Annotated in this window: 46 protein-coding genes and 1 pseudogene (2 of these 47 running past the window's edge); 29 read left to right on the top strand and 18 right to left on the bottom strand. The window is 70.6% G+C overall.

Annotated features, from left to right (window positions below; all coding sequences use genetic code 11):
* Nucleotides 1–202 carry the 5' portion of a TetR/AcrR family transcriptional regulator gene (locus QSK10_RS01075; protein ID WP_285660640.1) on the bottom strand. 395 nt of this gene lie to the left of the window's left edge, so the window shows 202 of its 597 coding nt (coding positions 1–202); its start codon is at nt 200–202; its stop codon lies beyond the left edge, outside the window.
* Nucleotides 203–280: 78 nt separating this feature from the next.
* Here QSK10_RS01075 and QSK10_RS01070 point away from each other — a divergent pair, with 78 nt between their 5' ends.
* The 3 genes from QSK10_RS01070 (at nt 281) to QSK10_RS01060 (ending at nt 2,055) form a co-directional block, all read left to right on the top strand.
* Nucleotides 281–517: a hypothetical protein gene (locus QSK10_RS01070; protein WP_285660639.1), complete on the top strand. Its 237-nt coding sequence runs from the start codon at nt 281–283 to the stop codon at nt 515–517.
* A 103-nt stretch (nt 518–620) separates the two neighbouring features.
* Nucleotides 621–1,856: a threonine/serine exporter family protein gene (locus QSK10_RS01065; protein WP_285660638.1), complete on the top strand. Its 1,236-nt coding sequence runs from the start codon at nt 621–623 to the stop codon at nt 1,854–1,856.
* A 49-nt stretch (nt 1,857–1,905) separates the two neighbouring features.
* Entirely contained in the window at nt 1,906–2,055 is a 150-nt protein-coding gene (locus QSK10_RS01060) for a hypothetical protein (protein ID WP_285660637.1), read from the top strand.
* 10 nt (nt 2,056–2,065) lie between these two features.
* On the opposite strand, the gene QSK10_RS01055 is transcribed toward QSK10_RS01060, so the two are convergent.
* The 6 genes from QSK10_RS01055 to QSK10_RS01030 are packed head-to-tail and all read right to left on the bottom strand — an operon-like array spanning nt 2,066 to nt 14,695.
* A complete protein-coding gene (locus QSK10_RS01055) occupies nt 2,066–3,964 on the bottom strand; it encodes a DNA cytosine methyltransferase (RefSeq protein WP_285660636.1) in 1,899 nt (632 codons plus the stop codon).
* A 50-nt stretch (nt 3,965–4,014) separates the two neighbouring features.
* Nucleotides 4,015–5,724 (bottom strand): AIPR family protein, encoded by a 1,710-nt coding sequence (locus QSK10_RS01050; protein ID WP_285660635.1) that lies wholly within the window; start codon nt 5,722–5,724, stop codon nt 4,015–4,017.
* A complete protein-coding gene (locus tag QSK10_RS01045; protein ID WP_285662886.1) occupies nt 5,711–8,260 on the bottom strand; it encodes a sigma-70 family RNA polymerase sigma factor in 2,550 nt (849 codons plus the stop codon). The genes QSK10_RS01050 and QSK10_RS01045 overlap by 14 nt, the downstream gene beginning before the upstream one ends.
* Before the next feature lie 2 nt (nt 8,261–8,262).
* On the bottom strand, nt 8,263–10,017 hold the full coding sequence (gene drmB / locus QSK10_RS01040; RefSeq protein WP_285660634.1) for a DUF1998 domain-containing protein: 1,755 nt from the start codon (nt 10,015–10,017) through the stop codon (nt 8,263–8,265).
* The gene (locus QSK10_RS01035; RefSeq protein ID WP_285660632.1) at nt 10,017–13,130 is read right to left on the bottom strand and encodes a helicase-related protein; all 3,114 of its coding nucleotides are present in this window, start codon (nt 13,128–13,130) and stop codon (nt 10,017–10,019) included. Before QSK10_RS01035 ends, drmB begins: the two co-directional genes overlap by 1 nt.
* Entirely contained in the window at nt 13,130–14,695 is a 1,566-nt protein-coding gene (locus QSK10_RS01030) for a nuclease-related domain-containing DEAD/DEAH box helicase (RefSeq protein WP_285660631.1), read from the bottom strand. The genes QSK10_RS01035 and QSK10_RS01030 overlap by 1 nt, the downstream gene beginning before the upstream one ends.
* A 309-nt stretch (nt 14,696–15,004) precedes the next feature.
* Here QSK10_RS01030 and QSK10_RS01025 point away from each other — a divergent pair, with 309 nt between their 5' ends.
* Entirely contained in the window at nt 15,005–15,856 is an 852-nt protein-coding gene (locus QSK10_RS01025; RefSeq protein ID WP_285660630.1) for a polysaccharide deacetylase family protein, read from the top strand.
* Between the two features lie 50 nt (nt 15,857–15,906).
* Here the strand turns inward: QSK10_RS01025 and QSK10_RS01020 are convergent, their stop codons facing one another.
* From QSK10_RS01020 to QSK10_RS00990, 7 genes are all read right to left on the bottom strand, one after another.
* Nucleotides 15,907–16,569, bottom strand: a complete 663-nt coding sequence (locus tag QSK10_RS01020) for a GOLPH3/VPS74 family protein (protein WP_285660629.1) — start codon at nt 16,567–16,569, stop codon at nt 15,907–15,909.
* 3 nt (nt 16,570–16,572) lie between these two features.
* Nucleotides 16,573–17,586 carry an acetamidase/formamidase family protein gene (locus QSK10_RS01015; RefSeq protein WP_285660628.1) on the bottom strand — a complete coding sequence of 338 codons (1,014 nt, stop codon included), beginning with the start codon at nt 17,584–17,586 and terminating at the stop codon, nt 16,573–16,575.
* Entirely contained in the window at nt 17,583–19,028 is a 1,446-nt protein-coding gene (locus QSK10_RS01010; RefSeq protein WP_285660627.1) for an APC family permease, read from the bottom strand. The genes QSK10_RS01015 and QSK10_RS01010 overlap by 4 nt, the downstream gene beginning before the upstream one ends.
* A gap of 618 nt (nt 19,029–19,646) precedes the next feature.
* Nucleotides 19,647–22,037, bottom strand: coding sequence for a transglutaminase TgpA family protein (locus QSK10_RS01005; protein WP_285660626.1), 2,391 nt, complete (start codon nt 22,035–22,037; stop codon nt 19,647–19,649).
* Nucleotides 22,034–23,347, bottom strand: coding sequence for a DUF58 domain-containing protein (locus QSK10_RS01000; RefSeq protein WP_285660625.1), 1,314 nt, complete (start codon nt 23,345–23,347; stop codon nt 22,034–22,036). The genes QSK10_RS01005 and QSK10_RS01000 overlap by 4 nt, the downstream gene beginning before the upstream one ends.
* A 3-nt stretch (nt 23,348–23,350) precedes the next feature.
* Nucleotides 23,351–24,307 (bottom strand): AAA family ATPase, encoded by a 957-nt coding sequence (locus QSK10_RS00995; RefSeq protein ID WP_349497667.1) that lies wholly within the window; start codon nt 24,305–24,307, stop codon nt 23,351–23,353.
* Between the two features lie 328 nt (nt 24,308–24,635).
* The gene (locus QSK10_RS00990) at nt 24,636–25,322 is read right to left on the bottom strand and encodes a VC0807 family protein (RefSeq protein WP_285660624.1); all 687 of its coding nucleotides are present in this window, start codon (nt 25,320–25,322) and stop codon (nt 24,636–24,638) included.
* A 19-nt stretch (nt 25,323–25,341) separates the two neighbouring features.
* Between QSK10_RS00990 and QSK10_RS00985 the strand changes: the two genes are divergently transcribed.
* Complete coding sequence (locus QSK10_RS00985; protein WP_285660623.1) at nt 25,342–26,199, top strand: hypothetical protein; 858 nt, start codon at nt 25,342–25,344, stop codon at nt 26,197–26,199.
* Nucleotides 26,200–26,374: 175 nt separating this feature from the next.
* The gene (gene leuS / locus QSK10_RS00980) at nt 26,375–29,209 is read left to right on the top strand and encodes a leucine--tRNA ligase (protein ID WP_285660622.1); all 2,835 of its coding nucleotides are present in this window, start codon (nt 26,375–26,377) and stop codon (nt 29,207–29,209) included.
* Between the two features lie 1,123 nt (nt 29,210–30,332).
* Here leuS and QSK10_RS00975 read toward each other — a convergent pair.
* The 3 genes from QSK10_RS00975 to QSK10_RS00965 form a co-directional block, all read right to left on the bottom strand.
* On the bottom strand, nt 30,333–31,127 hold the full coding sequence (locus QSK10_RS00975) for a type 1 glutamine amidotransferase (protein WP_285660621.1): 795 nt from the start codon (nt 31,125–31,127) through the stop codon (nt 30,333–30,335).
* On the bottom strand, nt 31,117–32,349 hold the full coding sequence (locus QSK10_RS00970) for a MurT ligase domain-containing protein (protein WP_285660620.1): 1,233 nt from the start codon (nt 32,347–32,349) through the stop codon (nt 31,117–31,119). Before QSK10_RS00970 ends, QSK10_RS00975 begins: the two co-directional genes overlap by 11 nt.
* 153 nt (nt 32,350–32,502) lie before the next feature.
* The gene (locus QSK10_RS00965) at nt 32,503–33,585 is read right to left on the bottom strand and encodes a threonine aldolase family protein (RefSeq protein ID WP_285660619.1); all 1,083 of its coding nucleotides are present in this window, start codon (nt 33,583–33,585) and stop codon (nt 32,503–32,505) included.
* A gap of 432 nt (nt 33,586–34,017) precedes the next feature.
* Between QSK10_RS00965 and mraZ the strand changes: the two genes are divergently transcribed.
* The 4 genes from mraZ to QSK10_RS00945 all read left to right on the top strand — a co-directional run bounded on the left by mraZ (nt 34,018) and on the right by QSK10_RS00945 (nt 38,463).
* Nucleotides 34,018–34,449: a division/cell wall cluster transcriptional repressor MraZ gene (gene mraZ, locus QSK10_RS00960; protein WP_285660618.1), complete on the top strand. Its 432-nt coding sequence runs from the start codon at nt 34,018–34,020 to the stop codon at nt 34,447–34,449.
* A 296-nt stretch (nt 34,450–34,745) separates the two neighbouring features.
* Nucleotides 34,746–35,735, top strand: a complete 990-nt coding sequence (gene rsmH / locus QSK10_RS00955) for a 16S rRNA (cytosine(1402)-N(4))-methyltransferase RsmH (RefSeq protein WP_285660617.1) — start codon at nt 34,746–34,748, stop codon at nt 35,733–35,735.
* A complete protein-coding gene (ftsL, locus tag QSK10_RS00950; RefSeq protein ID WP_285660616.1) occupies nt 35,732–36,322 on the top strand; it encodes a cell division protein FtsL in 591 nt (196 codons plus the stop codon). The genes rsmH and ftsL overlap by 4 nt, the downstream gene beginning before the upstream one ends.
* 5 nt (nt 36,323–36,327) lie before the next feature.
* On the top strand, nt 36,328–38,463 hold the full coding sequence (locus QSK10_RS00945) for a peptidoglycan D,D-transpeptidase FtsI family protein (RefSeq protein ID WP_285660615.1): 2,136 nt from the start codon (nt 36,328–36,330) through the stop codon (nt 38,461–38,463).
* 71 nt (nt 38,464–38,534) lie between these two features.
* Here QSK10_RS00945 and QSK10_RS00940 read toward each other — a convergent pair whose 3' ends face one another.
* Entirely contained in the window at nt 38,535–38,762 is a 228-nt protein-coding gene (locus QSK10_RS00940) for an antitoxin (protein ID WP_285660614.1), read from the bottom strand.
* A 133-nt stretch (nt 38,763–38,895) separates the two neighbouring features.
* Between QSK10_RS00940 and QSK10_RS00935 the strand changes: the two genes are divergently transcribed.
* The 19 genes and pseudogenes from QSK10_RS00935 to QSK10_RS00845 form a co-directional block, all read left to right on the top strand.
* Nucleotides 38,896–40,389, top strand: coding sequence for a UDP-N-acetylmuramoyl-L-alanyl-D-glutamate--2,6-diaminopimelate ligase (locus QSK10_RS00935; protein WP_349497666.1), 1,494 nt, complete (start codon nt 38,896–38,898; stop codon nt 40,387–40,389).
* Nucleotides 40,386–41,777, top strand: coding sequence for a UDP-N-acetylmuramoyl-tripeptide--D-alanyl-D-alanine ligase (locus QSK10_RS00930; protein WP_285660612.1), 1,392 nt, complete (start codon nt 40,386–40,388; stop codon nt 41,775–41,777). Before QSK10_RS00935 ends, QSK10_RS00930 begins: the two co-directional genes overlap by 4 nt.
* Entirely contained in the window at nt 41,774–42,874 is a 1,101-nt protein-coding gene (gene mraY / locus QSK10_RS00925; RefSeq protein ID WP_285660611.1) for a phospho-N-acetylmuramoyl-pentapeptide-transferase, read from the top strand. Before QSK10_RS00930 ends, mraY begins: the two co-directional genes overlap by 4 nt.
* A complete protein-coding gene (murD, locus tag QSK10_RS00920; RefSeq protein WP_285660610.1) occupies nt 42,875–44,218 on the top strand; it encodes a UDP-N-acetylmuramoyl-L-alanine--D-glutamate ligase in 1,344 nt (447 codons plus the stop codon). It begins immediately after the preceding gene.
* Nucleotides 44,215–45,492 carry a putative lipid II flippase FtsW gene (gene ftsW / locus QSK10_RS00915; RefSeq protein WP_285660609.1) on the top strand — a complete coding sequence of 426 codons (1,278 nt, stop codon included), beginning with the start codon at nt 44,215–44,217 and terminating at the stop codon, nt 45,490–45,492. The genes murD and ftsW overlap by 4 nt, the downstream gene beginning before the upstream one ends.
* A complete protein-coding gene (locus QSK10_RS00910; protein ID WP_285660608.1) occupies nt 45,489–46,601 on the top strand; it encodes a UDP-N-acetylglucosamine--N-acetylmuramyl-(pentapeptide) pyrophosphoryl-undecaprenol N-acetylglucosamine transferase in 1,113 nt (370 codons plus the stop codon). Before ftsW ends, QSK10_RS00910 begins: the two co-directional genes overlap by 4 nt.
* Nucleotides 46,598–48,016, top strand: coding sequence for a UDP-N-acetylmuramate--L-alanine ligase (gene murC / locus QSK10_RS00905; protein WP_285660607.1), 1,419 nt, complete (start codon nt 46,598–46,600; stop codon nt 48,014–48,016). Before QSK10_RS00910 ends, murC begins: the two co-directional genes overlap by 4 nt.
* Before the next feature lie 57 nt (nt 48,017–48,073).
* The gene (locus QSK10_RS00900; RefSeq protein ID WP_285660606.1) at nt 48,074–48,790 is read left to right on the top strand and encodes a cell division protein FtsQ/DivIB; all 717 of its coding nucleotides are present in this window, start codon (nt 48,074–48,076) and stop codon (nt 48,788–48,790) included.
* A 169-nt stretch (nt 48,791–48,959) separates the two neighbouring features.
* On the top strand, nt 48,960–50,054 hold the full coding sequence (ftsZ, locus tag QSK10_RS00895) for a cell division protein FtsZ (RefSeq protein ID WP_285660605.1): 1,095 nt from the start codon (nt 48,960–48,962) through the stop codon (nt 50,052–50,054).
* A gap of 82 nt (nt 50,055–50,136) precedes the next feature.
* Nucleotides 50,137–50,886: a YggS family pyridoxal phosphate-dependent enzyme gene (locus QSK10_RS00890; RefSeq protein ID WP_285660604.1), complete on the top strand. Its 750-nt coding sequence runs from the start codon at nt 50,137–50,139 to the stop codon at nt 50,884–50,886.
* Nucleotides 50,887–51,037: 151 nt separating this feature from the next.
* Entirely contained in the window at nt 51,038–51,619 is a 582-nt protein-coding gene (locus tag QSK10_RS00885; RefSeq protein WP_285660603.1) for a cell division protein SepF, read from the top strand.
* A 20-nt stretch (nt 51,620–51,639) separates the two neighbouring features.
* On the top strand, nt 51,640–51,945 hold the full coding sequence (locus QSK10_RS00880) for a YggT family protein (RefSeq protein ID WP_285660602.1): 306 nt from the start codon (nt 51,640–51,642) through the stop codon (nt 51,943–51,945).
* A gap of 69 nt (nt 51,946–52,014) precedes the next feature.
* Nucleotides 52,015–52,794 (top strand): DivIVA domain-containing protein, encoded by a 780-nt coding sequence (locus QSK10_RS00875; protein ID WP_285660601.1) that lies wholly within the window; start codon nt 52,015–52,017, stop codon nt 52,792–52,794.
* A 127-nt stretch (nt 52,795–52,921) separates the two neighbouring features.
* Entirely contained in the window at nt 52,922–53,557 is a 636-nt protein-coding gene (locus QSK10_RS00870) for a hypothetical protein (RefSeq protein WP_285660600.1), read from the top strand.
* 470 nt (nt 53,558–54,027) lie between these two features.
* Nucleotides 54,028–54,480: a TraR/DksA family transcriptional regulator gene (locus tag QSK10_RS00865; RefSeq protein WP_285660599.1), complete on the top strand. Its 453-nt coding sequence runs from the start codon at nt 54,028–54,030 to the stop codon at nt 54,478–54,480.
* Between the two features lie 37 nt (nt 54,481–54,517).
* Nucleotides 54,518–55,192 (top strand): signal peptidase II, encoded by a 675-nt coding sequence (gene lspA, locus QSK10_RS00860; protein ID WP_285660598.1) that lies wholly within the window; start codon nt 54,518–54,520, stop codon nt 55,190–55,192.
* Nucleotides 55,189–56,115, top strand: a complete 927-nt coding sequence (locus QSK10_RS00855; RefSeq protein WP_285660597.1) for an RluA family pseudouridine synthase — start codon at nt 55,189–55,191, stop codon at nt 56,113–56,115. Before lspA ends, QSK10_RS00855 begins: the two co-directional genes overlap by 4 nt.
* A gap of 23 nt (nt 56,116–56,138) precedes the next feature.
* Entirely contained in the window at nt 56,139–56,987 is an 849-nt protein-coding gene (locus QSK10_RS00850; RefSeq protein ID WP_285660596.1) for a hypothetical protein, read from the top strand.
* A 333-nt stretch (nt 56,988–57,320) separates the two neighbouring features.
* Nucleotides 57,321–57,671 (top strand): annotated as a pseudogene (locus tag QSK10_RS00845) (MinD/ParA family ATP-binding protein); its annotated part runs 558 nt beyond the window's last position; the annotation flags it as partial.

Here is a 57,671-nt window from a genome sequence, read left to right as displayed (position 1 = left end):
CCAGCTCGCCGAGGTGCTCGTGGACGAAGACCATCATCTCCTCCTTGGTGGAGAAGCAGCGCTGCACCGCGCCCATGGAGACCCCGGCGCGCGCTGCGATCTCGCGCAGCGTCGCCGCCTCCAGCCCGCCCTCGGAGATGAGCGCGGTGACGGCTTCGGCGATCTGGCGGCGGCGCGCCTTGTGGTCCACCTGTTTCGGCATGGGGACAGTCTATTCGATGCGCTTGTATCGGTACCGGGTATGATCCGATACAAGCGCATCGAAAAAAGGAGACGCAGCATGTCGGAACGCGCCAAGACCGGTACGGCCACCGCGGTGGTCATCGGACTCCTCCTCACCGCACAGGGCTTCGGCTCGGCCCTCACCGAGGCCCTGTGGGACCACTCCTTCGGGGTCGCCGGGATCCTGCGCAAGACCGGCCTGCCCGGCTGGACCGACTACGTGGTCGGCGTCGCGGGCCTCGCCCTGATCGCCTGGGGCGCCTTCGCCAAGCGGGACGCCCGGCCGCCGTCCTAGACCACCGGCGGCCGGGCCGTCCACTGGGGACGCCCGCGGAAAGCGCGGCCCGCGTTGCCCCGTTCGGCGCGCCCCGGGCGTCCCGGCCACCCAGAATGGGGCGATGGGGGAGAAGCCGAAGGACCCGGTGCTCGACCTGGCCGCCTCGCTCGCCGGGGTCCTCGTCACCGGCGGCTACGAGGGCACCGAACTCGCCGAGCGGCGACTGCGGCGGCTCGGCGAGGTCTACGGCCGCGACGTGGCCGCCGTCGTGCTGCCCGAGTCGGCCACGGTGTCCCTCGACGGCCGCGCCCGCGTGGTCACCGGCCTGCCCGGCGTCCCGCCGCTGCACCGCGTCTCCGCCCTCAAGACCTGGTACGCCGCCGTCCTCGACGGACGCTCCGGTGTGGACGAGGCCGCCGCGCGCCTGGACCGCATCCGCGCCTCACCGCGCCTGTACGGCCCGGCCCTGCGCGTCATTGGCACCGCGCTGTTCACCCTCGGCTTCGGCGTCTCCCTCCAGCCCACCTGGCAGCAGGCCGCCTGGTCGGCGGCCCTCGGCCTCTTCATCGGCCTGCTCACCACCGCCACCGACGCCGCCGCCCGGCTGCGCTGGATCGCCCCGCTGCTCGCCTCGGTCGCGGTGTCCCTCGCCGTCCTGTGGGCCGACGAGCGCGGCTGGATCACCGGCGGCCCGATCCCCCTCATGGTCCCGGCCCTCTTCGTGTTCATCCCCGGCGACTCGATCACCATGGCCATGGTCGAACTGTCCACCGGCCGCGTCACCGCCGGAGCCGCGCGCCTCACCGAGTCCCTCGCCGGGCTCGCCGTCCTCGCCTTCGGGCCGATCGTCGCCCTCGCGCTCCTCGGCCTGCCCGCCGCCAGCCTCACCGACGACACCGCGCCCGCCTCGATGGGCGTCCTCGCCGGGATCCTCGGCTGGACGGTCTTCACCGTCGGCGTCATGCTCGTCTTCGACATGCGCGCCCGCGACCTGCCCTGGGCCCTCGCCGTCGTCCTCATCACCTACGGCGCCCAGCTCCTGTTCGTCCGCCTCACCGGCGACACCGCCGGGACCTACCTCGCCGCCGTGACCATGACCGCGGCCTGCCTCCTCCTGGAACGGCGCCCCGGCAGCCCGCCCGTCTACGTCCTCTACCTGACCGCCTTCTTCACCCTCACCCCCGGCTCCCACGGCCTGCGCGGCCTGGACGCCTGGATCGGCGGCGACCGCATCGCCGGGCTCACCGGCCTGACCTCCATGCTGGCGCTGCTCACCGCGATCGCCCTGGGCATCCTCACCGGCGCCGCCATCGGCCCCCGCAGCCGCGGCTTCCGGCGCGAGACCGTCGACGCCTAGGGGCTCCCGCGAGATCATCCGCGCCCGGCACCCGGTCGGGGGCACGGGCGTGAGCCCGGACGCCTCCCACCACGACCTGGACGCCGGCGTCGAGAGCACCGGCGTCCCCTTCACACTCTCCGGCGTGCCCTACCCGATGAGAGGGGCCGTCACCAGTGACGCCCCGGCGATGGACTGCGGGAATCCGGTGGAGGAGTGACCGATGCAGGTCAGGAACGAGGTGGGTGTTGACCGAAGTCGAGTTCGGGATCGTGGTCACGGTCGCCGATGGAGGATCGGCAGCCCGCACGCAGTGGGCAACGACCGCAATGGCGGATCCTCTCACGGCACAGGGTCGTGCCGAGAAGGCGCAGGGCCGCCGTGCGCAATGGCGCGTGCTCGCCGGAACCGGAGAGCATCGCGAGGTCCACTCTTCCCTCTGTCAGGCGGTTGACACGGTCGGATCGCGTTCCCGCTACCCGCGCGGCGACGCGCAGAACCCCCTGGCCGTCGAGCAATAGATCCTCGCCGAGCAGCAGCCTGAAGATCCGGGCCTCGGCCGGGCCCATGCGCAGACTCACCATGACATCAGCGGGATCCCGCCAGTTCGGCATGGAACCCCCGAGTGACCTCAGTCGATGGACCACACCCGCGGTGTTCCGCCGGAGCCCGGGCCTGGAAAGCCGCTCCAAGTCGGTGATCTGCAGCTTCTTCCTGCCCGCCAGTGGAGTGGCGAGGGTGGAGAGATCGTGTGGGGAGGCCGCATGCCGGAGGCCGATCGCCATGGCCGCCGCGACGGGGATGGTCATCTTTTCACCCGGAAGGACGTGCCACGCCGTGCCCGCTCTCTCAGCCAGCGCCCAAGCGGTGAGCGCGCCGCGAACCCGTTCTGGAGTGGTCTGCGTGTGCCGGGGCGTTCCTGCGGCCAGAGCCTCGGCGGCGGCCTTCCCCAGGAGCGGTGGTACGGCGTTGCCGATCTGCCGGAAGGCGTCGCTTCTTGTACCCGCGAACCGGAAGTGGTCGGGGAAGGTCTGGATTCGGGCGGCTTCCCGCACGCTGAGCGTTCGTGGTTGCTGCGGATGGATGTACCAGTACCCGTCCTTGGCGATGTGGGCGGTGATCGAGCGGCAGGGAGCCGCCCAATCGAGTCGCTTGTACTTGTCGTCGAAGGTGTGCACCGAGTATCGGCGCAATTGCACCGGCACGTGTGTGTAGAGCATGTCCGGCGTCATGAGATCGAAGATCTGACGATCGTCCTCCCGTACCGGACGGGTCATGTGGTCCCAGATCACGGGCTCGGTCATGGCGTCCCGCATCGACCCGGCGAAATCCGAGACGGTCTCCGGCCGGTAGGCCAGGCGGCGCGCGCCGATGTCGTCGGTGGCGACGTCCAATGCGGGGAGGTCGCCTATTGCGTCGGCGAGGGTGGTCATCGTGGACGCGGGTTCGGGCCAGGCGAACTCGCCGTCGTCGCGCCGTGCGAGGAGAATGAGTCTTTTGCGCAGCTGGGGCACGGCGAAGCGCCAGGCGTCCACGAAGCTGAGCTGTGTGCGATAGCCGGCCCCTTCGAGTGCGCCGATCATCGTGCGCACCGCTTTGAATTCGTCGCCGAGGGCCATGTCGGGGACGTTCTCCATGAGCATCGCTCGTGGCTGAACGGTAAGGACCACGTCGAGGAACGCACGCCAGAGTTCGCGGCGGTGATCCTCGGGCTCACGGCTGCCGCCCGCCACGAGACTGCGGATCTTGCTCCGTCCCGCCCGGCTGAACGGCTGACACGGCGGTCCACCGGCGATGAGGTCGATGTCGGCGCCATCGAGCAGGCGCGTCAGCCGTTCACGATCGGCGGTGACACTGAGGTCGAGGCCAAGGGCGAGCCCCGGGAATCCGCTTCGGTGCGTTTCGAGCGCCCGTGGGTCGCTGTCTACTGAGGCGGCCACAGTCCAGCCCGCCGCTTCGAGCCCGAGCGAGAGCCCTCCGGCACCGGAGAACAAGTCCACTGCGAGCCGCCGTCCTTTTTGGCGCTGCTGGTCGCACCAAGCCGCGAAACCGGATTCGGAGCACGCATCGGGGTGCGGCTTCAGGCGGAGGTTGTCGCTGGGGCGCAGCTTGACGGCGTAAGTCGACACGAGAGGTCTCCAGGGGCACGAATGTGGGTGGGGCGGAGCTGAAGGTTTACTCAGACGCGAATCACTCGTACGGCCTCCCAGCAGGCGTCCTTCTTGCACCATTCAGTGACGTTCGCGGAGCCTGGGGCGTTCGTCAGCACGTGGCGGACCGGATCGGCGAGCGCAACGGCGAGGCCGAGGAGATCGGCCGGAACCGTTTGCCCGCGCCAGATCGCCTCAAGCGAGGGGGCAGCCTGTTCGGCGAGTAGAGATACGACATAGGCGGTGGATTGCTGCAGGTAGCCGCCGAGGCCCAGGCCCCAGATCGCCTTGCGAACGTCGGTGAACAAGATCGCCTTCGCCACGAGATCCTTGAAGAAAGTGGCGTCCGGCTCGCCGTCGAACTCCCTGACGATCGATTTCGTCCAAGCCTGGAAGCACTTCTCCGCGCCCAATGAAACCGTGTGCGGTCTGCGGAGGAAGGCCATGTCGTACTTGGCCGCGTCGGTCTTGCCGAAGCGGCGATTCTGGTTCTTGAACACCCGGCGGCGCGCGGGAGTGCCTTCACGTACGACATCCACCTCGAACTGGCCACGGACACGTTCGTAGTACCAGCGCTGCTGCTCTCCACCGTCGGCGGCCGGCGCCCAGATCGTTCTGGATAGCTGTTCCAGTTGCACATGGAAGCCCGTCCCGGCCTCGAAGTCGGCTTCCCGGATCACGTTCTGCGAGTTGGCGTAGCGGGAGATGTCCGGGACGAGTTCCTCAAGGCGGTCACCGTCGACGACGGTGATCTTGGCTGGGACGAGGATTCCGGTGAGGTCGGCGCCATCCCGTCGCCAGGCGTGGTGAAGTGAGGCGGTGGTCTGCCCGCCGTTGACGATCTGCAGATCGCTCAGCCGGATGATCCGCTGGGTCCCGTCCTCGCCTTGGACCAGTTCCGCGTGGCGGGTGGTCACTGAGATCCCATTGTTGAAGGCCAGGAAACGGCCGGGGCGGCTGCGTACGGTTTCATTGATCCGCTTGTTCACCTTGTTCCTGGTCTGCAGGAAGGCCCGGACGTTCCGTTGAAGCAGCCGCAGGCCATGTCGTTCGTAGAGTTCAGCGAGGAGACGGCCGGGTATGAGGGCCAGGAGGCACTGGTAGCCATCCGGGCTGGGGGGAGCGGCCAGGCAGGTGACCGGCGGGTCCTGCATGCTCAGGTCGATGTCGAGATCGCTCGCGCGGACGCCGGAGGTGAAGAGCCGTTCGAGTCGTGTGATGTCCCAGATCTCGTGGACAACGGTCAGCCCGCCGATGACCACGGGTTCTGGTGCCGAAAGGCTCTGCCGGCCGTCCGTGAAGAGGAGGATGCGCGCCTTCTGGAGCCCGTTCCACGCGGAGTGGATCCGTTCGGCCATGTCGTAGGCGGGAGAGGCCGGTTCGAGATCGTGGTGAAGCCCCTCGCGACAGCGCTCCAGGAAGCGAGCGGCACGTCTGAGATAGCGCCTGCCTTTGGAGGGCTGGGCCGTGCCACCGTGATATTCGAGGTTCACGGTGGCGAGTTCCAGTTGCTCGCAGTCGGCGCTGATCGAGTAGCCCGCGACCTCCATGTGCTCGCGACCCGAGGTCACCCGGTAGTAGCAGGGCTCCAGCTCCTCGATCGCGCCGTCCTCGATCAGGTACTCGGCGACGACCTGTACGAACGCGTCATGGTCCATGAGCTGGGGTTCGGCCGCCCGTCGCTCACCGAGAACGTCCCAGAGCTTGCGTGCGAAGGCCTTCGAATCAGGTGCTGTCATGGCGGTCCCCTTCAGGCGGGAGGCGATCGGATCCCGGTGTGCCGGACTCGGGACTGCCGTACTTTCGGTGGACTTGCCGGGCTCGCTCCTGGGCGTTGCGACCGAGCTGTGTCAACCGCACCCGGACGTCATCGGGTGGCGTGAGCTGATCGGTGTCCTCAGTGCGCCAGAGCGGGAGGGTTTCCTCGCTCAGCTCGACCAGCACGCGCGCCTGCGAGGTCTCCGAATCGGAGTCGAGCCCGGGCAGCCCGAGCCATCCGCCTCGCACGAGGAACCTGCCCGCGTGCCTCACGTACAGGCCCTGGCGCTCGAACCGTGCCCCGGAGCCGCCCGCCGCCCTGAATTCATCGGGACTGAGGAGGCTGGGGTGCGGGAGGACCCACGGTGTGACCTCGATCGAGCCGTTTCCGCAAGGAAGCACATCGGTGCCCATGTCCTGGGTGCGGGGATGGCCGGAGAGGAAGGGATCGAGGTCGTCCGGTTTGCGCTGACGGGGGACGCCCCGCGGAGCCGGGAGCGCATCCTTGGGACGGCTTCCGCTGAGGGCGTCGCGAAGATGCCCGGTGGCCTTTTTCTGGATCTGCCGGATGCGCTCACGAGTCAGCCCCATCTGCTCGCCGACGGCATCCAGCGATAACGGCTCACCGGTGCCGACGCCGCCGCGGAGCCGCAGGATCGAGGCCTCCCGGGCCGGCAGGGAGTCGAGAGCCTGGTGAAGGTCCAGCCCGAACAGCATCGATTCGATGGCGCCTTCCGGAGCCGCGAGGCCGGCGGCGACGAAGTCTCCCAGCGTGCTGTTCCCGTTCGCGTCGCCGTCCACCGTCAGGGGCGCGTCGAGCCGCAATACCCCGGCCCCAAGGCGGAGGCAGTAGACCACTGTCGGGATGTCGTATCCAGTTCGCGCTGCGAGTTCGCGTGGGGCCGGCTCAAGGCCGTCCGCCTCCGCCCGCCTTCGGGCGGCTAGGACCCGTTGAACCTTTTCGAGCTGGTGGACGGGGATGCGGATCAGCCGGTCCTTGTCGGCGAGCGCCCGGCTGATGGCTTGCTTGATCCACCAGGTCGCGTACGTGGAGAACTTCGTGCCCACGGTCGCGTCGAACTTCTCCACGGCCCGGATGAGGCCGAGGTTGCCTTCTTGATGAAGGTCCTCAAGGGTGAGGGTGTCCGCGGGGAACTGGCGGGCGATCTTGAAGACGAGACGCTGGTTGTGCAGGAGCATCGCGTCGAACGCTCGGGTTCGTTCGTCATCGGAGGGAAGGTTCGCCCGGTAGCCCTGGACGAGTGAGGTCCCCAGGGGGAGATCGGATCCGCGGATCAGAGCCGCCAGGCCGATCTCCTGCTCGGCGGTCAGAATGAGATCCCGGCGCTTCGTGGCCGTGCGGCGAAGGTCGCCGCTCAGGAGTTCGCGGGCGGCCGCGATGTCGTCGGCGGTGGCCCGGCGTCGGTCCTGTCCAGGCGGAAGCGACTGGGACGGTGGCGTCTCCTGCGAAGAGTCGGCGTCCGCTGTGACGTCCGGCTCGGATACCGCGGGGTGGGTGTCTGGAACGCCGTCCATGACCGTTGGCCGGCCTTCACCGCTGTACGAGATGACGAGGTCGTGCCGGGCGATCCGCGATAGTGCGGCCAGCCGGGGCCGGATGCGGCCAAATGGAGGCTCGTCGCTGAAGGTCTCAAGTCCGGGGAGGATCACGGTGTCGAACTTGAGGCCCAGGGCGCTGGACCAGGTCAGGACCACCTTGTCCGGCTGTCTCCAGTTGATGCCCGGTGCGTTGTCGGAGCTCCCGGACAGGTACCACTTGACTTTGATCCCGGCGGACCGGAGCGCGTCGCGGTAGTCGGCGACCATCGACTTCGTGGGTACCAGAATCCCCATCGATCGTGCGGGTTCGCCGCGCGCGAGGTCGGCGATGAACTCGACCTCCGCTTTGAACGATGGATGCGCGCGGAGTTCCAGCGCCGGTTCGCCGGCGCCCGGTCTCGGTGCTGCATGGAGGTCGGTGTCCCCGGCCGCGCTGGCGAACGCGTCCACCGATGGTGCCGTCTCGGGCAGGTCATCGGTGGGTTCCGGCTCCGCCCCGGTCAGCAGGGCCATGTCATTGATCGAGGTTCCCTGGTCGCCCGGCACGTCCAGTGAGTCGGCGAGGATCGTCAGCCGCACGTCGAGGGTTCGCATGAGCCGGTAGAACTCGGGTGGGAACTGCTGTCCGTTCACGATGACGAACCGGCGAGGGCTGGGGCGCCGGCCATGTCTCACGGCCCATCTCCGCAGCTCGTCGGAGTCGATGATGAGGTCGCCGAAATCGCTCATCGTCATACTGAGCGTCGCTTGCCACAGGATGCTCATGCAGGTTCTCGCGCCGATGACGCGGTTACGCAGGTTCCCCGGCAGCAGGGTCTTGATGCGGTGCCGGAGGACCGTACGGCGGACTATCGCGAACTCGCCGTCCCCGGACTCCAGGTGCCGCCGGACGGGCCCTACGGGATCGACGCCATTGCGGATGACCAGCAGGCGATCGGGAAGCAGCCCGGGCTGCATCGTCACCACCGGGCCCGCCAGGGGACGTCCTCCGCGATGGTGAGCGCGTTCCGGAAGAAACCGAACTCGGGGTCGATGAGGAGCCGCCGGTCGAGGAGGCGGTTGGTGGCCTGACAGCTCGTCTCGGGCACGAGCGCGCACGCATGGCATGCGGCCATGGACAACCCACCCGGGCCCTGTGCGGGTGACTCCGAGCAGACCGGGTCGAGTGAGCACCACTGCCCGTCGACGAGGGCGGAATGGAGAAGCGCTGGGAGGCGCTCGGGCTCACCCATCCGGACCAGTCCCCCGAGGGTGCCTTCACTGTCACCGGCGGCGGTATAGATGAGGACACCGGCCATGGCGGGGCCCTGCTCGGGGTGGGTGGTGTAGATCCGTTCGCCGAGCGAGGAGGTCGGATATCCGGCCTCGAAGGCCGTCGCGCGAAGGAGGAGATGAGCGAGTGTGTGCAGCAGGAGGAACCTCGGCGTGACGGGCGGCAGCCAGTAGGCGTCGGCGGCCTCCACCCGGCGTTCGATCGTCCTGCATCTCTCGCGGACATCCCTCAGGCGCTCCCACTCCGTGATGGCGGACTCTTCGAATGCGAGCAGGAAGCCTTCGCCGAAGACCTCGATCGCCGGCAGGCTGGTCTGGTCGGGCGCGAGATTCGCCGACACCATGTTCTCGCGTGTGTAGCGGTGGAAGCCCTTGAGCACGCGCACTTCCCGAAGGCGGTCGACGAGGATCACCTGCCGCAGGGACGAGAGCAGCTCTGTCTCCACGGTCCCGCCGCCGGGCCCACGGGGTGCCCGCGACGGCCTCGTGATGAAGTTGTCGCGCGGGTCGAACTCGGTATCCCGCGGGTGGAGGAGGGCGACCCACTCTTCGGGCAGGATGTCCTCCTCGGTGCCCGTATGCGCCTGCGCGCTCGATTCGGTGCTGAGCAGCCGTTCCAGCTCCGGGACGGTCAAACCCTCCCTGCTCGCGAGGAACTTCAAAGTCATGTCACGTACCGGAAGGGTGGGGTCTTCGACCAGGGCGAGGAACAGATGGTTGTCGCGGAGGCGAGCCAGTGTCGCGCTCGACGCGTCCCAGTCGGACTCCGGAGGCAGATCCAGCGCGCTGACCACGCTCGGGAAGTAGACATTCGACGCGCCGCGCTGTGTGGCGACCATGAGCGTGTCGCATGCTTCGGCGTCGAGCGGCTGCTGCCAGGGCTGCAGGCCCTCGCAGCGCTGTGTGAGGGAGCCGCGTGAGGTGATCCGATCGAGCGAGCGCCCGGCGCCGCACTCGGCGCAACGAACGACGAGTGAGGACAAGCCACTGCCCTCCTCCGGCCGATGATCGAAACGGAGTTTGCCCCGGACCTCGCACTTGGTGGTGGAGTTCGTGTGGGCCCAGTACCACCAGTCGATGTCGGCCATGTGCCCGTTGCTGCAGATGGCGATGAAGCGCATCGGGATCAGGGGCCGGTCCCCGGCGCAGACCGCGCAGGTGAGTTTCGCCGATTCGTCGCGTGGGCGCCTGCGGATCATGCGACGGCACCTGCCACAGAACAGCCACTCTGGGAAGCGGCGATATGGGACGCCGAAGCCGGTCGGGGTCTTCAGCTGCCGCACACCAAGTCGTTGCGTCAAGCGCGGCATGGACACAGGCAGTGTGCGGGACCAGCGGCTGACGTCCACGGCGACGAAGGACTCGCCGATCAGGTCGATGATCGCGCCCGGTCCCGCCGGTCCGATGAGCTGGGCGCGTCGGACATTCCTGCTGAAGCTCATCAGCGATTCCCTTCCAGCAGGATCGGGATTTCGAGATCGACGCTGCGCATCGAATCGAGCGTCTCCCAGGCGTCGCCTCGCCGTAGGAAGCGTTTGAGGAGCTGCGCGTCTTCCCGGCCGCTATAGACGAGTCCGCCCCTCGTGGCCGCGAGGTCGGCCTTGCGCATCCAGTCGTCCTGGAGGCGGTCGAGGTGCCTGGTGAGGTCCTGGATTTCAGAGGAGTCGGCGGTGGCCGCGCGCTTGAGGAATGCGGTGATCAGCCGTTCCAGCTCAGGGTCACCGCGCTCGAACTTCGCGGCTCCGTGTTCCTCGGCGAGGCCGAGCGCGTGCCGTACGAGGATCACGAGGTCGGCGTGCAGTGCGCGATTGCGGGCGCTGATGGAGAACGGTGTGACCGAGGACGGTTCCACCGCGTTGTAGAGCACGGCGTGATAGGCGGTGAACGACTCGTAGTGGGATCGGTCGCGGGGCTTCGCGGGTGAGTAAAGGGTGAGGACGAGGCCGGGGCGCTCCTCACTCTCACGACCGACCCGGCTGGTGGCCTGGATGTACTCGGCCGTGGTCTTCGGCTGGCCGTCGACCAGCATGAGGGCGAGCCGTCCGACGTCGACGCCGACCGAGATCATGTTCGTCGCCGCGATCATGGTGATGGAACCCCGCTCGTCGTGGCGGAGGGCCAGCGCGTTCAGGATGCGCGGGATCTCTCGTGCGGGTACGCGGCTGGTGAGTTCGCGGATCTCCTTCAGCTCGCGGGCCTGCTCGATCGATGGGGCGATCGACCTGATCCGGGTCGGGAAGTCGTCATGGGCGAGGGTGATCGTCTTGCCGAGCTCACGCAGACTGTTGTGGTAGACGACCAGGGTTGAGTACCCGTCCAGGGTGGACGGTGACAATGCGAGCTCCGTGGGGGCTTGGAGCAGGGCGGCCGCCGTGTGGTTGAGGGCCATGACGTGCGTATGGCCATGAGGCATGACTCCCACGTACATGCGGCCCGGCTTCCTCCGGTCGGTGGTGACGAAGTAGGACTCGCCCGCTTCGAGGCCCGCCGGTGGGAACAGCGCGACCTTCCGGCCGAAGACGCCGCGGGTCTGATCGTCCGCTCGCCGGATGGTCGCGGTGGCGGCCACGAGTTTCGGCCTTGCGCCGTGGTGGCGCATGACCACATCGAAGGCCGCTTCGTAGAGGCCGACGATGGTCCCGAGCGGCCCGGAGATCAGGTGGAACTCGTCCTGGATCACCAAGGACGGCCCCGGGGCCTCACCCGCCCCGAGGAAGACCCCGGCCTTCTCATGCCATGCCAGGCGCGCGAACTTGTCGACGGTCCCGACGAGGAGCGTCGGCGGCTCGTCGTAGAGCGCCTGGTCGACGGAGGCGATGGGTATCTCGTCATGGAACTCGCATGCCGAGTTGAGGCAGCGGAACCGGATCGAGGTGTTCGTCGTGTGGATCCCCCACTCGGTGTCCTCCTCGGACCCCGGGGGCATGAGCTCGGTTCCGCACCATGGGCAGTGCTCCACCTGGAAGCCGACCGTGGACTCCCTTCCCGCCCTCATGTCTCGGAGCAGGGTGACGGCCTCGGCGTAGGTGTTCGGTGTGCTGTTCGCCCCGACCCAGATGCCGATCGAGATGCGGCTCCCGCCGAGCGCGAACGGGTTACGACGGCGTAGGACCTCGCAGGCGAGGGCCATCGTCGCGGCCCGCTGGAACTGCTGTGTGGTCAGCAGCCGGAGCGTGTACCGGGTGATGATCGTGGTCCCGGCGCCATCGTCGAGCATCGAAAGGCGCCGGTGGAGGATCGTGAAGGCCGCGAGGCCCAGGTAAGCCTCGGTCTTGCCGCCACCGGTCGGGAACCAGATCAGGTCGACCAGGTCGCGATCGGCGCTGTCACCGTTGACCACGCCATCGATGGTGAGCAGGAGAAATCCGAGCTGGAACGGCCGCCAAGAGGCTCTCGTCTCGTACCCGTCCGGCATCACTGGGGCCTGCCCCAATGGGTGAGGCGATCCCGCGAGTGAGGCGGAGCCGTGCACCATCTGCATCGCCATCGCATGATTGGCAAGCCCGAACGCCGTGCGCGCGGTCGTATCGGTATCGAGGAGTCGTACTCCACGGCGCATGCGCGCGCCCGTCGCGTCCATTCTGGCGACGAGCTCGGCGGCGGCCGCTCGCAGATGGTCGGGGATGCTCTCGACGGCCCGGCGTGACGCCTGGGCCCAGCGCTCATAACCGTCGATGAAATCGTCGAGCATCGAGATGACGGACTCGTCCTCGACGATGGACGCGAGCCGGCTGAGGCGAAGTGCCTCGGGATCGCCCGGCACCTCGAACGCGACGTCGGGGACGACGGTTACCGGGAGGAAGGTGGTTTCGACCCAGGCGGGCTCACCTTCGGACCGGTCCCAGTCGGCGGCGACGCCATGACCGATGGCGTACACGGCGCCGTCGCGATACTGAAGCTCCAGCTCCTCGGCCTCAGGGTCGCGGTGCCCGTGCCTGCGGGTCGGGTATCTGCGAAGCCGACCGGACTCGGGGCGGCAGCGAAGATGGACCTGGTAGACGCACTCGGCCGGGTCGACGCGGCGACGCGGTGGTTGCTCCCGCATGTTGACGAGGGCAACGGTGACAATCGATGCATCGTCCAAGGGGCGCCAGCGTGCCTTGACGGTCAGTAACCCCGGTGGCCCTTCTGGAACCGGGAGGGAGCATCTGCCATCGGAATCGGGCCGCAGTCGCATGAAGGCCGAGCCCGATTGGTGGATCCACTCCGAGCCGTCGGGCTCGTAGTATCCGAAATCGAGTTCCAGGAACACCGATTCCGCACGGGGCGCGATGAAGGTGATCCCTATGGAACTCGGCCGGACGTGACCCGTGAGCGTGATCGGATCGTCGGCATCCTCGGTAAGTGAGTTCCCGGGAGACTCGACTTCCTCCTCTTGAAGGTCGTCGTCCGGTTCAGAGCCCGGCACCTGCTGCGGCTGGGCGTAGAGGATCCCGGTGAGGTACCGGCCGTTCGGCTCATCTCGAAGGCGCTCGCCGGGCCCCCCGACCGGTCCGATCAGATGGCGGCGCAGATGAGCTACGACTTCGTCGCGTTCAGCCTCCGGAGTGGTCATCAGACTTCCCCCGTCCCCGTGGTGAAGATCCAGAGCCCGGCCCGAGCTCTGGTCATCCCGACATATAGGACGCGGCGCGCCTCCGCCGTACCGAGATCGGCGGGCTCCTCCAAGAGCACATAGCGTCGCTCTAGTCCCTTGAAATCGGCGACCCTGGCGAATCCGATCCGTCCGGTCTCCAGGCGCCGGTGGCGGAGCAGGTCGAGAACGTCGACCCGCGCTCGCCACGCGCTCGGGAGCATGCCGAACAGTGATTCCCTGAACGGAACGGGCGACAGCAACACCACGTCGTGCATCGCGACGCCGCCTTCTTCGAACTCGTCGAGGACTCTCGCGGCACGAACGGCGGCTTCTGCTCGCCCGGCCTCCACGAACTCCACGGGGTCGCCGAACCCCATGGTGTTCAATCCGACGTCGGCGGCCGTCCGGTCTCGCGTCGCGGTGACGATCGGGGGAGTGTTGCGGCAGTTCTCGGTGAGCTTCATGCGCGCCGGTCGGAGCGCCGACAGCCGCTCCATCGCCGAGTCCTCGAAGGCGCCGACGAGCCCCCGCTGATTGTTGACGTCGAGCAGGAAGGTCCAGTTCCCGTCCGCGAGGCCACCGCGCAGGACCCGGTCGATGACGTCGAGGTCCCGCTCGTTGATCACGTCTTGGGCTTCGTCCACGATGAGTGTGCCGACGGTGCCGGGTCCGGCGTCCTTCAGCAGCGCAAAGGGGATCACGTTCTCCGCGAGGATTCCCTTCTGCCGTTGCAAGAAGGAGGCGAGGATGTTGCTATGGCAGGTCAGCGCCGCTTTGGTGCCCGTCGGCGCCGAGCGACGAGCGAGCTCGGCCGCGAGCAGCGTCTTTCCCGTTCCGGCTCCACCTTCGATGAGGAGGCGCGGATTCGCCGCGCTGAGATCGAGCATCCGGTACTGCTGCTCGGTGAGCCTGTGCAGTTGCGCTTCGATGAGTCTGCCCTGCGTGCGGAACCCTTGTACCCGGTCGAACATGGGCCGGATCGCCTGGCACAGATCGGCTACCGTATCGGTTGTCAATGGTGCACGGTGTGACTGCTTTCGTTCCCAGTAGCGTCCGGCTAGGTCGAGGGCAGAAGCCAGCTGTCCGGCGGCCAGCTGAGGCCGATGTATCACGGTGGCGGAATCCCATTCGACCCCGTCGACGTCGAAGTCGATCTCGGGAAATGCCACACAATGGCCGAAGACCATCGTGTCCGCGATGTCCTTTCCGGCGATGGTGGCCAGTCTCTTCTCCAGTGCGTGGCGTGCTTCCCGGGCTTGGTCGAACGGGCTCCTTGTCACGGTGTGCGATCGGCCGTTTCGGCTGGTGGTGGTCCAGGCTCCGTCCACGCAGGCGACGGCTCCGCCTTTGACCTCGATCACCAGGATGCCGCGCTCACCCAGAAGCAAGAAGTCGATCTCACACTCTCGCTGTTTTTCGTGCACTGGGAGGTTCACGCTGTGGAAGCAGTACTCCCATCCGTCGATCACGAGACTTGCGAGCAGATGGAACATCCGCCTTTCGGCGGAGCTTGAATTGGTCTGATCGAAGACCGAAGGGATCATTCGCATCTGTGTTCGAAATTTCTTACTCGGGCTGTCCGTCGGACCCGAGAGGAGTCGGTCCGGACACGGAGAAGGATCCGTCGATATGCGCGGGCACAGACCTTCGGAACGGGCTAGCACGACCATACCTGGAGTTCACGGAAATAGAAGGGTGCAGTTTTCCATGATGTGAAAAGGTTGCCCGATCGGGAAGGGCGCGTCCTGGCGGTGGCCTTAGGGTCCGGTGCTGGAGGCGTGACGGCCCTGCGGATCGGCGGACCCGCCCCGGTACGATTCGCGCTCGGTCATCACTCACGGGGAAAAGAGCCCATGCGCCGACGACAGACTCTCGCGTTGCTCGCCGCGCTGCCGCTGGCGGCGCTGACCGGGTGCGATCCGGCCGCGCCGGACGCCGGGCCGAAGGGTGACGCGGGTGGCGGGTCGTCCCGGCCGGCCGTCTCGCCTTCGCCCGCGCCGGTGAAGGTGCCGGGCGCGGTGGCGAAGGGGACGACGCCGCCGGTGGTGAACCACGGGCCGCGCGAGGGGACGATGGTCGCGCTGACCTTCGACGCCGACCTCACCGAGTTCATGAAGAAGCAGCTGGAGAGCGGCGAGGTCGCCACGTATCACAATGAGCCGCTGCTGGCCTACCTGGAGAAGGAGAAGGTCGCCGCGACCTTCTTCATGACCGGCATGTGGGCCGGGCAGTACGGGGACGTGGCCAAGCGCATCGCGGGCAACCCGCTGTTCGAGCTGGCCAACCACACCTATTCGCACCAGGCCTTCACCGACAAGTGCTACGGCCTGGCCTTCGAGGACGACCCGGCCGCGATGCTGGCCGACGTGGACCGCACCTTCGGTGTCCTGGAGGCCCTGGGCGGCAACCAGACCCGCTACTTCCGCTACCCGGGGCTGTGCCACGACGAGCGGGCCCTGGAGGCGCTGGCGCCGCTGGGCGTGACCGTCGTCGACGGGGACGTGGTGAGCGGCGACCCGTTCGCCGAGGCCTCGCAGCCGATCGTGGACGCGGTGCTGGGCAAGGCGAAGGCCGGTTCGGTGGTCATCATGCACATCGGCGGCCCGAACGCGCCTCAGACGCACAAGGCGCTGCCGAAGATCGTGGAGGGCCTGCGGGCCAAGGGGATGACCTTCGGGCGCCTCTCGGAGGTCCTGGGGGCGTAGGACGCGACGAGGGCGCCCCCTCGCGGGGACGCCCTCGGGTGCTCTCGGCGCTAGAAGGCCGCCGTGGCCAGTTCGCCGACCGCCTTGTCGACCGCCGACAGGATCTCCCGGATGGTCGGGGTGTGCCGGTCGGCGATGGCGAAGAGCTGCTTGCGCAGGTCGGCGCTGCCCGTGGAGAGGTGCAGCGAACCCTCCAGCTGGAGGACGAAGAGCAGGCCGCAGAGGGCGGCGTATCCGGCGTCGGGCTGGACCACGCCGGTGACGGTGCGCCGTAGCGCGCCGCGGGCGCGGGTCACGAAGACGTCCTGGGTGGGGACGTGCCGGGTGACCGGCACGAGCCCGAACTTGCGGGACGTCTTCGCCATCAGGACGCCGACGGTGACCATCTCCGCGCACACCCGGTCGTAGAAACCGGGGTGCCAGGTCATGATCCAGTCGTAGGCGGTCCGTGAGCTGCCGACGGTCCGGATCTCGGCGAGGGCCTGGCCCTCCATGCCCTCGCCGATGATGCCCGGGGCCCGGTCGCCGCCCTGTTCGCGCTGCCAGGCGCCGATCCGTCCGTGCGTGCCGTCGATCAGGCCGCGCAGGGCCAGGTCGATGAGCAGCGCGCCGGCCAGCCCGGCCGACAGGGATGGCACGTGGATGAGCGGCTTCCCGCTCTCTTCATGGGAGAGGAGGAACAGTTCATCGCGCACCGGCAACCGGTCGTCCACCACTTACTCCGTTCCGTACTCGCGGCCTGTTTCCCGCAGTCGGGCGTGCGCGTCCTCGTAGACGCTGATCGTTGGCAGATAGGCCTTCTCGACGCTGGCCACCATTGTGTAATTGGCGTCCACCACATTCGCGACGGGGGCCTGCCCGGCCTGGCCGATCAACTGGTAAGAGTCCAATGTGTCCAGTCCGGTGAGGCCGCCGACCCAGCCGACGAGATCGTGCTGGCTGATCCGGTAGGCGTCCTCCAGGGGACGCGCCGAACCCGTCGACATCAGCTCGGTGTCGGTCTCGAAGCGCGGCCAGGGCGTGTAGACGCCCTTGATCAGCTCGACGGCGACGACGGTGTTCATCGCCGCCTCCACCGCCACTCCGGTGACCTCTCCGGCGCCCTGGCGGCAGTGGCCGTCACCGATGGCGAACATCCCACCGTCCACATTGACTCCAATGTAGACGGTCGTGCCCGCCCGCAGCAGCGGGCTGTCGAGGTTGCCGCCGTGGGCGTCGGGGACGATCGTCATGCGGGCCTCGCCGGCGCCCGGCGCGACACCGACGGTGCCGTGCATCGGGTCCAGCGGGAGCTCCACGCTGAAGTCGGACCGCGTCGCCTGGTAGCGCACCACGCCGCGCGCCACGTCCACGTCGTACATCCACACCCGCTCCTCCAGCGGCGGCTGGAGCGTCGCCGTGTGGGAGGTGGAGGTGAGGGCCCCGAAGTGCGGGAACGTCGTCGAGACGGCCCAGTCGCGCGCGGGGGTGATGGACACGAAGTGCAGGGCGAGGGTGTCGCCCGGCTCCGCGCCGTTGACGTGGAACGGGCCGGTGACCGGGTTCAGGTAGGGGAACCGGCACACCTGCGTGGGCAGGTCGGCCGCGCTGCGCACCACGCCGCCGAAGCAGTCCTCGGTGTACATGCGGACCACGTCGCCCGGGTTGATCTTCGCGATCGGCTCCCGCTGCCCGCCGAAGGTGTAGGCGAGCTGCTCGGGAGTCGGCTTGATCGTGTGGACCTCGGTCACTGGTTCGTCCCCGAGAAGGCGGGCGCCTTGTCCGGCTCACCGGTGGGACCGGAGACCGTCGCGGGGAACTTCGGGCCGCGCTTCATCACGTAGAGCAGGATGAGCACCAGGACGCCCAGGCCCAGCCAGGCCAGGCCGACCTTCTGCGCGACGAGGTTGGCGTTGATGACCACGCCGACCAGGATCGCGATGCCGATGACCGGCATGACCACGTGGCCGAAGATGTTGCGGCTCTTGTTGCGGACCACGAAGTGCCAGATCACCGAGACGTGCAGGGCCAGGAACGCCAGCATCGCGCCGAAGTTCACGGTGTTGCCCAGCAGGGTGATGTGGTCGCCGAGGGCGGCCTCGTCCAGCACGGCCCACAGGCCGACGCCCAGGGAGATGCCGCTGACCACGAGGATCGAGTTGGTCGGCACGCCCTGCTTGACCGAGACCTTGGAGAGGAACTTCGGCAGCTGCCGGTCGCGGGACATCGCGTACAGCAGGCGCGAGGTGGCGACCTGCGCGACGAGGGAGTCGGCGAAGCCCCACGCGATCGCGGTGGCGGCGGCGGTGACGGTGGCCAGCCACTTGCCGTTGGCGGCGAGGGCGGCGGCGTCGTAGAAGGCGTTCGACCCGTCGGCGCCGTCGAAGAGGGCCTTGGCGGTCTCGGGGGCGACGTACATCGACGCCACCCACGTCTGGGCGATGAACAGGACGCCGGCGAGGCCGAGCGCGCCGGCCATGGCCCGCCCGATCTGCTTGGCCGTGCCCTTGTTCTCCTCGGCGAGCATCGAGATGCCGTCGAAGCCCAGGAACGACAGGACCGCCGTCGAGGCCGCGCCGAAGGCGACGCCCCACGTGAACGTGTCGGAGTTGTAGAAGGCGTCCCACGAGAAGCCCTGGCCGCGTCCGTCGATGAGGCCCTTGACGCCCAGCACGATGAAGATCGCCAGCACGATCAGCTCACCGATGAGCAGCAGTCGCGTGACGCCCATGGTGAGTTTGATGCCGAGCATGTTGACGATGGTGTTCAGCAGCAGGAACCCGACGAGCCACGCCCACACCGGGACCGAGGTCACGATGGAGTTCATGGCCACCGCCGCGATGACGTACAGCAGCGAGGGGACGAGGATGTAGTCGAGCAGGATGGCCCAGCCGGCGAGGAAGCCGACGGCGGGGGCGATGCCGCGGCCCGCGTAGCTGTACACCGAGCCGGCCATCGGGAACGCCTGCACCATCTGGCTGTAGGACCAGGCCGTGAAGACCATGGCCACCATGCCGATGGTGTAGGCGAGGGCCACCATGCCGCCGGAGGCGGTGAAGACCGAGCCGAAAATGCCGAACGGCGCGATCGGGACCATGAAGATCAGGCCGTAGAACAGCATGTCGGCGAACCCGACGGTACGGCGCAGCTCCTGGCGGTAGCCGAATCTCTCGATCCCTTCGGGGGAAGTCACGAAGTGGATCCTTTCTGTCGAGGGGGAAGGCACGACAACGCGCCACCCCTGTGGGCGGAACCCCGTGAAGCGGCGCGTTCGGAACGTGTTCGTGCGGTTGCTGAATCTAGCCATCGCATAGCAGATAGGGAAAGTTGGTGGATCCTGAAAGGACCGTCGCATCCGGACACGTCCGCGCAGGTGGTGACGGGGATCATGACCGGAAGGCGGATTCCATTCACTGAATGATCAACGGGGTCGGCTCGGACACCGAATCCGCCTGTTGGGACGGTGGACGCCCGGCGGTCGCGTGTGGATCATCCGGGCCCGTGTTTCCGCTGGCCGCGCGACCTTTGTGGAGGGTGGGCTCCGGATACCTCGGATCGGCCGGGATGTGGGACGGGGAACCGGTGCCGCGATCGCCACGCGGATGAGGGTGAGTCGGATTCGCGATAGCGCGGGCACACGGATCGTGCACTCCCACTGTGGAGCGTGACCGTCCGGCGACGCTCGGGACGGCCACGCGGGCGCGCGGCGGCGCCGGGCGTCGCGAGCGGAGCGGCGTCCGGAGTGGAGGGTCGGGGGACACGAAAGAGGCGCGGGCCATCGGCCCGCGCCTCATCGTCCACTATCGACGGTTCAGGCCCGTCCCCGGGCCCGGATCAGCCCGGTGAGAAGACGCCTCACACGTCCCCTGGCGCGCGCGAGCGCGTTCGCGGTCCCCGCGACGCCGCGCGACATCGCCGCGCGCCAGGCGCGCAGCACCGACGGCGGGAACAGGATGATCCGCAGCCGCCCGGTCCGCCCGGCGTGGGTGGCCAGTTCCGCCCGCACCGCGCCCACCGCGCCGGCCAGCCGGTCGGCGGTCTCGTCGTCGGGCGGATGGACGGAGTACCTCGCGGTCTCCTCGGCGGTGGCCAGGACGTGGACGCCCTCGGCGGCCTCGCCGGTGAGCTTCGGCCGCTCGACGAGCCGGTCGGCGGTACCCCTGGGCGTCTCGGACGGCGGGCCCTGGTAGTCGTAGTCGATCAGCAGGTCCTGCAGCTCCCGCCAGGCCAGGTGCGCCGAGGCGGTGCCGTCGCCGTTGGGGCGCAGCCTGCGCGAGCGCAGGCTGGTCCGCCGCAGGCCCGGCTGCGCCAGCAGGATCGCCAGCACGACCAGTGCGGTGATCCAGTACGGCCAGGTCGCCGGGCCTTTCGGCGCCGACGCGTCGTCCCCGGCCAGCACGCCCTCCATGTTCGGGTCCAGCGGGTCCTTCCCGGCCAGCGAGGGGTCGCCGGAGGCGCCGCGCGGGCCCTGCGGGTCCTCGGAGGCGCCGTTGGACGAGCGGTCGATGGTGTCGCTGTCGGGCGCCCACGGCATCTCGGCGGCCCCGTACACGTTGCCCGAGGGCGTCGGGTCGAAGGGGACCCAGCCGTAGCCCTGGAAGTAGACCTCGACCCAGGCGTGGTAGTTGCGGTTGGTCAGCTGCACCACGTTCTGGCTCTTGGTGCCGCTGGTGAAGCCGATGACGCCGCGGGCGGGGATGTGCGCCGCGCGCAGCAGCATCATCATCGAGGCGGCGTACTGCTGGCAGTAGCCGCTCTTGGTCTGCAGGAAGTCCTCGATGCCGGTGCCCAGCGTGCCCCGCTCGGTGCTCAGGCTGTACTTGAAGCCGTTCTCCGGGCTGAAGTACTGGTTGACCGCCTTGACCTTGTCGTAGACGGTCGGCTTGTCGGCGGTCAGCCGCTCCGCCAGCTTCTGGATCGACTCGATCGGGTCGACGCGCGTGTTCTCCGTGAAGATCACCGAGCCCTGATCCACCGGCGGCGCCGTGCGCAGCAGCTTCTCGTCGAACTGGTAGTGGGTGAACTTGAACTCGTAGACCAGGTTCTCGGTGTTGCGCGAGTCCGAGGTGGCCATCGACGTCACCGGGTCGAAGTTCCAGCCCCGGCCGACGCTGACCTCGTCGGGATTCGGGTAGAGCGGCAGCGAGCTCTCCCTCATCCCCAGGACGGTCACCGTCGCCTTGTACTGCTTGCCGGGGAGGTTCGGGTCGTAGCCCTGGCGCTGCCCGACCTGCGCCATGCTCACCCCCGAGCCGAAGTCGCCGCCCCAGGACCAGCCCTCGTCGCTCTGCTCGTTGGTGACGTAGAGCCGCAGGTAACCGGGGTTCGGGTCGTCGGTGACCACATTAAGGAGGTTCGTGGTCTTGTCCTGGGTCAGCGCGCCGCGCAGGTTCATGGCCGGGTTGACGCGGACCGCGCCCTCCCCGCCGCTGCCGCCGTCGCCGTCCCCGTTCCCGCCGGACCCGAAGGACGCCAGCAGCCCCGCCGCGTTGACGCCCGGGATCGCCAGCGGCAGCAGCAGCGCCACCGCCACGCCCACCGCCGTCAGCCACCGGCCGGTGCTGGCCAGCGGCGAGGGCTCCCACATGTCGATGTTGCGGCCGTCCCCGGCGAAGCGCCTGCCGAACCGGCGCACCCGGTGGATGTTGTCCGTCAGCAGCAGCCACAGGTAGCCCAGGGCACCCGGGATGAACATCAGCCACGGGACGGTGTCCTCCATGACCGCCATCGGCACGATGTAGATCGCCAGCATCGGCACGCCCGACAGCGCGGGAGTGCGCAGCCCGATGGTGAACAGGTCCACCAGGATCGCCACCACGCCGATGCCCAGGACGGCCACGAAGATCAGCCCCGGGCTCTCGGGCACCGGGATCGTGGCGGTCGCGGCGGTGTCGGAGGCGTCCTTGAACAGGGCCCCGAAGTCGGACAGCGTCGATCCCGTCGGGACCACGCCGAGCGCCGCGCCACCGGAGGCGCTGGTCCAGGTCAGGAACAGCGCCAGCCCGACCAGCTGCGCCAGCACCACCACCGGCAGCGGCGCGCGCAGCGTCCGCAGGCCCATGCCGATGCCGACCACGATCGTCACGGCGAACACGATCGGCAGGAACCACGAGAACAGCCCGGCGAAGATCAGCGTCAGCGGCGCCGAGGCCAGCAGCGTCGCCGCCCCGCCCACGACGGCGACGTTATGGCGGCGGTTCATCGCGTTCCTCCCGGATTCGTGGTGCCCATGTGCGTGGCGGCCTCGGCCAGCGCCGCCCGCGTCGCGAAGCCCTGCCCCGACCGTCCCACCAGCGGCCACAGGTGCGCCAGGTCCTCGCCCCGGCGCACCGGGACGACCTTCCAGCCCGCCCGCATGAGGCTCAGGACCGTGCCGTGGAAGGCCTCGTCGGCCTTCTGGCGCTGCGGCGGAGGCAGCGGCAGCCACGTCGAGGAGTCGATCAGCAGCGCCACGCAGCTCGCGCCCGAGACCCGCAGGCTCGCCAGGCGCTCGGCCTCGGCGGCGTCGAGCTGCCCGACGACGCCGATGATCAGCCCGCCGTGCTCACCCTGCCGGGCCCGGTGGACGAGCTCGTCGAGGACGCCGTGCTTGCGCAGCTTCACCTCGGCCAGGTGGTCGAGGATCTCGCCCTCGCCGCCCAGCTGGCCGTCGATGTCGACGGTCTCGGTGACCATCCGCAGCTTGTAGCCGTGCCCCTTGAGGTGCAGCGCGATGCTGGCGGTGGCGCCCACCGCCCACTCGAAGGACGAGGTGGGCCCCTCACCGCGGTGCCCCGCGCCGCGCACGTCGAGCATCACCGTCGCGCGGCTCTCCCAGGGCTGCTCCTCGCGGCGGACCATCAGCTCGCCGGCCCGCGCGGTGGAGCGCCAGTGCACCCGCCGCAGGTCGTCGCCGTAGCGGTACTCGCGGGTGGCGACGTCGTCCTCGCCGTGCACCGCCACCGAGCGGGTGCGGCTGTCGCCGGAACCGGCGTACTCCCCGGCCAGGCGGATCGCCGGGAGCGGGGTGATCTTCGGCGTGACGGTCAGTTTGTCCTTCGTCGGGAAGGACCGGGTGATCTCGCACAGCCCGAACGGGTCGGTCATCCGGATCACCAGGGGACCGACGTCGTAGCGGCCGCGCGCCTCGGCGCGGACGGTGTACGACACGGAGCTGCCCATCAGCCCGGCGAGCCGCTCCAGCACCAGCCGCGGCCGCGAGCCGAGCGCGTACGGCAGCCGGTCCTCCAGCATCAGCGTCCCGGTGGGGAGCCGCGCCGAGTTGCGCAGCCGCAGCACGACGCGCGCGCTGTGGCCGACCTCGGTGCGCTGCGGGTCGAGGACCCGCGCGCTCACGAGCTTGTAGCGGGTGCGCGCCAGCGCGAACGCCGACAGCAGCGGCATGGCCCCGATGAGGATGCCGACGCGCAGGAGGTCCTTCTCTCCGATGAAGATGCCGACCAGGCAGAACGAGATCGCCGCGGCGAAGAACGCCTTGCCCCGTGTGGTCAGACCACGCAGCGATTCCCTCATGCCCTACCTGCCGTGGCCGTGACGCTGCACCGGGAGTCGGTGGACGATGTCGGCGACGATCGCGTCGGTCGTGCGGCGGGCGAGCTGGGCCTCGCTGGTGGGCAGCAGCCGGTGGGCGAGGACGGGCACCGCGAGGGCCTGCAGGTCGTCGGGCAGCACGAACTCCCGGCCCTCCAGGGCCGCCACGGCGCGGGCGGTGCGGACCAGCTGGAGCGCCGAGCGCGGGCTGGCGCCCAGGCGCAGGTCGGGGGCCTCACGGGTGGCGTGGACCAGGGCGACCGCGTACTGCTTGACCGCGTCGGAGACGTGGACGTGCCGGGCGGTGGCGATCATGCGGCGGATGAGATCGGCGTCGACCACCGGGCCGAGCTCGTCGAGCGGGTCGGCGCCGCCGTGCACATTGAGCATCTCCAGCTCCGCCGACACGTCCGGGTAACCCATCGACACGCGCGCGGTGAACCGGTCCCGCTGCGCCTCGGGCAGCGGGTAGGTGCCCTCCATCTCGATGGGGTTCTGCGTGGCGATGACCATGAACGGCGTCTGCAGCGGGTAGGTGCGGCCGTCAACGGTGACCTGGCGCTCCTCCATGCACTCCAGCAGCGCCGACTGCGTCTTCGGCGACGCCCGGTTGATCTCGTCGCCGACGACCAGGTTGGCGAAGACCGCGCCCGGCTTGAACTCGAAGTCGTGGGCGTCCTGGTTCCAGATGGAGACACCGGTCACGTCACTGGGCAGCAGGTCGGGCGTGAACTGGATGCGCCGCACGGTGCTGTGGATGGACCGGGCCAAGGCCTTGGCGAGCTTCGTCTTGCCGACGCCGGGCACGTCCTCGATCAGCAGGTGGCCCTCGGCGACCAGCACCGCCAGCGACAGCCGGACGATCGCGTTCTTGCCTTCGATGACCCGCTCGATGTTGGCCACGATGGAGTCGGCCGCCGCCTTGAATTCATGCGGCGCCATTGGGGCCCCGAGCTCTTGCACCTGGCCGTTCCGGGTGGGATGAACGGTCATTCGGCCTCCTCGACAAGGGGCACGGCGCCGAAGGGGTGCACCGTGCCGTTTCCATGGGGGGCAGCATCGCCACGACGGCGCCGGCCGTCCTCCCCGTGTGCGGACTCAACCTGAATAATGTCAGCCCGAAGACCGGAATCCGAAAGGCCGGACCGGTCATTTGTTCATAACGAGTTGGACGACAACATTTCCCGGGCGACGGTACGCCGGTACACGAACGCGCCCGGTGAGGGGCACCGGGCGCGTGTGATCGCGCGGTGACCGCGCGGCGGGTGGTTCAGGCGGAGGGGACCGGGGGAGCGGCGTCCGGGTTGGCGTCGCGGGCGGCCTTGGCCTTGGCCCGCGAGTACCGGATCGTCCAGGTGATCAGCAGCGCCGTCACCGCCAGCGGCATCACCGCGTTGATGGTGACCATCGCGTCGGTCGACAGGTTCAGGCCCAGGACCGTGCGCAGCCCGGCGTCCAGCAGGAAGCCCGCGCCCCACACCGTGGTGATGACGCGCTGGGTGGCCCGGAAGCCGGGGAACCGCCACAGGCCGTTCCACCAGTCCACCCGCTCGGGCGCGCCGCCGGTGGCGAACTTGCGGCCGAAGTAGAAGGCGAAGGGACGCGGCGCCAGCAGCGAGGCGAACATCGCCAGCCCGATCAGGCCGGTGATCGCCGAGTCCTTCATGACCGCGAAGCGCTCGCTGTCGCTGATGAGCTGCCCGGCGAAGCCCAGCAGCATCACGACCAGGGCCAGCATCGCCAGCTCGTCCAGGCGCCGGTGCAGCAGGAAGTGCAGGCCGAGCTCGAAGGCCGCCCAGGCGGAGGACACCAGCAGCGCGGTGGTGACCTTCATGCCGTTCGAGGTGAGCACGTTGTACGTGACGATCGGCAGCACCACGCTGAACAGCAGCGTCGGAGCCCAATCGCGGAGAAAACCGCCCTTACGGGGTGGCGCGGAGGCATCCGCCGCGGTCATCTGGCACCATCCTTATGTGATGAACGATCACACGATCGTGGACGAGAATGTAACACCACCGGCGCGCCCCGCGCGAGGGCCGGGACGTGCCGTCGGGCTCGTCCCGTTCCTCTTCGGCGCCGCCCGCCGCGACCGCCTGCCGGGCCTGGTCCTCACCCGCCTCCTGGGCGACCTGGGGCAGTCGGAGTCGGCCGCGCGCGGCCTGCTGGCCCGCATGCGCCGAGAAGGGCAGATCGCGGGCGTGCGGGAGGGCCGGCAGACCCACTACGAGCTGGCCGGGAACTTCGCCGCGGCCTTCCGCCGCATGCGCGACGGCGTCACCGTCCCCGAGTGGCGCGGCCACTTCCACGTGCTCCTGCACCAGGTCCCCGAGGACCAGCGCGCCTACCGCGACCGGCTGCGCCGCCACGCCCGGTTCGTCGGCTACGGGACCATGCAGCCCGGCGTGCTGGTGTGCGCCGAGGACCGCGTGGACCGGCTCGCCGACGTCCTCGAACCGCGCCCGCCCGGCGCGGTGGTGCACACCGGCCGCCTGCTCCTGGACGTCGGGCAGGCCCGCGAGGTGGCCGGCCGCGCCTGGGAGCTGGACGAGCTGGCGGTGATGCTGCGCGGGCACCGCGACCGGCTCCTGGCCGCGCTGGAGGGCATGGACGGCGCGCCGGGGCCGAGCCCGGAGACGCTGCGGGCGTACGCGGGGACCGTGGGCCCGGCCTACGGCGTGTTCCTGCGCGTCCCGGTCCTGCCGTCGGAGCTGATGCCGGGCGACTGGCCGCTGCCGGAGACCCTCGGCGTCCTCGGCCGGGTGGTGGGCGCCTACAGCCCGCCGACGCACGCGTACATAGAGTCCCTGCTGGGCGGTGCCGCGCAACGCCGATGACCCGGTCAGCGGCCTCGCGGTACACTGCAAGGCATGACGGCGGCCCAGCTGCTCCTTACGAGGCCGTGCTGACGCGTGACGCTTCCGCGACGGCACGGCTCCCCCTCATGCGCGAAAACGCGCGGGGGGATTTTTTATGCCCTCTGTTCATACCTGGCTTTGAGGTGACACGACAATGAGCGACGTCAATAACGCCGACGTCCCGGCGTTCCGCTACGACGCCGAGCTGGCCGCCCGGATCGAGCCCCGCTGGCAGGACCACTGGGCCGCCGAGGGCGAGTTCGACGCGGTGAATCCCACAGGTCCGCTGTCCGATCCCGGCCATCCGCGCGCCGGGGCGCCGAAGCTGTTCGTGATGGACATGTTCCCCTACCCGTCGGGCGCCGGCCTGCACGTCGGGCACCCGCTGGGGTACATCGCCACCGACTGCTATGCGCGCTACAAGCGCATGACCGGCTTCAACGTGCTGCACCCGATGGCCTTCGACGCCTTCGGCCTGCCCACCGAGCAGTACGCGGTGCAGACCGGCCGCCACCCGGCCGACATCACCGCCGAGAACGTGGCCCGCTACCGCGCGCAGCTGAAGCGCCTGGGCATGGGTTACGACACCAAGCGCTCTTTCGCCACCACCGACCCGCGCTACTACAAGTGGACGCAGTGGATCTTCCTGCAGATCTTCAACTCCTGGTACGACGAGGCCACCGATAAGGCTCGGCCCGTCGCCGAGCTGATCGCCGAGTTCGACTCGGGTGAGCGCGCCGTCCCCGGCGGGCGCGAGTGGGCGTCCCTGACCGCCGCCGAGCGCCGCGTGGTCGTCGACGGCTTCCGCCTGGCCTACGTCGACGAGGCGCCGGTCAACTGGTGTCCCGGGCTGGGCACGGTCCTGTCGAACGAGGAGGTCACCTCCGAGGGACGCAGTGAGCGCGGCAACTTCCCCGTCTTCACCCGCAGCCTGCGGCAGTGGAAGATGCGCATCACCGCCTACTCCGAGCGCCTGCTGAACGACCTGGACGGCCTGGACTGGCCCGAGCCGGTCAAGACGATGCAGCGCAACTGGATCGGCCGCTCCACCGGCGCGCACATCGACTTCCCGAGCCCCGCCGGTGACGTCCGCGTCTTCACCACCCGCCCCGACACCGTCTTCGGCGCCACCTACATGGTCCTGGCCCCCGAGCACCCGCTGGTCGACGCGCTGGTCCCCGGCGCCTGGCCGGAGGGCACCCACGCGGTGTGGACGAACGGGCACGCCACCCCGGCGGAGGCGGTGGCCGTCTACCGCAAGTTCGCCGCGGCCAAGACCGACGCCGAGCGCCAGGAGGGCGACAAGGTCAAGACCGGCGTCTTCACCGGCGCCTACGCCACCAACCCGGTCACCGGCGCCCAGGTGCCGGTGTTCATCGCCGACTACGTGCTGGCCGGTTACGGCACCGGCGCGATCATGGCCGTGCCCGCCCAGGACGAGCGCGACTGGGACTTCGCCGAGGCCTTCGAGCTGCCGATCGTCCGCACCGTCGCACCCCCCGAGGGCTGGGACGGCAAGGCCTTCACCGGCGAGGGCCCGGCGATCAACTCCGAGCGCGAGGGCGTCAGCCTGAACGGCCTGGGCGTCGCCGAGGCCAAGGCCGCCATCATCGCCTGGCTGGAGGCCAACGGCCACGGCACCGGCGCGGTCACCTACCGCCTGCGCGACTGGCTGTTCTCCCGCCAGCGCTACTGGGGCGAGCCCTTCCCGATCGTGTGGGACACCGATGGCAACCCCGTTGCGCTGCCCGAGTCGATGCTGCCGCTGGAGCTGCCCGAGGTGGAGGACTTCTCGCCGAAGACCTTCGACCCCGACGACGCCGACAGCAGCCCCGAGCCGCCCCTGAGCCGCGCCACCGAATGGGTCGAGGTCACCCTGGACCTGGGCGACGGCCCCAAGCCCTACCGCCGCGAGACCAACACCATGCCCAACTGGGCCGGGTCCTCCTGGTACGAGATCCGCTACATCGACCCGTGGAACGACGACGCGATGGTCGTGCCGGAGAACGAGGCCTACTGGATGGGCGCCCGCGACGGCGGCGTCTCCGGCGGCGTCGACCTGTACGTCGGCGGCGTCGAGCACGCCGTCCTGCACTGCCTGTACGCCCGCTTCTGGCAGAAGGTCATGTTCGACCTGGGCCACGTGTCCACCGTGGAACCCTTCCACAAGCTGGTCAATCAGGGCATGATCCAGGCCTACGCCTACACCGACCAGCGCGGCATGTACGTCCCCGCCGCCGAGGTCACCGAAGAAGATGGGAAGTACTTCTTCGAGGGCGCCGAGGTCAACCGCGAGTACGGCAAGATCGGCAAGAGCCTGAAGAACGTCGTCACCCCCGACGAGATGTGCGACGAGTACGGCGCCGACACCTTCCGCGTCTACGAGATGTCCATGGGCCCCCTGGAGGCCTCCCGCCCCTGGGAGACCCGCGCCGTCATCGGCTCCCAGCGCTACCTGCAGCGCCTGTGGCGCAACGTAGTAGACGAGACCACGGGTGCCGTCCGCGTCACCGACGCGCAAGCCGATGACGACACCCTGAAGGTCCTGCACAAGACCATCGACGGCGTCCGCGAGGACATGGAGAACCTGCGCCTGAACACCGCCATCGCCAAGCTGATCACGCTGAACAACCACGTGACCGGCCTGAACGAGGTGCCACGCGAAGTCGCCGAAGCCCAGATCCTGATGACGGCACCCATCGCCCCCCACATCGCCGAAGAACTGTGGAACCGCCTGGGCCACCCCAAGTCCCTGGCCAACGCCGACTACCCCACGGCCAACCCGGCCCACCTGGTAGTCGACACGGTGACCTACCCCGTCCAGATCAACGGCAAGGTCCGCGGCCGCATCGAAGTCGCCGCGGAAGCGACCGAGGAAGAAGTCCGCACCGCCGCCCTGGCGGAAGAACGAGTGGCGGCAGCCCTGGCCGGGAAGACCCCGCGCAAGGTCATCGTGGTGGCCGGGCGCATGGTGTCGATCGTCGCCTGAGGGGACGAAAGGTAAAAGGTAAGTAGAAGAGACGAGAAGCAGAGGAGGGCGCGGCCTGATGGCCGCGCCCTTCCGCGTGCGAGGGCGGGGAAGAGAGAGACGAGCGGGGGAGTGAGAGGAGGAGCGGGCGAGGAGAGGAGAGGAGAGGAGAGGAGAGGAGCGGGGGAGGGCGAGGGAGAGGGAAGACGAGCCGCAGGCCGAAAGGAGAGAAGGCGTCTCGGCCACCGATGGGTGAAGCCCGCCCGAGGCGAGGTCCGGGGACGATGTCACAAGCCGGGTGCGATGCGTAGCAGGGTAGGGCTCTTGACCTGACCCGCAGCTTGCAAGCCTGGCCGTCACGACAGACGAGGCCCCGCACAACCTTTCCCGAAGAGAGCTGGATCTTCTGGCGTGCGGCCTGACGGGTCTTTGGAACGAGGGTTCTGGGGGTGTCAAGACAGCTCTTCCGTCTTGACACCCCCGGGTTCATCGTTCACCGTCTGCGAGGCCGAACGACGGAAGATCCGCAGGCAGCACGCCGAACGAGAAGGGTGGGGATGGAAGGGCCGGGCCAAGGGGGAGAGGCACGACGGAGGTGGTGCGGCCCGGGGTGGTGCGGCCCGGGGTGGTGCGGGCCGAGGGCAGGAGAGCCGCTGCGGCGAGGTTCGGGGACCGGGATGCGCGACGGCGTGGCTTCGGCGGCCGGGCACGGGCGGGGGTGAGGCGCACGGCCCGCGGCGAGAGATGCCGCGGCGAGAGACGAGGCCTAAGGAGAAGTGTGCGGCCGGAGGGTCAGAGGGAACCCCGGGTGACGTGCCATGTCCCGACGGCCTGGGCGTGGGCTGGGTGATGCGCACAGCCCGCAAGCCGAGAGACGAGGCCTAAGGAGAAGTGCGCGGCCGGAGGGTCAGAGAAAACCCCGGCTGACGTGCCATGCCCCGACGGTCCGGGCGCGGGCTGGGTGACGCCCACGGCCCGCAAGCCGAAAGACTGTGGAGGGTGACTGTGGAGGGTGACTGTGGAGGGTGACTGTGGAGGGTGACTGTGGAGGGTGACTGTGGAGGGTGACTGTGGAGGGTGACTGTGGAGGGTGACTGTGGAGGGTGACTGTGGAGGGTGACCAAAAGGCCCACCCCCCCACCCCTCAAATCATCTCCATCGCACTCTGCATATCCCCACGCATATCCCCCCGCACATCCCCCCGCCCTAACCCCTTCCCCCCACCCCCGAGCACCGCCGCCAACCGCTCCCCCCGCAGCGCCTCCGGCCACCGGTCCTCCAGCGCCCCCAACTGCCGCCCCGTCGCCCAAGCCAGCAACAGATCCGCCAGCGCAGGATTCCGAGCCAAAGCCGGCCCGTGCAAATAAGTCCCGATGATCCGGTTCGCCCAAGCCCCCTCCGTCTGCCCGTCGTTCCCGACCCCGGCGGTCACCCGAACCAGCGGAGCCGCCGAGGGCCCCACGAAAGTCCGCCCCCCGTGGTTCTCGAACCCCGTCAGCGTCGGCAGTCCCAGTCGCGGGTCCACTTCCCCGGCCAGTTCACCCACCGCCCGCGTCTCCCCACGCTGCGACTGGATGTCCATCAGCCCGAGCCCGGCGTACTGCTGGCCTTTCGCCATGAAGCTGGATCCCATGAGCTGGTATCCCGCGCAGACCGAGAAGATCACCGCGCCTCGGTTCACCGCGCGGGCGAGGCCGCCGTCGGCGATGAGGCGTTCGCAGGCGAGGGCCTGGGGGCCGTCCTCGCCGCCGCCGATGAGGTAGATGTCGCCTTCGGTGGGCATGTGCTTGTCGCTGGTGACCTCGACGATGTCGACGTCGATGCCGCGGCTCATGGCGCGGAAGGCCAGGACCTGGAGGTTGCCGCGGTCGCCGTAGGTGGACAGCAGGTCCGGGTAGAGCCAGACCAGGCGGAGCGAGCTGAAGGGGCTAGTTGACACGATCGAACTCCGCTCGGATGTCCTGGAAGGCGGTGTAGTTGGCGATGACCTCCACGTTGCCCTCGGGCGCGGCCCGCAGGGCGTCGGCGAAGGAGTCGACGACGGTGAAGGCGATGCCGTTGACCTGGAGCCGCACGGCCAGGTCGAAGCGGCGGTCGCCGGTGACCAGCACCTGCCGCCCGGCGACGGGGGCGTAGTCGACGTCGTAGATCCACGAGGTGTCGTAGCCGTCGACCTCGCGTGCGTTCAGGCAGAGGGTCACCGGGCAGCCGGGGTCGAGCATGTCGAAGGCCTCCAGCCAGCCGGCGGGGTTCTTCGCCAGCAGCAGCCGGGCGCGGCGCCCGTCGCGGCGGACCACCGCGTACCGCCCGGCGATGGAGCGGACGGTGGACAGCTGCGGGACGGCCTCGGCCAGCGGGACGCCGAACTCGGCGGCGATGGCCAGGGCGGTGGCGGCGTTGTTGCGGTTGACCTGGCCGGGCAGCTGGAGGCTGAGCTCGGCGCGCTGGCCGGTGGGGTCGACGACGGCGTTGCCGTCCACCGACCACTGCGGGGACGGGCGGGTCAGGCCGCAGTTGGTGCACCGCCAGTACTCGCCGTAGCGGTCGAGGCGCTTGCCGCACTCCGGGCACGCCCAGGAGTCCTCCTGCCAGCGCTGGCCGCCGGCGATCCAGGTGACGTTCGGGACGGCCTTGGCCGCCCAGGTGACCATCGGGTCGTCGGCGTTGGCGATGACGTGCACGTCGGGGTGCGCGGCCAGGGCGGTGCGCCACTTCTCGGCGAGCATCCCGACCTCCATGGCCCGGTCGAGCTGGTCGCGGGAGAGGTTCAGGAGGGCCACCACGCGGGGCCTCGCCTCGGCGAGCAGCTGCGGGAGGTAGTGCTCGTCGACTTCGAGGACGGCGTTGCTGGCGTCGGGCATCTTGGCCAGGGCCGTGGTGTGGCCGGTGGGCATGTTGGCGCCGAAGCTGTTGGTGGCGACCGGGCCGAGCGCGCCGAGCGCGGCGGCGGTGAAGCGCGTGGTGGTGGTCTTGCCGTTGGTGCCCGAGATCAGCGCGACCTGGCGGTTCTCGGACAGCATGGCCAGCAGGCGCGGTTCGACCTTCAGCCCGACGCGGCCCCCGATGACCGATCCGTCCCCGCGCCCACTGACGCGGGAGAGAGTGGCGGCCGTGCGCAGCAGCGCCGTCGCCAACCGTGCGCGCGCGGGGAGGTTCGTCATCGGTACCGGTCCTTTGCGGAGGTGGTGCGGGTGCCATCGGAAGTCTGACACACGGCCGTTCGGGCGGGACGTTTTGGCGGGGGAGGGGTGTGGATGGGCACTTCGTGACGGGTGGTGGGGGAAGCGGTCCGTTCCCCCCGCCACCCGGGCGGTTCAGCCGCCGAAGCGGGTCCGTGCGCGGTCGAGGAGGTCGGCGAACAGTTCGGCGACCTCGCCGCCGTCGAACTCCATGGCGTTGTCGCCGACGCTCAGTTCCACCGCGCTCCACCCGGGCAGGGGAGCGGTGGCGGCGCCGCCGAAGAGGTGGATCTGGTACTCGTCGATGATCGACATGGAGGCCTTGGACGCGGCCTCGGCGCTCACCGGCAGGTGCACGTGGAACAGCGGCGTCTGCGGCACGCCCGGGACGACCTCGACGCCGTCGAGGCCCTTGAGCGCGGCGGCGATCTCGCGGGCGTGTTCGAGGTAGGCGGGCATGCGCGGGACGATGGTGTCCAGCCCGTCGAGGGCGGACAGGCTCAGCGGCCAGGCGTCGGGGATCTGCCCGCCCAGGCGCCAGCGCCAGACCTGCGCGGCGGCCACGAACGCCTCCGAACCGGCCAGGATCGCGCCCCGGACACCGCCGAGGCCCTTGTAGAGGGAGACGTAGACGCTGTCGAAGAGCCCGGCGATCTCGGCGTGCGCGCGCTCGTAGTAGGGCTGGGCCTCCCACAGCCGGGCGCCGTCCAGGTGCGCGGCGGCGCCGGTGGCGCGCGCGGCGTCGACCTGGGCGGTGAGATCGGCCCACTCGGGCAGGAGCCCGCCGATCTCGCGCTGCGGCAGCTCCCACAGCACCGCCGCGAGGGGCTCGCCGGGCGCGGTGAGGTCCTCCAGCGTCATCAGCCGGTAGGGGTCGCCGATACGGCGGAACCGCAGGCCGTGGACGGCGTTGTAGCCCTGCTGCTCCCACAGGTCCAGGTGGTTGGAGGGGTGCGCGCCGAAGGTGCGGCGGCCCTTCTCCTCGGCGTGGATCCGCAGCGCGACCTGCTGCGCCATGGTCCCGGTCGGGAAGAACAGGGCCCGCTCCTTGCCGAGCAGGGCGGCGACCCGGGTCTCCAGGACGTCGGTGATGCCGCCGGGGCCGTGGACGTGGAGGTCGGCCTCCGGGCGCGCGGCGAGCCGGGCGAGGACGGCGCGAGGGCTGCGGGTGAGGGGGGAGTGCGTGCTGAGGGAGCGGGTGATCACGGGACGGTTCATCGGCCCATCCTGCCAAGCGCGCGCGGCCGCGGCCCCCCGGATTCCCGGTCCGGCGTCCCCCGCGCGGGGGTCCTCCACTTCGCTCCCCGGGACCGCTCCACTTCCCTCCCCGCCCGTCCGCCACGTTCCCCCACCGGCCTCCACTGCCGCACCCACCTGCGCGAACGCCCGGCGGCGCGGAGCCCGTCCGGAGGGGTTCCGGACACCGCGAGGGCCGGTGGAGGGCGAATCGCCCTGTCAACCCCCACCGGAGGGCTCGCGTACTCCACTTCACTCCACCGGCCCTGACCTGCGTCGATACCCGAACCGCCAAGCCCGAATCGCCGATTTGGGCCTTGTGGGTGGAGGGAAGTGGAGTAGAGTGGGGCGAACTGGTGGAGCCGGGAGGCCCACCGGCCTCCTCTAAAAGGCGACGGGGGAAGGGGGGCACCGATGTTCCTCGGTACCCACACTCCGCGCCTGGACGAGAAGGGCCGGCTGATTCTCCCGGCGAAATTCCGCGAGGAGCTGGCCGGCGGCCTGGTGATGACGAAAGGGCAGGAACGCTGCCTCTACGTCTTCCCGACCACCGAGTTCACGCGCCTGGCGGAGGAACTGCAGCAAGCACCGTTGACGAGTAAGGCGGTCCGCGCGTACAGCCGCGTGTTCTTCGCGAGCGCGCACGACGAGATCCCGGACAAACAGGGTCGCGTCACCATCCCGCAGAGGCTTCGGGAGTACGCCGGGCTCGACCGCGACCTTGTCGTCATCGGAGCGAGCACGCGGGTCGAAGTGTGGGACTCCCAGGCGTGGGATTCCTACCTGGACGAGAACGAGGAGGCGTTCGCCGACATCGAGGAGGGCGTACTGCCCGCCGGCATGTAGGAGACGCGGAGGGTCACGGACATGGCCCGCCGCCCGAGGACAACGACACAACGGGGATCGTTCAGGGCTGGCGTACCGCCTGGTCTCCAGCCGCCAAGGCCGATCCTGGCACTTCTTCCCCGGTGCCAGGGACCGGCCGCAGCGGATGGGGACCAGGCGGTATGGACGCCCGCCGGAGGAAGCGACGGACTTCCGCCGGTACCCGAAGGACAGGCACACCGCGATGCGGGCCCGCGACGGCCCGCGTGCCGCCTCGGGAACGGTCCCCGCGTACGTACATTGATGGGGGTCGGGAGATGGCTGAGCAGCCCGTGCACGTGCCGGTGATGCTCGAACCGGTGCTGGACGCGTTGGCTCCGGCGCTCACCGGCCGCGGAGATGTCGTGTGCGTGGACGCCACCCTCGGTCTCGGCGGGCACTCCGAGGCGATCCTGGAGCGCTTCCCGAGCGCCTCGGTGATCGGCCTGGACCGCGACCCGAACGCCCTCAAGCTGGCCGGCGAGCGCCTCGCCCGTTTCGGCGACCGCTTCACCGCGGCGCACGCGATCTACGACGAGCTCCCCAGGGTCCTGCGCGGCCTGGGGGTGCCGGCGATCGACGGGATCCTGTTCGACCTGGGCGTGTCGTCCATGCAGCTGGACGAGGCCGAGCGCGGCTTCGCCTACGCGCAGGACGCGCCCCTGGACATGCGCATGGACCCCACGACCGGCCGCACCGCCGAGGAGATCGTCAACACCTACGACGTCCGTGAGCTGACGCGGATCCTGCGCGAGTACGGGGAGGAGAAGTTCGCGCCGAAGGTCGCCAAGGCCATCGTCGCGGCTCGCGCCAGGGAACGCATCACCTCGTCGCGGCTGCTGGCCGACCTGGTCCGGGACGCGATCCCGGCGGCGGCCCGGCGGACCGGCGGGCATCCGGCCAAACGCGCCTTCCAGGCGCTGCGGATCGAGGTCAACGCCGAGCTGGAGGTCCTCTCGCGGGCCCTCCCGGCGGCGCTGGACGCCTTGACCGTGGGCGGCCGGATCGCGGTCCTGTCGTACCACTCGCTGGAGGACCGGATCACCAAGCGGGCGTTCGCCCCGCTGGTGACGTCCAGTTCCCCGCCCGGGCTGCCGGTCGAACTGCCCGGCACCGAACCGACCTTCCGCCTGCTGACGCGCGGCGCGGAACTACCCGACGAAGCGGAGACCGCGGCCAACCCGCGGGCGGCCTCGGCGCGCATGCGCGCCGCGGAGCGGATCCGTCCCGGCCACCACGCCGCGGACCAGGGGGAGGACCAGTCATGAGCGAGAACCGCAAGAACACCAACCTTGGCCGGGCCGACCGCGACGAGATCGTCAAGGCGGCCCGTCGCCGTGCCAGGGCCGCCGACTCGCGCCGCCGCGCGCTGGCCGGCGACGCCGACGCGCCGGTGACCGCCGGTCCCCTCGCGCTCCAGCCGCGCGTGGCCGACCCGGTGATCGCCGAGCCGATGATCGCGCCCGCCGAGCCGCGGCGGCGGACCGAGGCGGCCCCGGCGAAGAAGGCCGCGCCGGTCAAGCGCCCCAAGACGGTGGCGCCCCCGGCGCCGGTCGTCACCGCGCGCACGCCGTTCGTGCTGTCCCTCATCGGCCTGGTGGCCGCCGGGATCGTGGGCCTGCTGCTGCTGAACACCGCCATCAACGAGGACGCCTTCGCCCTCCACGAGCTGCGCGGCCAGCAGGCCGACCTGAACGCGCGCGAGCAGCGCCTCAACGACGAGCTCGCCGAGCTGTCCTCGCCGGGCAACCTGGCCGCCGCCGCCAAGCGGCTGGGCCTGGTGCCCGCCACCGAGGTCACCTACATCCGGCTGCCCGACGGACGTGAGCTGACCATGCCGAAGCCGGGGAACTAGCCGCGGTGCCCGACGACGAGCGCAGGTCAGAAGACAAACGCAGGCGCGACGAAGACCGCCGCGTCGTCCCACTCGACAAGAACCGCCGGGGCGACGCGGCGTCTCGCCGTCGTAGCCGCTATCCCGAGGAGCGGCAGCCCGCCGAGTACCCGCGCCGCACGGTCCGGCGCGGGACCGTCCGGCGCACCGACCGCGACCCGTTCCGCCCGGCGCTGCAACTGCTCGACGGCGGCTCCACCGTCAAGGGCGGCCCGGTCAAGAAGGACGGCGCCGCCCGCAAGACCGCCCCGGCGGAGCGGGAGGCACCGCGCAAGGGCTCGCCCGTCCAGCGGCCGGCCACCGGCAACCGCCGTCCCCGCCCGCAGCAGAACCCCGCGCGCAGGCGCCGGGTGATCAAGCGGCGGCTGCCGCGCATGGCCAGCCCCACCAAGCGCCTGCGGGTCGGCACGGTCGTGCTCATGCTGGTCTTCATGGTCATCTGCGGGCGCCTCGTGCAGCTCCAGGTCACCGACGCCGCCGCCTACGCCGCCGCGGCCCTCGACCAGCGGCTGACCACCGAGATCCTGCCCGCCGAGCGCGGTTCCATCCTGGACCGCAACGGCAGGCCACTGGCCTTCTCCGCCGACGCGCGCTACGTCTACGCCGACCCGGAGATGATCACCGACCCGCAGGGCGTGGCCGGTCAGCTCGCGCCGATCCTGGGCGTGCCCGCCTCGGAGCTGCTGCCCAAGCTCCAGCGGCAGAAGAACCCCGACGGCACGCCCCTGCGGTTCGTGTACCTGGCGCGCGGCGTGGACGTCGAGGTCGGCGATCGCGTCGAGGCGCTCAACCTGGGCGCGGTCCGCGCCCGCCACGACGAGCGGCGCATCGTGCCCGGCCACGACCTGGCGGCCAACGTCCTGGGCTTCACCGGCGACGAGGGCAAGGGCCTGGTCGGCCTGGAGGCGCAGTGGGACGACGTCCTGCGCGGCGTCGACGGCAAGCGCACCTACGAGCGCTCCAACGGCCCGGACGGCCAGGAGATCCCCGGCGGGTACAGCCGCGAGGAGCCCGCGCGTCCCGGCTCGTCCATCCAGCTCACCATCGACCAGGACCTCCAGTACCGCACCCAGCAGATCCTCGTCGACACGATGTCCAAGAAGAACGCCAGCTTCGGCGCGGCGGTGGTCATGGACGTCAAGACCGGCGAGGTCGTGGCCCTGGCCAGCGCGCCCACCTACGACGCCGCCGACCCGTGGAAGTACGACGACAAGCTCATGCGCGACTGGGCGGCCAACGCGGTGGTCGAGCCGGGCTCGGTGCACAAGGCGATCGTGGTCTCGGCGGCCCTTGAGGAGGGGCTGATCAAGCCCGGCGACTCGATCATGGTCGCCCCGAACCGGTGGATCGGCGGCAACAAGTTCGAGGACAGCCACCCGCACTCCGAGCGGCTGATGACCCTCGACGGCATCCTGGCCTACTCCTCCAACATCGGCACCATCGCGCTGGCGGACAAGCTCGGCCCGGAGAAGCTCTATGAGTACCAGCAGCGTTACGGGCTCGGCGCGATCACCGGCCTCGGCGTGGCCGGTGAGGCCGAGGGCATCGTGCGCCCGCCGTCCACGTGGCAGGGCGCCGACTACGGCTCCATCCCGATCGGCCTGGGCGTGGCCGTCACGCCCCTCCAGATGGCCGCCGCCTACGCGGCCATCGCCAACGGCGGGACGTGGGTGCAGCCGACGCTGATCAAGTCCACCGTCGCCCCCGACGGCACCGTCACCCCGGCGGCGGCGCCGAAGACGCACCGGGTGATCTCGCAGGCGACCTCCGACGTGATGCGCACCTTGCTCCAGGCGCCCGTGGCGGTCCCCGACGGCACCGGGCACACCGCCCGCCTGGACGGGTACCTGGTGGCGGGCAAGACGGGCACGGGCAAGCTCGCCAAGGACGGTGGCTACGCGTCCGGCGATGTCGCCTCCTTCGTGGGCTTCGCGCCCGCCGACGCGCCCAAGTACGCCGTGGCGGTCTTCGCCTACACCCCCGGCGGTGGCGGCGGCGCTGTCGCCGGTCCCGCCTTCCGCGACATCATGGCCTTCACGATGGGCCACTTCCGGGTCCCGCCCTCCACCGAGCCGGAGCCGGAGTTCCGGCTCTATGGCTGACGAGGACGCCCCGGTCCGTACGCCCCTCACGGGGGCGGCGGACCGGGGCGCGTCCAGCGGACCCGGCGGGCCTACTGCTGCGGCTGCGCGTCTTCCGGCTGCGCGGCGGGGGCGTTGTCACCGGTCATGCCCTTGATCTTCTCCGCGACCCCGTCGACCTTGTCGGAGTACTTCCCGCCGGTCTTGTCGTTGACGAAGTCGGCGGCCTTGTCCACCCCGGCGTCGATCTTGTCGTCGTGCTGGTTGACCAGCCCCTTGACCTTGTCGATGCCCTCGCGGATCTTGTCGTCGATGCCCATGGCAATCCCTTCCGTGGCGCTTCCGTCACCCATTCCAGCAGCGGTGGACGGTGCTCGCAGCCGATCGGCGAATTCGGGCGCGCGCGGGCGGGGTGACGCCGGTTCCGGGCGTGTGGAGAGGTAGGGTCCTGACGTGTCTGGCTACCCTCGACCCCGTTCTGTGGCGGCTCGTCCGCTAAGCGAACTCGCCGCCGGTTTGTCGGTTTCAGGAAGCGCCGTCGTCTCCGGAGACGCCGACGTCACCGGAGTCACCCTCGCCTCGCAGGAGGTGCGGCCGGGCGACCTGTACGCGGCCCTGCCGGGCGCGCGGCGCCATGGGGCCGAGTTCATCGCCGCCGCGAAGGCCGCCGGAGCCGTCGCCGTCCTCACCGACGAGCGCGGCGGCGAGGAGGCGGCCCGGGTGGGCCTGCCCGCGATCGTGGTCCCCGACCCGCGCGGCGTCCTCGGGGGAGTCGCGGCCACCGTCTACGGCAACCCCACCGAGCGGCTGCGCGTCATCGGCGTCACCGGCACCAACGGCAAGACCTCCACGGCCTACCTCATCGAGTCCGGGCTCATCGCCGCCGGGCGCGTCACCGGCATGATCGGGACGGTCGCCACCCGCGTCGGCGACGAGGTCCTGGCCAGCGTGCGCACCACGCCCGAGGCGCCCGACCTGCAGGGCCTGTTCGCCTACGCGCTGGAGCGCGGCGTCACCGACGTGGTCATGGAGGTCTCCAGCCACGCCCTGGCGCAGGGCCGCGTGGACGGCACGACCTTCGCCGTCGGCGGGTTCACCATGTTCGGCGTGGACCACCTGGACTTCCACGACGGCATGGACGAGTACTTCGCGGCCAAGGCGATGCTGTTCGACGGCCGCTGCCGCGCCGAGGTCGTCAACGCCGACGACGAGTGGGCGCGCCGCCTGCTCAAGCCGTCCACCGTCACCTACTCGATGCTGGACGCCGGGGCGGCCTGGTTCGCCGCCGGCGTGCTCGGCGAGGGCTTCGACCAGACCTTCACCGTGCGCGGCCCCGGCCTGGAGCTGCCCGGCGCGGTCCGGCTGCCCGGCCGCCACAACGTGGCCAACGCGCTGCTGGCGATCGCGGCCCTGACCGAGGTCGGCGTCGACCCGGCGGTGGCGGTCGCGGGCGTCGCGGCCTGCCCGGGCGTGCCCGGGCGGATGGAGAAGGTCGGCGACGGGCGCGTGCTCGGCGTCGTCGACTACGCACACAAGCCGGACGCCATCGTCGCCGTCCTGGCCGCCCTGCGTGACATCACCCCCGGCCGCCTCATCGCCGTGATCGGCGCCGGCGGCGACCGGGACCAGGGCAAGCGCGTCCTGATGGGCGAGGCCGCCGCGCGCGGCGCGGACCTGGTGATCGTCACCGACGACAACCCCCGCACCGAGGACCCGGCGAGCATCCGCGCGATGGTCATCGACGGCGTCACCGCCGCCGACGGCGGCCAGTACGCCGAGCTCGGCGGACGGGCCGAGGCGATCGCCGAGGCCGTGTCGCGGGCGCGGGCGGGCGACACCGTCGCCGTGCTGGGCAAGGGACACGAGCAGGGACAGGAAATCGACGGCCGGGTGGTCCCCTTCGACGACCGCCTGGTCCTCGGCGCCGCATTGGAGGCCGCGAAATGATCCCGATGACGCTTGGTGAGATCGCCGAGGCGGTGGGCGGGGACCTGCTGGAGGCCGACCCGGCCGCGGTGGTGACCGGTTCCGTCGAGCACGACTCCCGCAAGATCGGCCCGGGCGGGCTGTTCATCGCCATCGCCGGGTACCGCTCCGACGGGCACGACTACGCGGAGAAGGTCGTCGCCGCCGGGGCGGCTGCGGTGCTGGGCACCAAGGTCGTGCCGGGCGTCCCGATGATCGTCGTGCACGACCACCTGGAGGCCATCGGGCGCCTGGCGCGGGCCGTGGTGGACCGCCTGCCGGGCCTGACCGTGGTGTCGGTGACCGGTTCGCAGGGCAAGACGTCCACGAAGGACCTCATCGCGCAGCTGTGCGCGCGGCTGGGCCCGACGGTGGCCAACGAGGGCAACCTGAACAACGAGCTCGGGCACCCCTACACCGTCCTGCGGGTCGACGAGAAGACCCGCTTCCTGGTCGCCGAGTCCAGCGCGCGCGCCATCGGCGACATCGCCTACCTCAGCCGCATCGCCCCGCCGCGCGTGGCGGCGGTGCTGAACGTCGGCCTGGCGCACATGGGCACCTTCGGGTCCCTGGAGAACATCGCCGTCGCCAAGGGCGAGCTGATCGAGGCCCTGCCCGCCGAAGGCCTGGCGGTCCTGAACGCCGACGACGCCCGGGTGGCGGCCATGGCGCCGCGCACGAAGGCGCGGGTGCGGACGGTGGGCCTGTCGGAGGGCGCCGACCTGCGCGCCGTCGGCGTCTCGATGGACGAGCACGGCCGGGCGAGCTTCACCCTCACCGGCGCCGAGGGTGCCGTCCCGGTGACCCTGGGCCTGCACGGCGCCCACATGATCGGCAACGCCCTCAGCGCCGCCGCGATCGCCCTGGAGCTCGGGATGCCCTTCGCGGACCTGCCCGAGGCCCTCGGCGCGCTGCGGATCGCCTCCGAGCGGCGCATGGACGTGTTCACCCGCGCCGACGGCGTCACCGTCATCGACGACTCCTACAACGCCAATCCCGAGTCGATGGCCGCCGCGATCCGCGCGCTCGGCCAGATCGGCGAGGGCCGCCGCCGCGTCGCCGTGCTGGGCTACATGGCCGAGCTGGCCGGCTCCGAGCGCGAATCCCACGAGCGGATCGGCAACCTCGCGGCCGAGGCGGGCGTGTCCCTGCTGATCTCGGTGGAGGAAATCGCCGCGCCGATCACCGACGCGGCCGCCGCCCGGGGCGTCGACGCGGTCAACGTCCCCGACCAGCCGGCGGCCGTGGAGAGACTGACCGGCGCGCTTCGGCCCGGCGACGTCGTCCTGGTCAAGGGTTCCCGCTACCGTACGTGGGTCGTCGCCGACGCGCTGCGCGACGATGAAGCTTCCCGGGCGGAGGTCGTGTGAGATCGGTAATCGTCGCGGCGTTCGTCGCGTTCGCGGTGTCGCTGTTCGGCACGCCACTGGCCATCAAGGGTTTCACGCGCCTGAAGGCCGGGCAGCCGATCCGCACCGACGGGCCGCAGGCGCACCTGGCGAAGAAGGGCACGCCGACCATGGGCGGCGTGGTGTTCATCCTCGCCACGATCATCGCCTACGTCGTGGGGCACCTGATCCTGCTGACGCTGCCCGACAGCCCCGGCCGCCCGCGCGGGTACACCCTCACCGGGGTCGTGCTCCTCGGGCTGCTGTTCTTCATGGGCCTGGTCGGGTTCCTCGACGACTACCTGAAGGTCCGCCGCCGCAACAGCGGCGGCCTCAACAAGCGCGGCAAGGTCATCGGGCAGCTGATCGTCGGCGCCGTCTTCGGCTACCTGGCGATCTACTTCCCCAGCGACGTCAAGCCCTTCACCACCGTGGGCAGCCACTTCATGTCCTTCGTGCGGGACATGCCCTACCTGGACCTGACGAAGATCGGCGCGGTCGTGCTGTTCACCTTCGTCATCATCGCCACGTCCAACGGCGTGAACCTCACCGACGGCCTCGACGGGCTCGCCACCGGCGCGTCCATCATGGTCCTCACCGCCTACGCGGTGATCGCGTTCTGGCAGTACCGGCACTGGTGCGGCGACCCCGGCACCAGCGTGTACTGCTACGAGGTCCGCGACCCGCTGGAGATCGCCCTGATCGCCGGAGCCGCCGCGGGGGCGTGCTTCGGGTTCCTGTGGTGGAACGCCTCACCGGCGCGCATCTTCATGGGCGACACCGGCGCGCTCGGGCTCGGCGGCCTCATCGGCGGCCTGGCCCTGACCACGAAGACGATCCTGCTGCTGCCGGTCATCGGCCTGCTGTTCGTCATCATCACCATGTCGGTGATCATCCAGATCATCTCCTTCAAGACCACCGGGCGGCGCGTGTTCCGCATGGCGCCCCTCCAGCACCACTTCGAACTGGCGGGCTGGACCGAGGTCAACATCGTGATCCGCTTCTGGATCATCGCGGGGATCGGTGTGGCCATCGGCCTGGGACTCTTCTACGCGGACTTCTTGAGGGTGGTTGGTTAAGTGAAGGCACTCGTCGCGGGCACCGGCGTGGCCGGTGAGGCCAGCGCGCGCGTCCTGATCGAGCGCGGGGCGGACGTCACCGTCTACGACCGGGGACCGGGGGAGACCCTGGACGCCCTCGCCGCGCTCGGCGCCCGGATCGTCACCGGCGAGGAGCCGCCCCTGGCGGTCCTCGACGAGGTCACCGACGTCGTCCTGTCGCCCGGCTTCGCCCCGCACCACCCCCTCGCCGAGGCCGCCGTGGCGCGCGGCCTCGACGTCTACTCCGAACCGGAGCTGGCCTGGCGCATCCGGCCCGAGGGCGGCGCCCCGTGGCTGGCGCTGACCGGCACCAACGGCAAGACCACCACCGTGACGATGCTGCGCGACATCCTCGCCGCCGCCGGGCTGTGCACCGCCGCGCTCGGCAACTTCGGCGTCCCCCTGGTCACCGCGGTGAGCGCCGGGTACGACGTGCTCGCCGTCGAGCTGTCCAGCTTCCAGCTGCACTGGTCGCGCGAGCTGGCCCCCCACGCCGGGGCGCTGCTGAACTTCGCCGAGGACCACCTGGAGTGGCACGGCTCCCTGGACGCCTACGGCGAGGCCAAGACGCGCGTCTGGCGCTCCGGGGTCTGCGTCGGCAACCTCGACGACGACTGGACGGCCGCCGCGCTCAAGGACGCCCACGGCCTGCACGTCGGGTTCACCCTCGCCCCGCCGCCGCCCGGGTCCTTCGGCCTGGACGGCGACGTCCTCGTGGACAACACCTCCGGCGAGGGCGTGGAGCTGTGCCGGGTGGGCGACCTGACCGTCCCCGGCCGCCACAACATCGCCAACGCGCTCGCGGCCGCCGCGCTCGCGCGGCTGCACGGCGTCAAGCCCGCCGCGGTCGCCGCCGGGCTGCGCGGCTACCGGCCCGAACCGCACCGCATCGCGCACGTGGCGACCGTCGGCGGCGTCGAGTACGTCGACGACAGCAAGGCCACCAGCCCGCATGCGGCGAACGTGTCCCTGGCGGCCTACGACGGGATCGTGTGGATCGCCGGGGGCCAGCTCAAGGGCGTCTCCGTGGACGACCTGGTCGCCGCGCACGCGCACCGGCTGCGCGGGGCGGTCCTGCTGGGCGTGGACCGCGCCGAGCTGGCCGCGGCCCTGGCCAAGCACGCGCCGGACGTCCCGGTCGCCGACATCGCCGACACCGCGCCGGAGGCCGCGATGGCCGAGGCGGTCGCCGCCGCCGCGCGCATGGCCCGCGAGGGCGACACGGTGCTGCTGGCGCCGGTGGGGGCGTCCAAGGACATGTACACCGGCTACCCGCATCGCGGGCGCGCGTTCGCCGCGGCGGTGGCGGGCCTGGCGGCATGAGCCGGCGGTCGCAGCCCATCGGCGCGCAGCCCCTGGCGGCCTTCCGCGGCCTGCTCGACCGTCCCCTCGCCTCCTACTTCCTGCTGCTGTCCTCGGCGGGGCTGCTGATCGTCATCGGCCTGGTGATGGTGTTCTCGGCGACCATGGTCGAGGCCTACGCCGAGGCCGGGAGCTCCTTCGCGGCGATCACCAAGCAGGCGAGCTGGGCGGTGGTGGGCCTGCTCGGCTTCTGGTTCGCCCAGCGGCTGCCCGCCCGCACCTACCGGGGCGTGGGCAAGCCGCTGCTGGTGGTCTCGGCGGTCCTGCTGGCGGTCCTGGTGGTCTTCCCGTACGTGCAGGCCGGGCCGTTCCGCACCGACGAGCTGTGGATCTTCCTGGGCCCCATGCAGGTCCAGCCCTCCGAGATGGCCAAGTTCGCGCTCCTGCTGTGGGGCGCGGCGGTCCTGGCCCGCAAGGGGCCCAAGATCGCGCTGTGGAAGGAACTGGCCGTGCCGCTGTTCCCGACCACCGCGATCATCCTGGTCCTGGTCGGCTTCCGCGACCTGGGCACCATGCTGATCATGCTGACCATGTTCATGGGCCTGCTGTGGACGGCCGGGGTGCGGCTGCGGCTGCTGGGCGGGATGCTCTCGGTCGGCTTCGTCGGCGCGATGGTCCTGGTCGTCATGGCCAGTCACCGCATGGAGCGGTTCGTCTCCTTCCAGCATCCCGAGAACTACGCCAGCGGCTGGGGCTACCAGGCGATCCAGGGCTACTACGCCATCGCCGACGGCGGCTGGTTCGGCGTCGGGCTCGGCGAGAGCAAGCAGAAGTGGGAGTGGCTTCCCAACGGCCACAACGACTTCATCTTCGCCCTCATCGCCGAGGAGCTCGGCCTGGTGGGCTGCGCGGTCATCCTCGCGCTGTTCGCCGTCCTCACCTACGCCGGCCTGCGCATCGCCCGCCGCGTGGACGACCCGTTCCGCCGCCTCGTGGCCGCCGGGGCGACGTTCTGGCTGGCGGGGCAGGCCGTGATCAACATCGGCGGCGTCGTCGGGCTCATCCCCATCACCGGCGTACCCCTGCCGCTGATCTCCGACGGCGGGTCCGCGCTCGTCGTCACCCTCGTGCTGCTGGGCATGCTCGCGTCCTTCGCGCGGGCCGAACCCGAGGCCGCACGCGCCCTGCGCGCCCGCAACTCCGGCAAGTGGGTGCGCGTACTCTGGGCCCCTCTCCCGCCGCTGCAACGCGGTGGTGACCGGACCCCCGACCCATCGAGGAGCACACACCGATGACGCCGATCCGATCCGTGGTCCTGGCCGGAGGAGGCACGGGAGGGCACATCTACCCCCTCCTCGCCTTCGCCGACTGCCTGCGGCGGCACGACCCCTCCATCCGGATCACCTGCGTCGGTACCCCCAAGGGACTGGAAGCCGACATCATCCCCAAGCACGGCTACGACCTGCGGATGGTGCCCGCGCACCAGCTGTCGCGCAAGATCAACAAGGATCTGCTGCTGACGCTGCCGCGCATGGCCAAGGCCAAGAAGGTCACCCGGGAGCTGCTGGACGAGGTCGCCGCCGACGTGGTCGTCGGCTTCGGCGGATACGTGTCGGTGCCCGCCTACCAGGCCGCCCACGCCCGCAAGACCCCGATGGTGATCTTCGAGTTCAACGACCCCATCGGCTACGCCAACAAGCTCGCCATGCGCTACAGCTCCAACGTGGCCGTCGGCTTCGCGCACCTCGTCAAGACCGTCCCGGGCCTGGCCGAGGGGACCGTCACCGGCGTCCCGCTGCGCCGCGAGATCTCCACCCTGGACCGCGCCGCGCAGCGCGAGGCCGCCCGCGCCCACTTCGGGCTCGACCCCTACCGGCCGACCCTGTTCGTCTTCGGCGCCTCCCAGGGCGCCCGCTCCATCAACAACGCCGTCCTGGGCGCCGCGCGCGGCCTCACCGACGCCGGGATCCAGGTCCTGCACGTCATCGGCGCCCGCCGCGACGACCCCGTCGAGGTCCCCGCCGGGCTGAACGCGCCCTACGTGACCCTGCCGTTCCTGTCCGAGATGCACCTCGGCTACGCCGCCGCCGACCTGGTCCTGTGCCGGGGCGGCGCGATGACGGTCGCCGAGGTCTCCGCCGTCGGGCTGCCCGCCGCCTACGTCCCGCTCCCGTGGGGCAACAAGGAGCAGTACCGCAACGTCCGGCCCGTCACCGACATCGGCGGCGGCCTCGTCGTCGACGACGAGAACCTGTCCCCGGACTTCGTGATGCGCGAACTGGCCCCCCTGCTGCTGGACGGCGACCGCCTCGCCCGCATGGGCGCCGTCGCCCGCTCCGTCGGCCGCACCGACGGCGACGAGGCCCTGCGCGCCTTCACCTACGCGGCGGTGTCCGGCCGATGAGCGAGAACCTCCACTCCCCGATCGACGACGGCGTCACCGCCGAGGACCTCGGGCACGTCCTGTTCATCGGCGTCGGCGGCGTCGGCCTGTCCGGCCTCGCCCGCCTCTACGCCACCCGCGGCCTGCCGGTCTCCGGCAGCGAGCTGCACGACTGGCCGTCCCTGCCCGAGATCGCCTCCCTGGGCGCGACGATCTTCCGCGAGCACCGCCCGGAGAACCTCGACGGCGTCGACACCGTCGTCGTCTCCACCGCCACGCCCAAGGACAACGTCGAGCTCGTCGAGGCCACCCGCCGCGGCCTGCGGATCATGCACCGCTCCGAGGCCCTGGCCGCCGCCACCACCGGCCGCCGCGCCATCGTGGTCTCCGGAACCCACGGCAAGACCACCACCACCGCGATGATCACCGAGATCCTCGCCAAGAGCGGCCTCGACCCGTCCTATGTGAACGGCGGCGAGCCCACCGTCGACGGCGCCAGCGGACGCCACGGCGACGGCGACCTCTTCGTGCTGGAGGCCGACGAGAGCGACCGGTCCTTCCTGCGCTACCGGCCCTGGGTCTCCATCGTCACCAACATCGACGTCGACCACCTCAACACCTACGGCGACATCGACACCCTCGAAGCCGGGTTCGAGACCTTCTGCCGCAACACCGCCGCCGACGGCCAGGTCATCCTCTGCGCCGACGACGAGCGGACCCGCCGCATCGGGGAGCACCTGCGCGCCGACGGCCGCGACGTGGCCACCTACGGCACCGCCGAGGACGCCACCCTGCGGGTGAGCGACCTGGTGTCCACCTCGGACGGCGTCACCTACCGCGCCACCCACGAGGGCCGCGACATCGGCGCGTTCAGCGTCCCGTTCCCCGGCGCGCACCTCGGCCTCAACAGCGCCGCCGCCGTGCTCGCCGCGCTGCGCGCGGGCCTGGCGCCCGACGCGATCCGCGCCGCGCTCGCCGCCTTCTCCGGCGTCCGCCGCCGCTTCGAGCTGCGCGGCACCGCCAGTGGCGTGCGCGTCTACGACGAGTACGCCTACCACCCCACCGCGATCCGCTCGGCGCTGTCCACACTGGCCGGGATCCGCGGCGAGGGCCGCCTCATCGTGGTCTTCCAGCCCTACCGGGTCTACCGGACCCGCGACCTGCGCGCCGAGATCGCCCAGGCCCTCGCCATCGCCGACGAGGCGGTGATCATGGAGGTCTTCGGTCCCGGCGAGGCCCTGGAGCCCGGACAGGGCGGCGAGGCCCTCACCGCGGCCGTCCCGCTCCCCGGGGCCCACAAGATCTTTGTGGAATCGTGGGGCGACGTGCCCGCCGAGGTCGTGGCGCGCGCCGAGCCCGGCGACCTCGTCGTCACCATGGGCGCCCCGCCGGTCCAGCTCATGCCCGACGACCTGCTCACCGCGCTGGGCAAGTAGACGAGGAACACGGCGGCCCCGGCCGCCGTGTTTAACCATTAAAAAAAAGGGGGAGCGATGCCGGGACGGCGTCTCGTCCAGGTCCTCAAGACCACGAAACTCCCCAGGCTCAGCCGGGGACTGCGCTTCGGCGTCCTCGCCGCCGTCCTGCTCGCCGGGATCGGCGCGTGGGTCGTCTACGGCTCCAGCGCCTTCGCCGTCACCGAGGTCCTCGTCCGCGGCGCGACCTTCGTCGACCCCGCCCAGATCCGGCAGGCCGCCGCGGTGGAGAACGGCGGCGCGCTCGCCGCGATCGACACCGACGCGATCGCCGGCCGCGTCGCGGCCGTGCCACCGGTCGCGCAGGTGCGGGTGTCCCGCGACTGGCCGCACACCGTGGTCGTGGAGATCACCGAGCGCACGCCGTTTATCGCCGTTCCGGCCGATGGGGCGGTGGCCCTCGTGGACAGTTCTGGAGTGGCGTACCGCACGGTGGAGGCGATTCCGGACGGGATTACGCGCGCCGAACTGCGCACGCCGGGCCCGGCCGACGCGGCCACAATGGGAGTCCTCAGTGTCCTGTCCGCACTGGACGGCGAGCTGAAAAGGGATCTGGAAACGATCGCGGCGCCCTCGCCTACCCGTATTGAGCTGCGGCTGCGCGGCGGGCGGACTATCTTCTGGGGTGACGCCACACAGAACGACGCCAAGTCCGATGTGGCCACCGTCCTGCTCGGACGGCCGGGGGACCACATCGACGTCAGTGCCCCCGGGGTGCCGACAGTCCGCGATTAGGGGAATATGTGCGAAGATCGGCGACACGCCGGGGCGCATCCGAGGCGGCCGGGGATCAGCATCATACTTTGCGGACAGGGCGGCTAAGGACGATGACCGCGCGATTCAAAGCTTGCGAGTCGAGCCCACCTCTCACCACCGGGCCGGCCAGGGGAAGGGAAGGCAACCGATGACACCTCCGCACAACTACCTCGCGGTGATCAAGGTCGTCGGCATCGGCGGCGGTGGGGTCAACGCGGTCAACCGCATGATCGAGGCCGGGCTCAAAGGCGTTGAGTTCATCGCCATCAACACCGACGCCCAGGCCCTCCTCATGAGCGACGCCGACGTCAAGCTCGACGTCGGCCGCGAGCTGACCCGCGGACTCGGCGCCGGCGCCAACCCCGAGGTCGGGCAGAAGGCCGCCGAGGACCACCGCGACGAGATCGAAGAGGTCCTCAAGGGCGCCGACATGGTCTTCGTGACCTGCGGCGAGGGCGGCGGAACGGGCACCGGCGGCGCGCCCGTCGTCGCCAACATCGCCCGCAAGCTCGGCGCGCTCACCATCGGCGTGGTCACGCGGCCGTTCTCCTTCGAGGGCAAGCGCCGCCAGACGCAGGCCGAGGACGGCATAGAGGCCCTCCGCAACGAGTGCGACACACTGATCGTCATCCCCAACGACCGTCTCCTGCAGATGGGCGACCGGGGCATCTCCATGATGGACGCCTTCCGGCTCGCCGACCAGGTGCTGCTCTCCGGTGTCCAGGGCATCACCGACCTGATCACCACCCCCGGCCTGATCAACCTCGACTTCGCCGACGTCAAGAGCGTCATGAGCGGCGCGGGCTCGGCCCTCATGGGCATCGGCTCCGCGCGCGGCGAGAGCCGCGCCGTCGAGGCCGCGCAGGCGGCGATCTCCAGCCCGCTGCTGGAGCAGAGCATGGACGGCGCCCGCGGCGTCCTGCTGTCCATCGCCGGTGGATCCGACCTGGGCCTGTTCGAGATCAACGACGCCGCCCAGCTCGTCACCGACGCCGCCCACCCCGACGCCAACATCATCTTCGGGGCCGTCATCGACGACGCCCTCGGCGACGAGGTGCGCGTGACGGTGATAGCGGCCGGATTCGACAGCGGCGAGCCGACCTACAAGCCGGTCGAGATCGCCCGCCCGATCCCGGCCGAGCCGGTCGCCCCGGTCGAGCCGGTGCGCCCGCACCCGCCGACGCAGAGCAAGGTTCTCTTCGACGACGTGGACGTGCCCGACTTCCTCAAGAACGGGGCCTGATACTTCGCGCCGGGCACCGGCGGCGGTCACCGCCGCCGGTGCTTCAATGGCGCGGCAGCATCACCGTTTCGAAGGAGCACCGATGAGCGGGCACATCCCGGCGGCAACGGCCGGCGAGCTCACCGCGTCCCCGGCCCGCCGGGCCGAACTGGCCGCGAACCTGGCCGAGGTGCGCGCCCGCATCGACGCCGCGTGCGCCGAGGCCGGACGCGAGCCCGGCGAGGTCCGCCTCGTCGCGGTCACCAAGACCTTCCCCGCCTCCGACGCCGCCGCCCTCGCCGGGCTCGGCCAGCTCGACCTCGGCGAGAACCGCGACCAGGAGGCCGCGCCCAAGGCCGCCGCGCTGCGCGCCGCCGGGATCGGCGCCACCTGGCACTACATCGGGCAGCTGCAACGCAACAAGGCCAAGTCGGTGGCCGCTTACGCCGGGCTCGTCCAGTCGGTGGACCGGCCGCAGCTCGTCAAGGCCCTCGCCGACGCCGCCGGGCGGCTCGGCCGCGAGCCCCTGGGCGTCCTGCTCCAGCTGAGCCTCGACGGCGACACCGAACGCGGGGGAGTCGCGGGGGCCGACCTCGATGCCCTTGTGGACAGTGTCACGTCCCGGCCCGAGCTGGCCCTGCGCGGCGTGATGGCCGTGGCGCCGCTGGGATGGGCGCCCGACAAGGCGTTCGAGCAGGTCGCGGCCCTCTCCGAGCGGGTCCGCCGCACCGTTCCCGAGGCCGTGGAGATCTCGGCCGGAATGAGCGGAGATTTCACCCGCGCGATCGTATTCGGCGCGACACTCGTACGGATCGGAGCAATACTGCTCGGATCCCGGTCTGATCTCGGGTAGCCTGGGGCGGCGAGGATCGAACTACACGGATGTCGTTCCCGGGCTCACCGGGGCGGCCACGTGACGCGGACGCCGGTGGGGCGCCGTGGTTTCCGGTCCCGCCGGGCCACCCGGCCCGGTACCACCGTGAGGCACGGGAGGGAGAGGTCCGATGGGCGCAATGCGCAAAGCCGGAGTCTGGCTCGGCCTCATCGAGGACGAGGACGACCGCCAGTACGCCGGAGAGCGTTACGACGACGACTTCGACGGCGAGGACGAGTTCGAGGAGCCCCCGGCGCGTCCGGCGGCCACCACCACGCCCCGCACCTCCCGCGTGCGCCGGATCGAACCGGTCCAGCGCAGCAACGTCCGCCCGCTCGCGCGCACCGGCGGCTCGGTGACCCCGCTGACGCGGGACAACCTGGCCCTCGCCCCGCAGATCCCGACGCCACCGGCGGCGGAGGAGGCGGCGAACGCCTACCGCATCACGACGCTCCACCCGACCACTTACAACGAGGCGCGCACTCTCGGCGAGTACTTCCGCGACGGTGTCCCGGTCATCATGAACCTGTCGGAGATGGACGAATCGGATGCCAAGCGCCTCGTGGACTTCGCGGCGGGCCTCGTGTTCGGACTCCGTGGTAGCTTCGAGCGCGTGACCAATCGCGTGTTCCTGCTCTCACCGGCCAATGTTCAGGTCACCGCCGAGGACAAGGCGAAGATCGCCGGGGGCGAGTTCTTCAACCAGAGCTGACGACGAGGGACGCCGCGTCCATGGGGATCTTCTGGCAGGTTGTCTACCTGTGTCTTTATTTCTTCCTGCTGTTGGTGTGGGCCAGATTCGGTGCCGAAATGGTGCTGGCCTACGCTCGCCGCTGGCATCCGGGACGCCGCGCGTCGGTGATTCTGGAACTCGTCTTTAGTCCCACGGACCCTCCCCTGAAAGTATTGCGGCGGGTGATTCCCCCGCTTCGGCTTGGTACCGTGTCCCTCGACCTCGCCGGGATGGCGTTGTTGCTGATCGTGTTCGTGCTGATGCAGTACGTCGTGCGGCCGCTGATGGTGGCGACTGCGGGGTGACCCCCCGCTCCAATGTCGACTCCGCGCGTGAGCATGCCGTCTTTTTTCGGCTGACCATAGGAGTGTTCGATGCCGCTGACCCCGGCCGACGTCCACAACGTCGCGTTCAAGAAACCCATGCTAGGCAAGCGAGGGTACGACGAGGATGACGTCGACACCTTCCTCGACGAGGTCGAGCGCGAGCTCGCCCGCCTGATCGAAGAGAACAGCGAGCTGCGTGCCCAGGTCGAGCGCCTGCGCGCCGGCGCGGGCCCCGGCGTGGCCGACACCGCCGAACTCGCCGGGCAGATGGAGCGCCTGCGCTCCGAGAAGGCCGCCGCCGAGAACGCGCTGCGCGCCGCCCAGGGCGAGATCGAGCAGCTGCGGGCCCAGGGCCCCGCCGCGGGCGGGAGCGCGGCGGACGCCGAGGCCGGCGAGCAGCAGGCCCTGCGCCTGCTCATGGTCGCCCAGCGCACCGCCGACGACCACGTCGACAGCGCGCGCCGCGAGGCCGACAAGGTCCTCGGTGAGGCCCGCGCGCAGTCCGAGGAGCTGGTCCGCGAGACCCGCGCCAAGGCCGAGAGCCTGGACCGCGAGGCCCGTCAGCGTCACCAGGAGGTCATGGGCACCCTGGAGACCAAGCGCGCCGCTCTGCAGAAGCACATCGAGGAGCTCAAGGCCTTCGAGCGCGAGTACCGCACCCGCCTGAAGGCGTACCTGGAGAGCCAGCTGCGCGACCTGACCGGCCGCGGCGACGGCATCATCGACGCCGAGGTCGGCGGCGGTCAGATCGAGGCGCGGCCGGTGTCCCCGGGCGCGACGGCGCTGACCGGTGCCTTCAACGGCGCGCGGGGCCTGGCGGGCGAATAGTCCGCCGCGTGTAGTTCAATGTGACGATGGTCATGTGTGGTGGATGTGTGGCGCGATGCGCGGGTACCGGGGGGTATCTCCGCGTCGCCGCCACCGCACACCCGTCGTCTCGTGAGGGGGGTACTCCATGATCGTCGGCAGTTTACTGATCCTGGTGGCCGCGGCCGGTCTTCTGGTCGCCGGTCTGATGAACGCCAACGACACTTTCCTGATCCTGTCGATCGTGGCGAGTGTCGTGGCGGGTGCGGGCCTGTTCTTCGGAGCGCGCGCCGCCGCGAGGTACGGCGACGAGGATGACGTCGCCGAGGCCGAGCGAGCGCCGCGCGTCCGGGAACCGGCCTTCCCGCCGCGGCGGCGCCTTGAGGCGCGCACGCCCGCGAAGGACGACTTCGACGGGGACGAGGCCGAGCCGGTGGCTCCGGTACAGCCATCGGCGGCCGAGCGCGAGGTCCTGCCCCCGGAGATCCGGCCCGAGCCGGAGCTGGAGCCGGAGGACGAGCCGGTGGAGATCGACCTGTCCGACGAGCCGGCCGAGCTGCCGGTGAGCCGGATCGACGCCACGCGCCTGGCGGGCCTGACCGTCCCGGTGCAGGTCGTCGACGGGCGACCCCGTTTCCACCTGGCCGGGTGCGTGCACCTGCTGGGCAAGGAGGACGAGGCCCTGCCGGTGAACGAGGCGGTCGAGCTGGGCTTCACGCCCTGCGCCCTGTGCGAGCCGACCGCCGAGGTCCTGGCCGACCTGGCCGTCCGCAGCGGGCACTGACCCTGCAAAGGGCACCGACCTCGCAACGGGCACTGACCCCGGAGGAACTGTCCTTTCGGGTGATTCGAGGTGTTCTGTCAGGGGCCGTGGCGCGCCGCCACGGCCCCTGACGGTACGTGGGGACCCTCACGCCGCGCCCCGGACGCTCCTTTGTGGATGGTTTCGGCGGGTGCCCTGAGCTGCGGTGACGTTCCCGGTGGCGACCGAGGAGATACGGCTCGTCGCGTCAGGTGATTGTGTCGCGGCGCATAGTGGGCGTATTATGTGTCCTTACGCGCGGCGGCTGCCGCGCTCTGTTTGTAAGCACTGCTTATACCTGCCGGGGGGCGGCCATGGGCGATCGGAAAACGGTGACGGCTACGCAGAAGAAGGCTGCGAGCTCGACCGCCGGTCGGCCAGCGGCGAAGAACACCGCCTCGGTTTCCAGGGCCGCCAAGGCCACCACCCCCACCCCTCCGGAGAGCGCCCCGATGCCGACGACGAAGGCGACCGGCGGAACGCCGGCCAAGAAGACCGCCGCGAAGAAGGCGGCCCCGAAGCCCACCGAGCAGGCGGCGGCGCGGTCCGCGGAAGAGGTCGAGCAGATCCGGGAGGCGCTCACCGAGCGGCTGGGTGAGCTGCGCGCCGACTACGACAAGACGGTCGCCGACATGAGCGAGCTGCAGCGCGACCGGCTCACCGACTCCGCCGGGGACGACCAGGCCGACACCGGCTCGAAGACCCTGGAGCGCGAGCAGGAGATCACCCTGGCCAACCAGATGCGCGAGCGCGTCCTCCAGGTCGAGCACGCCCTGGAGCGGCTGGAGGCCGGCAACTACGGGATGTGCGAGCGTTGCGGCAAGGCCATTCCGGCCGCGCGGCTGGCGGTCTTCCCGTCGGCTACCCTCTGCGTGGACTGCAAGCAGCTGGAGGAACGTCGTTGACCGTGCCCGGCGCGGCGTGGTGAGAGCCGCGCGGCCCGTGCGCGGTGGTCGGTCAGGAGGAGCGACGCTGAGTACGGGTGAGGCCGAGGGCATCGGCGAGAAGACCGTCGAGGACACCGCGGACGAGGGCGCCGCGGGTGAGACCGTCCCGGCGCGCGGCGCGCGGCGAGGCCGGATGGCCTTGCTGTTCGCGCTGGTCGGGCTGGGCGCGATCGGCCTGGACCTGCTGACGAAGACGATCACGGTGGCCACGCTGTCCGACCGGGAGCCGGTGAAGCTCCTCGGCGGCGCGGTCTACCTGACGCTGATCCGCAACGGCGGCGCGGCGTGGGGGATGGGCTCCGACTACACGTGGGTGATCTCCACCGTCGCGGTGATCGTGTCGGTCGCGATCGCCTGGTACGCCTTCGCGAAGGTCCGCTCGGCGGCCTGGGCGGTGGCGCTGGGGCTGGTGTTCGGCGGCGCGCTGGGCAACATCGTCGACCGGATCTTCCGGGACGGCAAGCCCTTCCACGGCCGCGTGGTGGACATGGTGAGCCTGTTCGACCCGTCCGGGCAGGTGTACCCGGTGTTCAACCTGGCCGACTCCGCCCTCGTGGTCGGGGTGTGCTTCGTGGTGTTCCTGGAGCTGACCGGCCGCCGTGCCGACGGCACGCGGGTGCGGGGCAAGGCGAAAGAAGAAGACGTAGAGAAGGAAGAACCCACTTCGTGAGTCAGCAGCGTTCCCTCCCGGTTCCCGACGGTCTCGACGGGACCCGTCTCGACCAGACCGTCTCGCGCCTGTTCGGGCTGTCGCGGACCGTCGCGGCCGATCTGATCGAGCAGGGCGACGTCCTGGTGGACGGCGCGGCGCGGGCGAAGTCGGAGAAGGTGAGCGGTGGTGCGTGGCTGGAGGTCACCCTCCCGCCCCCGCCCGGCGCGGCCGGGCCGGAGGAGCCGGTGGAGGTGGAGGGCCTGTCGGTCATCCACGCCGACGACGACATCGTGGTGATCGACAAGCCGGTCGGGGTGGCCGCGCATCCGAGCCCGGGCTGGTCGGGGCCGACGGTGACGGCGGGCGTGGCCGCGCTGGGGCACCGGCTCACCAGCCACGGTCCCGATGAGCGCCAGGGCATCGTGCACCGGCTGGACGTGGGCACCACGGGGATCATGGTCCTGGCCAAGAGCGAGCGCGCCTACTCGGCGCTGAAGCGCGCCTTCAAGGAGCGCACCGTCGAGAAGCGCTACCGCGCGATCGTCCAGGGGCACCCGGATCCGCTGCGGGGGACCATCGACGCGCCGATCGGGCGTCACCCCCACCACGACTACAAGTGGGCGGTGACGGCCGCGGGCAAGCCGAGCGTCACCCACTACGACACGCTTGAGGCGTTCCCGGCGGCGAGCCTGGTCGACATCAAGCTGGAGACGGGCCGCACCCATCAGATCCGGGTGCACTTCTCCACGCTGCGGCACCCCTGCGTGGGCGACCTGACCTACGGGGCCGACCCGACCCTGGCGGCGAAGCTGGACCTGACCCGCCAGTGGCTGCACGCCTACAGTCTGGCGTTCGAGCACCCCGATTCGGGACAATGGGTGGAGTTCCACTCCGACTACCCGGAGGACCTCGCCCACGCCCTGAGCGTGCTGCGGGGCTGAGCCGGAGGAAGGCACGGCCCGCGATGGGTTTGGGGGACCGCCTGCGCCGTCTCGACGGCCGGGTCCTGCCGCCGCTCGGCTCGGCCGCGCGGCGGCTTCGCGCCGGCGCCGGACGGCGCCGCGTCATCGCGTCCACCGGGATGGTGGGGGCGGCGATCCTGATCGTGCTGGCGGTGATCTGGACGGCCGGGCGCGGCGCGCGCCCGGTCGACGACTCCGGCTCGGTGGTGCGCGTCGGTGTCGAGCAGGGCGCCGACATCCCGTCTTATGTGGACGCCTCGGGCCGTGAGCTGACCGAGTTGGCGAAGGTGTCCCCGGCGCCGACGTGGGCGCTGGTGTCGCTGTCGGCCTATGCCTCGCCCGCCCAGGCCGCCGCGACCGCCGTGGGCGTGGAGGTCGCGCGGGTCTACGCGCGCGTCCCGCTGCCCCGGACGCAGACCGAGATCATCGCGATGGACATCGCCGCGCTGCCCGGCGGGCTCGACGCGGAGATGGAGCGCGCGGCCGTCCGCAAGGACGCCGACGCCGCCTCCTACGGCGCCCTCGCCGTGAAGCTGTCGGGGACCTCGGCGGAGGAGGCCGATCAGCGTGCCGTCTACGAGGGGGCGCGGGCGATGGCCGCCGCGGAGGCCGCCGCCTACCGCGCGCACTGCGCGTGCGCCTACGCCCTCGTCGTCCGGGCCGCCCCCGCCGAGCTGCTGGAGCTGGCCAAGCGGCCGTTCGTGCGGGCGGTGGACCCGGCGCCGGAGCTGACCCGCTTCGAGCGCTCGGTGTTCCTGCCGCCCCTGCCGGAGCAGGAGGGCGCCGCCGGTCCCGCCGACGGCGCGCTCTCGGCGCCCTCGCCGCCGGTCGGCACGCCTCCGGCGCGATGACGGCGTGAACACCCGCGAGGGTGGCGCGGAACACGCTCCGGAGCGCCAGACGGCGGGCCGCGCCCGTCCTCGCACCTCCCGGGGTGCACAATGCTCGCGCGCGCCCGGTGTCACGCGGAGAAACTCCCGCGAATCTTCCGGTGCGAACCGTGCGAAACCGCCCGGGCCCAGGTGCGCGCCGGGCATCGGGATCCGTAGCCTTGGTGAGTACGTGGAAGCAGGCGGGAGGCGAGTGTGGAGTCGATAGGGACGCCCTACGGCCAGGACGGCTCCATGCCCCGGGAGGCCGCCGTCCAGGAGGCCGTGCCGCGCTGGCGGCAGCTCTTCGACCGCCGCGGCCGCTCCCACCGGGCCCCCGAGCCCGAGTACGAGACCGTGCCGCACGTGCCCCAGCAGGGCGGGCCGCCGATCTTCGGCGCGCCGCCGCGCCCGGTGTCCTCGGTGCCCGCCGCGATCTTCGAGGGCCTGCGCCGCGACCTCGGCCGCTGCCGCGTGGTCGCCTTCGCCAACCCCAAGGGCGGCGTCCACAAGACCACCGCCACCGTCCTGGCCGCCGCGACCCTAGGCAGCGCCCGCGGGCGCGGCGTCGTGGCCTGGGACAACAACGAGCTGCGCGGCACCCTCGGCCTGCGCGCCGGGACCGCCCGGCACGCGCGCACCATCCGGCACCTGGTCAACGACCTG

Origin of the sequence: Actinorhabdospora filicis (genome assembly GCF_030269765.1) — a bacterium.
GTDB lineage: Bacteria > Actinomycetota > Actinomycetes > Mycobacteriales > Micromonosporaceae > Actinorhabdospora > Actinorhabdospora filicis.
This window is presented reverse-complemented; position numbering and strand designations above follow the sequence as displayed.

What these genes read in the sequence shown, in the direction of transcription:
- QSK10_RS01070 (WP_285660639.1), top strand. Translation starts at nt 281, where the DNA reads ATGTCGGAACGCGCCAAGACCGGTACGGCCACCGCGGTGGTCATCGGA.
- QSK10_RS01065 (WP_285660638.1), top strand. Translation starts at nt 621, where the DNA reads ATGGGGGAGAAGCCGAAGGACCCGGTGCTCGACCTGGCCGCCTCGCTC.
- QSK10_RS01050 (WP_285660635.1), bottom strand. Translation starts at nt 5,724, where the DNA reads ATGACAGCACCTGATTCGAAGGCCTTCGCACGCAAGCTCTGGGACGTT.
- QSK10_RS01045 (WP_285662886.1), bottom strand. Translation starts at nt 8,260, where the DNA reads ATGCAGCCCGGGCTGCTTCCCGATCGCCTGCTGGTCATCCGCAATGGC.
- drmB (WP_285660634.1), bottom strand. Translation starts at nt 10,017, where the DNA reads ATGAGCTTCAGCAGGAATGTCCGACGCGCCCAGCTCATCGGACCGGCG.
- QSK10_RS01035 (WP_285660632.1), bottom strand. Translation starts at nt 13,130, where the DNA reads ATGACCACTCCGGAGGCTGAACGCGACGAAGTCGTAGCTCATCTGCGC.
- QSK10_RS01030 (WP_285660631.1), bottom strand. Translation starts at nt 14,695, where the DNA reads ATGATCCCTTCGGTCTTCGATCAGACCAATTCAAGCTCCGCCGAAAGG.
- QSK10_RS01025 (WP_285660630.1), top strand. Translation starts at nt 15,005, where the DNA reads ATGCGCCGACGACAGACTCTCGCGTTGCTCGCCGCGCTGCCGCTGGCG.
- QSK10_RS01005 (WP_285660626.1), bottom strand. Translation starts at nt 22,037, where the DNA reads ATGAACCGCCGCCATAACGTCGCCGTCGTGGGCGGGGCGGCGACGCTG.
- QSK10_RS01000 (WP_285660625.1), bottom strand. Translation starts at nt 23,347, where the DNA reads ATGAGGGAATCGCTGCGTGGTCTGACCACACGGGGCAAGGCGTTCTTC.
- QSK10_RS00995 (WP_349497667.1), bottom strand. Translation starts at nt 24,307, where the DNA reads ATGGCGCCGCATGAATTCAAGGCGGCGGCCGACTCCATCGTGGCCAAC.
- QSK10_RS00990 (WP_285660624.1), bottom strand. Translation starts at nt 25,322, where the DNA reads ATGACCGCGGCGGATGCCTCCGCGCCACCCCGTAAGGGCGGTTTTCTC.
- QSK10_RS00985 (WP_285660623.1), top strand. Translation starts at nt 25,342, where the DNA reads ATGAACGATCACACGATCGTGGACGAGAATGTAACACCACCGGCGCGC.
- leuS (WP_285660622.1), top strand. Translation starts at nt 26,375, where the DNA reads ATGAGCGACGTCAATAACGCCGACGTCCCGGCGTTCCGCTACGACGCC.
- QSK10_RS00970 (WP_285660620.1), bottom strand. Translation starts at nt 32,349, where the DNA reads ATGACGAACCTCCCCGCGCGCGCACGGTTGGCGACGGCGCTGCTGCGC.
- QSK10_RS00965 (WP_285660619.1), bottom strand. Translation starts at nt 33,585, where the DNA reads ATGAACCGTCCCGTGATCACCCGCTCCCTCAGCACGCACTCCCCCCTC.
- mraZ (WP_285660618.1), top strand. Translation starts at nt 34,018, where the DNA reads ATGTTCCTCGGTACCCACACTCCGCGCCTGGACGAGAAGGGCCGGCTG.
- rsmH (WP_285660617.1), top strand. Translation starts at nt 34,746, where the DNA reads ATGGCTGAGCAGCCCGTGCACGTGCCGGTGATGCTCGAACCGGTGCTG.
- ftsL (WP_285660616.1), top strand. Translation starts at nt 35,732, where the DNA reads ATGAGCGAGAACCGCAAGAACACCAACCTTGGCCGGGCCGACCGCGAC.
- QSK10_RS00940 (WP_285660614.1), bottom strand. Translation starts at nt 38,762, where the DNA reads ATGGGCATCGACGACAAGATCCGCGAGGGCATCGACAAGGTCAAGGGG.
- QSK10_RS00930 (WP_285660612.1), top strand. Translation starts at nt 40,386, where the DNA reads ATGATCCCGATGACGCTTGGTGAGATCGCCGAGGCGGTGGGCGGGGAC.
- ftsW (WP_285660609.1), top strand. Translation starts at nt 44,215, where the DNA reads ATGAGCCGGCGGTCGCAGCCCATCGGCGCGCAGCCCCTGGCGGCCTTC.
- QSK10_RS00910 (WP_285660608.1), top strand. Translation starts at nt 45,489, where the DNA reads ATGACGCCGATCCGATCCGTGGTCCTGGCCGGAGGAGGCACGGGAGGG.
- murC (WP_285660607.1), top strand. Translation starts at nt 46,598, where the DNA reads ATGAGCGAGAACCTCCACTCCCCGATCGACGACGGCGTCACCGCCGAG.
- QSK10_RS00900 (WP_285660606.1), top strand. Translation starts at nt 48,074, where the DNA reads ATGCCGGGACGGCGTCTCGTCCAGGTCCTCAAGACCACGAAACTCCCC.
- ftsZ (WP_285660605.1), top strand. Translation starts at nt 48,960, where the DNA reads ATGACACCTCCGCACAACTACCTCGCGGTGATCAAGGTCGTCGGCATC.
- QSK10_RS00890 (WP_285660604.1), top strand. Translation starts at nt 50,137, where the DNA reads ATGAGCGGGCACATCCCGGCGGCAACGGCCGGCGAGCTCACCGCGTCC.
- QSK10_RS00885 (WP_285660603.1), top strand. Translation starts at nt 51,038, where the DNA reads ATGGGCGCAATGCGCAAAGCCGGAGTCTGGCTCGGCCTCATCGAGGAC.
- QSK10_RS00880 (WP_285660602.1), top strand. Translation starts at nt 51,640, where the DNA reads ATGGGGATCTTCTGGCAGGTTGTCTACCTGTGTCTTTATTTCTTCCTG.
- QSK10_RS00875 (WP_285660601.1), top strand. Translation starts at nt 52,015, where the DNA reads ATGCCGCTGACCCCGGCCGACGTCCACAACGTCGCGTTCAAGAAACCC.
- QSK10_RS00870 (WP_285660600.1), top strand. Translation starts at nt 52,922, where the DNA reads ATGATCGTCGGCAGTTTACTGATCCTGGTGGCCGCGGCCGGTCTTCTG.
- QSK10_RS00865 (WP_285660599.1), top strand. Translation starts at nt 54,028, where the DNA reads ATGCCGACGACGAAGGCGACCGGCGGAACGCCGGCCAAGAAGACCGCC.
- QSK10_RS00850 (WP_285660596.1), top strand. Translation starts at nt 56,139, where the DNA reads ATGGGTTTGGGGGACCGCCTGCGCCGTCTCGACGGCCGGGTCCTGCCG.